Annotated in this window: 40 protein-coding genes and 2 pseudogenes (1 of these 42 cut by a window edge); 22 read left to right on the top strand and 20 right to left on the bottom strand. The window is 44.0% G+C overall.

Features of this window, described 5'->3' with window-relative positions; all coding sequences use genetic code 11:
* From GZ78_RS25485 to GZ78_RS25440, 10 genes are all read right to left on the bottom strand, one after another.
* The coding region (locus GZ78_RS25485; RefSeq protein ID WP_034842903.1) for a DUF4277 domain-containing protein at positions 1–255 on the bottom strand (255 nt) is incomplete at its 3' end.
* 123 nt (positions 256–378) lie between these two features.
* The gene (locus GZ78_RS25480; RefSeq protein WP_034842723.1) at positions 379–1,692 is read right to left on the bottom strand and encodes a hypothetical protein; all 1,314 of its coding nucleotides are present in this window, start codon (positions 1,690–1,692) and stop codon (positions 379–381) included.
* Positions 1,693–1,718: 26 nt separating this feature from the next.
* Entirely contained in the window at positions 1,719–3,056 is a 1,338-nt protein-coding gene (locus GZ78_RS25475) for a phosphatidylinositol-specific phospholipase C domain-containing protein (RefSeq protein ID WP_034842721.1), read from the bottom strand.
* 173 nt (positions 3,057–3,229) lie between these two features.
* Positions 3,230–4,432, bottom strand: a complete 1,203-nt coding sequence (gene prpF, locus GZ78_RS25470) for a 2-methylaconitate cis-trans isomerase PrpF (RefSeq protein ID WP_236631694.1) — start codon at positions 4,430–4,432, stop codon at positions 3,230–3,232.
* A 74-nt stretch (positions 4,433–4,506) separates the two neighbouring features.
* Positions 4,507–5,025, bottom strand: a complete 519-nt coding sequence (locus tag GZ78_RS25465) for an ankyrin repeat domain-containing protein (protein WP_034842719.1) — start codon at positions 5,023–5,025, stop codon at positions 4,507–4,509.
* 1 nt (position 5,026) lies between these two features.
* Positions 5,027–5,500, bottom strand: a complete 474-nt coding sequence (locus GZ78_RS25460) for a hypothetical protein (RefSeq protein WP_051786550.1) — start codon at positions 5,498–5,500, stop codon at positions 5,027–5,029.
* Between the two features lie 109 nt (positions 5,501–5,609).
* Positions 5,610–8,213 carry a Fe/S-dependent 2-methylisocitrate dehydratase AcnD gene (acnD, locus tag GZ78_RS25455; RefSeq protein ID WP_034842716.1) on the bottom strand — a complete coding sequence of 868 codons (2,604 nt, stop codon included), beginning with the start codon at positions 8,211–8,213 and terminating at the stop codon, positions 5,610–5,612.
* Between the two features lie 111 nt (positions 8,214–8,324).
* A complete protein-coding gene (gene prpC, locus GZ78_RS25450; RefSeq protein ID WP_034842714.1) occupies positions 8,325–9,452 on the bottom strand; it encodes a bifunctional 2-methylcitrate synthase/citrate synthase in 1,128 nt (375 codons plus the stop codon).
* 126 nt (positions 9,453–9,578) lie between these two features.
* Positions 9,579–10,418, bottom strand: coding sequence for an isocitrate lyase/PEP mutase family protein (locus GZ78_RS25445; RefSeq protein WP_051786549.1), 840 nt, complete (start codon positions 10,416–10,418; stop codon positions 9,579–9,581).
* Between the two features lie 110 nt (positions 10,419–10,528).
* The gene (locus tag GZ78_RS25440; protein ID WP_034842711.1) at positions 10,529–11,224 is read right to left on the bottom strand and encodes a GntR family transcriptional regulator; all 696 of its coding nucleotides are present in this window, start codon (positions 11,222–11,224) and stop codon (positions 10,529–10,531) included.
* Between the two features lie 257 nt (positions 11,225–11,481).
* On the opposite strand from GZ78_RS25440, the gene pabB reads away from it, so the two are divergent.
* From pabB to GZ78_RS25410, 6 genes are all read left to right on the top strand, one after another.
* Complete coding sequence (gene pabB, locus GZ78_RS25435; RefSeq protein WP_236631693.1) at positions 11,482–12,879, top strand: aminodeoxychorismate synthase component I; 1,398 nt, start codon at positions 11,482–11,484, stop codon at positions 12,877–12,879.
* Between the two features lie 116 nt (positions 12,880–12,995).
* Positions 12,996–13,142 (top strand): hypothetical protein, encoded by a 147-nt coding sequence (locus GZ78_RS30100; protein WP_201772804.1) that lies wholly within the window; start codon positions 12,996–12,998, stop codon positions 13,140–13,142.
* Between the two features lie 19 nt (positions 13,143–13,161).
* Positions 13,162–14,199: an ISAzo13 family transposase gene (locus GZ78_RS25425; protein ID WP_201772803.1), complete on the top strand. Its 1,038-nt coding sequence runs from the start codon at positions 13,162–13,164 to the stop codon at positions 14,197–14,199.
* A 236-nt stretch (positions 14,200–14,435) separates the two neighbouring features.
* The gene (locus GZ78_RS30530) at positions 14,436–14,603 is read left to right on the top strand and encodes a hypothetical protein (RefSeq protein ID WP_236631692.1); all 168 of its coding nucleotides are present in this window, start codon (positions 14,436–14,438) and stop codon (positions 14,601–14,603) included.
* Positions 14,604–15,311: 708 nt separating this feature from the next.
* Entirely contained in the window at positions 15,312–17,309 is a 1,998-nt protein-coding gene (locus GZ78_RS25415; RefSeq protein WP_236631699.1) for a MutS-related protein, read from the top strand.
* On the top strand, positions 17,302–19,392 hold the full coding sequence (locus GZ78_RS25410) for a MutS-related protein (protein ID WP_034842702.1): 2,091 nt from the start codon (positions 17,302–17,304) through the stop codon (positions 19,390–19,392). The genes GZ78_RS25415 and GZ78_RS25410 overlap by 8 nt, the downstream gene beginning before the upstream one ends.
* Before the next feature lie 53 nt (positions 19,393–19,445).
* Here GZ78_RS25410 and GZ78_RS25405 read toward each other — a convergent pair whose 3' ends face one another.
* Positions 19,446–20,498 (bottom strand): IS3 family transposase, encoded by a 1,053-nt coding sequence (locus GZ78_RS25405; RefSeq protein ID WP_034842700.1) that lies wholly within the window; start codon positions 20,496–20,498, stop codon positions 19,446–19,448.
* A 33-nt stretch (positions 20,499–20,531) separates the two neighbouring features.
* Complete coding sequence (locus tag GZ78_RS25400) at positions 20,532–20,840, bottom strand: hypothetical protein (protein ID WP_201772806.1); 309 nt, start codon at positions 20,838–20,840, stop codon at positions 20,532–20,534.
* Here GZ78_RS25400 and GZ78_RS27915 point away from each other — a divergent pair.
* The 3 genes and pseudogenes from GZ78_RS27915 to GZ78_RS25380 all read left to right on the top strand — a co-directional run.
* Positions 20,807–21,103, top strand: a pseudogene (locus tag GZ78_RS27915) (transposase); the annotation flags it as partial. The gene GZ78_RS25400 and the pseudogene GZ78_RS27915 sit on opposite strands and share 34 nt — an antisense overlap.
* 18 nt (positions 21,104–21,121) lie before the next feature.
* Positions 21,122–21,781 (top strand): transposase, encoded by a 660-nt coding sequence (locus tag GZ78_RS25390; RefSeq protein ID WP_081870046.1) that lies wholly within the window; start codon positions 21,122–21,124, stop codon positions 21,779–21,781.
* A gap of 453 nt (positions 21,782–22,234) precedes the next feature.
* A protein-coding gene (locus tag GZ78_RS25380) for an ISNCY-like element ISEnu1 family transposase (RefSeq protein ID WP_407919821.1) occupies positions 22,235–23,703 on the top strand; the annotation gives its coding sequence in 2 pieces (ribosomal slippage) (positions 22,235–22,679 and positions 22,679–23,703; 1,470 coding nt in all).
* Positions 23,704–23,839: 136 nt separating this feature from the next.
* On the opposite strand, the gene GZ78_RS25375 is transcribed toward GZ78_RS25380, so the two are convergent.
* From GZ78_RS25375 to GZ78_RS30840, 8 genes and pseudogenes are all read right to left on the bottom strand, one after another.
* Entirely contained in the window at positions 23,840–24,160 is a 321-nt protein-coding gene (locus GZ78_RS25375) for a hypothetical protein (protein WP_201772802.1), read from the bottom strand.
* 28 nt (positions 24,161–24,188) lie between these two features.
* Positions 24,189–25,159 (bottom strand): annotated as a pseudogene (locus tag GZ78_RS29190) (IS1595-like element ISEnu2 family transposase).
* Between the two features lie 84 nt (positions 25,160–25,243).
* Complete coding sequence (locus tag GZ78_RS25365) at positions 25,244–25,486, bottom strand: hypothetical protein (RefSeq protein ID WP_034842697.1); 243 nt, start codon at positions 25,484–25,486, stop codon at positions 25,244–25,246.
* On the bottom strand, positions 25,486–25,860 hold the full coding sequence (locus GZ78_RS25360) for a Tse2 family ADP-ribosyltransferase toxin (RefSeq protein ID WP_034842695.1): 375 nt from the start codon (positions 25,858–25,860) through the stop codon (positions 25,486–25,488). Before GZ78_RS25360 ends, GZ78_RS25365 begins: the two co-directional genes overlap by 1 nt.
* Positions 25,861–26,298: 438 nt before the next feature.
* Positions 26,299–27,471 (bottom strand): iron-containing alcohol dehydrogenase, encoded by a 1,173-nt coding sequence (locus tag GZ78_RS25355; protein WP_034842692.1) that lies wholly within the window; start codon positions 27,469–27,471, stop codon positions 26,299–26,301.
* Between the two features lie 47 nt (positions 27,472–27,518).
* A complete protein-coding gene (locus tag GZ78_RS25350) occupies positions 27,519–28,907 on the bottom strand; it encodes an aldehyde dehydrogenase family protein (protein ID WP_034842691.1) in 1,389 nt (462 codons plus the stop codon).
* A gap of 12 nt (positions 28,908–28,919) precedes the next feature.
* Positions 28,920–30,053: a glutamine synthetase family protein gene (locus GZ78_RS25345; protein WP_330217636.1), complete on the bottom strand. Its 1,134-nt coding sequence runs from the start codon at positions 30,051–30,053 to the stop codon at positions 28,920–28,922.
* Positions 30,004–30,285 carry a hypothetical protein gene (locus GZ78_RS30840; protein WP_330217635.1) on the bottom strand — a complete coding sequence of 94 codons (282 nt, stop codon included), beginning with the start codon at positions 30,283–30,285 and terminating at the stop codon, positions 30,004–30,006. Before GZ78_RS30840 ends, GZ78_RS25345 begins: the two co-directional genes overlap by 50 nt.
* Positions 30,286–31,117: 832 nt before the next feature.
* Between GZ78_RS30840 and GZ78_RS25340 the strand changes: the two genes are divergently transcribed.
* The 13 genes from GZ78_RS25340 to GZ78_RS27895 all read left to right on the top strand — a co-directional run.
* The gene (locus GZ78_RS25340) at positions 31,118–31,897 is read left to right on the top strand and encodes an ABC transporter permease (protein ID WP_034842688.1); all 780 of its coding nucleotides are present in this window, start codon (positions 31,118–31,120) and stop codon (positions 31,895–31,897) included.
* Entirely contained in the window at positions 31,825–32,547 is a 723-nt protein-coding gene (locus GZ78_RS25335) for an ABC transporter ATP-binding protein (protein WP_236631690.1), read from the top strand. Before GZ78_RS25340 ends, GZ78_RS25335 begins: the two co-directional genes overlap by 73 nt.
* A 23-nt stretch (positions 32,548–32,570) precedes the next feature.
* Complete coding sequence (locus GZ78_RS25330) at positions 32,571–33,812, top strand: hypothetical protein (protein WP_051786544.1); 1,242 nt, start codon at positions 32,571–32,573, stop codon at positions 33,810–33,812.
* Positions 33,813–33,871: 59 nt separating this feature from the next.
* Entirely contained in the window at positions 33,872–35,521 is a 1,650-nt protein-coding gene (locus tag GZ78_RS25325; RefSeq protein WP_081870044.1) for a polysaccharide biosynthesis/export family protein, read from the top strand.
* A 176-nt stretch (positions 35,522–35,697) separates the two neighbouring features.
* On the top strand, positions 35,698–36,276 hold the full coding sequence (gene rfbC, locus GZ78_RS25320; protein ID WP_051786542.1) for a dTDP-4-dehydrorhamnose 3,5-epimerase: 579 nt from the start codon (positions 35,698–35,700) through the stop codon (positions 36,274–36,276).
* A gap of 2 nt (positions 36,277–36,278) precedes the next feature.
* A complete protein-coding gene (gene rfbD / locus GZ78_RS25315) occupies positions 36,279–37,160 on the top strand; it encodes a dTDP-4-dehydrorhamnose reductase (RefSeq protein ID WP_034842683.1) in 882 nt (293 codons plus the stop codon).
* A 915-nt stretch (positions 37,161–38,075) separates the two neighbouring features.
* The gene (locus GZ78_RS25310) at positions 38,076–39,488 is read left to right on the top strand and encodes a coiled-coil domain-containing protein (protein ID WP_152558953.1); all 1,413 of its coding nucleotides are present in this window, start codon (positions 38,076–38,078) and stop codon (positions 39,486–39,488) included.
* Positions 39,489–39,534: 46 nt separating this feature from the next.
* On the top strand, positions 39,535–39,795 hold the full coding sequence (locus GZ78_RS25305; protein ID WP_034842678.1) for a hypothetical protein: 261 nt from the start codon (positions 39,535–39,537) through the stop codon (positions 39,793–39,795).
* A gap of 80 nt (positions 39,796–39,875) precedes the next feature.
* Positions 39,876–42,467: a glycosyltransferase family 2 protein gene (locus tag GZ78_RS27900; RefSeq protein WP_051786541.1), complete on the top strand. Its 2,592-nt coding sequence runs from the start codon at positions 39,876–39,878 to the stop codon at positions 42,465–42,467.
* A 257-nt stretch (positions 42,468–42,724) separates the two neighbouring features.
* Positions 42,725–44,386, top strand: a complete 1,662-nt coding sequence (locus GZ78_RS25295) for a hypothetical protein (protein WP_034842675.1) — start codon at positions 42,725–42,727, stop codon at positions 44,384–44,386.
* Positions 44,387–44,631: 245 nt separating this feature from the next.
* Positions 44,632–45,471, top strand: a complete 840-nt coding sequence (locus GZ78_RS25290; protein WP_034842673.1) for a transposase — start codon at positions 44,632–44,634, stop codon at positions 45,469–45,471.
* A 51-nt stretch (positions 45,472–45,522) separates the two neighbouring features.
* The gene (locus tag GZ78_RS25285; protein WP_161787490.1) at positions 45,523–46,086 is read left to right on the top strand and encodes a Uma2 family endonuclease; all 564 of its coding nucleotides are present in this window, start codon (positions 45,523–45,525) and stop codon (positions 46,084–46,086) included.
* A 188-nt stretch (positions 46,087–46,274) separates the two neighbouring features.
* Positions 46,275–48,357: the 5' portion of a glycosyltransferase gene (locus GZ78_RS27895; RefSeq protein ID WP_051786540.1), read on the top strand. Its footprint extends 692 nt past the window's final position; only the first 2,083 of its 2,775 coding nucleotides appear in the window; it begins with the start codon at positions 46,275–46,277; its stop codon lies beyond the right edge, outside the window.

The following is a 48,357-nucleotide window of genomic DNA, read 5'->3' as shown; positions in this document are numbered from 1 at the left end:
TTTAATCTCTTCCCTGATCAGTTTGTCGAGGGGCTTATTGTCGAAGAACTGGGGAAACATATGGAGGGATTGCCCTGTAAACCCAAGGCCGTTGATGATCATGGCGACAACAGCCTCGCCATGAGACACGTTCCATTCGTCGGACACCTTTGGGGCGCGCCTGTCTATATGCTCGGCGATCCCCAGCTCTTTACACATACCCGCCACCAAACCGAGGTGATCCATGACCTGAGTGCTGTACTGAATAGGAGGCATAATACGGCTTCCTGAAGTTGGCTTATCTGATAAATAGCAGATATCGGGAAAATATCAGGTTAGGTGGTGAATGTCGGTGGTTACAGAGGCATGACATATTATTATCAGGTCAGTAGTGTACTCTCAATAGCACCAATATTTTTCATTACGCTTAATATTGGCTTTCTTGAATTCCGCTGTCTGCTCAGAAGTCAGTCGTTGATAACGGGCACTCTTAATAAACTCCCAACCCTGCCTCATGGATCGGTAAGGCATGGTATGACCCCGTGCCTGTTCACAAACCATGACTTCATGGAATCCACGCCAATCCAGATATCCCACCAGACTCTCACTGGTATCAGCGAACTCCACCAGCGGGACTTTATCTTCTCCCCGGGTACCATAAGTGATGTAGGCACGGTAATAGTTATCAGGAGCCTGACTGAACAGAAGGGAAAACCAGGGTAACTGCCCTCCTGAATAACTGGCTATTGCTGCAATATAGTTAGATCGCAGCCTGCCCATTGCTGCACTCTGAATACCTCCGGCACTGAACCCCATGCTGTAGATCCGCTTTTCATCGATGTCGTACAGCTGCTCTGCACAGGCAGCAATTTGATCCGCCAGAAAATAATCATTTTCCAGACCCGTCGTTGCAGGATTCATGATGTACCAGGGTAACGCAGCTGGTGCACCGGCATGTGGCGCGACGACAATCCCGCCTTCACGAACAATTTCATCAATGACAGAATGACCTAAAACACGATAAATCTGTGACCAGTCTTCATTGGAGCCATGCCAGTAATACACCAGCGGACCCTGCTTTTCTTTCGCCTTCACAGGGTTCAGAAATATCCTGACATCACGCCAGTAAAGCCAGCCGTAGCGAATCGTATTATCCTCGTCATTCACAAAGTCGTAACAGCTCCAGGAGGGCTCTGGCAATATAGGCCCGGTATCGGCACTTTGCGCAGCGGCAGACTGCAACGGTTGACTGGCCGGATTCCATTGATGCATATAGTCGGCCAATAACTCTTCTGATAACCGACCGGAAGAACACTCCAGCGAACGGGTTAAACACCATCGGTTAAAATTTTCCAGGAAGATTTCCCGGTGGTTCAGAATTTTGCGGCCCCATTCAGTGTCTCTGAATTTATTCAACACACGATCAAACAGAATTTTGAGTCGGATATCTGAATCATTTTTATTCATTAATGTGGCAAATGCAGAAAGATCATTAACACTTAGAAGCTCTGGCTTACATTCTGCCTGCTCCATGCACCAACCCTCGATACCGGTAATCATCTGCTGACGGTATTGCCCGATCTGCTCAGCCAACTGTCGATCTTCCAGACCACCCAGTATCTGATCAATTCGATATTGAATTTTTTCCTGAGCAAACGCGGAGGTAACCAGACAAACACCTGCTAATAAGCCAACTCCTATAAACCTGACCATTTTCTCCCTCCCTGGAGATAGGTAAATCAGAAACTCAGCCGCCTGATGTTTTCCTTCATGCAGGCATTGTACAAATCACCGTCCTCCGGAAAATCCTGAAGGATGATATTGGCTCTTCGGCCTGATAACTGTGCTGAATTATTGATGTATTGAAACTGTCCTGACGGGTATCGGATGGTAGCGACCAACTGCCTCAGGTTTTGTGGCCATCCGGGTAATAGCATGGTTTTAAAGTCACTCTCTGCAGCCGTCAGAATCAGCTGGGCAACATGAAACTGACTGTTACTTCTTCGCTTTATCTCCCCAGCTACTTCATCCAGCAGAGGATAAGGCTTGTTTTGATCGTGCCAGGGATTGCTGATAGCGCTCCATTTCGACCAGTTGGGAAACCCTCGACTCCAGAAGCCGGAGACAAAAACCACCTGATAACCATTATTCTGGAACTCACTGATCGCAGTTGACGGAGAAAGGGATTCTGGCGCCAGACGCCCAGAAAAGTTAGCTTCCATAAGTGCGAACAACTCTTCTTCATCGGCTCGGGTCATGCCATGGGAGTCGTGAACATGAAAGATCACAATTTCACCAGGCCTTTCATCGAGAAAGCGTTTCAAATCAGCCACTACTGAAGCCATTGATGCACCTTCAAGACCGTGAGCTGTCACCAGCTTGCCATTAATCTTTCTGGCTCGAATATCAAGATAGCGCGCCCCTGAAAGCAGCTGGTTATAGACAGTCATGGACTGAGTGATTCCCCACCATTTCATTACCTCCTTGATAGGCAAAGCTAACAATACGCCCACCTTGTCGAAGATCTCCTTAATCGGTTTATCCATATCGGGATCCCGGGCTGACAACAATGAAATGGCATAGCTGCCCGCATTATGTGTACCCAACATACAAATCTGATTTAAAGGCGTGGATTGGTTGGTGTAGAGATCTGTCATCCAGCGAGACGAGTCTGGAATACCCTGAGTATCGGCAGGCCTCGACACCAGGTTAATGCCATAATTTTCATCGTAACGACCCGCTTGCTCCAGCCTTATATCAATGGCATTCAACAGCGACGTTGAGAATGTTTTTTTGCTGCTCCAGCTCCCCCAATAAGAAGCTTCATGAATGACCAGTTCTTCTCCCTGATTCACAGGACGACACCAGGTACTACCCCAGCCTAACTCATGAGGCTCACCGGACTCTGGAAAGACAGTGCGCCCATTCTTCTCAACGGTTAATCCAATGCTGATATAGTTGACGACTGCGTAGAAAACGCCATAAAGGTTGTTTTCAACACAGAACTCCCCTCTCTGCGCCCCATGACTATTTACAATAAAAATGCACAGAAAAACCCCTGTAAGAACACGTCTCATGCCCCGACCTATTAGCAATCCAGCTATCAGGGTTATCGGCCGCTGACAAAACAGCCATAAGCCTTTTCATAAACTAAGGAGAATTCTTCAGAGTAAGACGCTGTTGATTAAAGCAAGACCGCAGGAGAACCCTGCAGCCTTTGGGATGAGAAAAATATTAATACGGGCAGGTGTTAGAAAGAATCCCCGGGCACTCTTACCCAGCCTTCCATAAGAACCCTCGCACTGCGGCTCATAATGGCTTTTGTTACAGACCACTCGCCATCAGCCTGCCTCGCTTCAGCACCCACTTTCAATGTACCTGAGGGATGGCCAAAGCGAACAGCGTTACGCTCACCCCCACCCGCAGCCAGATTGACCAGTGTTCCGGGAATAGCTGCTGCAGTACCAATGGCTACTGCAGCGGTTCCCATCATGGCATGGTGAAGCTTGCCCATGGAAAGAGCACGAACCAGAAGATCGATATCTTTGGTTGTCACTTGCTTGCCACTTGAAGAAAGGTAATCTTTTGGCTTGGCAACAAATGCGACCTTGGGAGTATGCTGTCGCTTGGCTGCTTCATCAATATGCTCAATCAGCCCCATTCGAACCGCCCCGTGAGCACGAATCGTTTCGAACTTCGCCAGCGCTTCCGGATCACCGTTAATAGCTTCCTGAAGCTCGGTACCGTTATAACCAATTTCTTCAGCATTCAAGAAAATAGTGGGAATGCCTGCATTAATCATGGTGGCGTTGAACGTACCTACACCGGGGACTTCAAGATCATCTACCAGATTTCCGGTAGGGAACATAGCTCCATCACCATCGGCAGGATCCAGAAACTCAACCTGAACCTCTGCTGCCGGGAAGGTCACACCGTCCAGCTCAAAGTCACCGGTTTCCTGAACTTCGCCGTTAGTCACAGGTACATGGGCAACAATGGTCTTTTTGATATTGGCCTGCCAGATGCGTACGACAGAAATACCATTTTCGGGCACACGACTGGCATCCACCAGACCTTTGCTGATGGCAAAAGCACCCACTGCTGCGGTCAGATTGCCACAGTTCCCGCTCCAGTCCACAAATGGCTTATCAATGGAGACCTGACCAAACAGGTAATCCACATCATGATCTGGCTGACTGCTTTTCGACAAAATAACGGTTTTACTGGTGCTTGAAGTCGCACCACCCATACCATCGGTCTGTTTGCCATAGGGGTCAGGGCTACCAATCACACGCAGCAACAGGTTGTCCCGGGCCTGGCCCGGAACCTGTGCGCGCTCAGGGAGATCTTCCAGACTGAAGAAGACCCCTTTACTGGTACCACCACGAATATAGGTAGCAGGCACCTTGATCTGGGGGACAAATGTCGCTTTCATATTTTTTTCAACATCCATTATAACCAACCACTCCTGAATTCAATTAATCAACCCTGAACCTATCCAACTTATGACTCTCAAGATGCAATATGTTATGATTCTTTTAAACGATACTCGCTAATCAATTTCATAATTTCCTCTCTGTCTCGACCTGAATCTTTTTCCATAAGAAAAATCACATATTCAAAAGCATTCATATTATTTTGAATATCTTTTATATTCAGGTTTGCTCCACTAGCAATTAAATAACCAACCAACTTGTAATCGGAGAATAATATAGCGGCATTGATTGGGGTTAATCCATCAACATTTGAGGGTTTATCTATATCAGCTCCACTTCTTATAAAGATATCTAATATTTCATACCTTTCAAACTCGTCTTCAGTTCCAAACAAATATGAAAGACCATATGTTTCGTCAAGCTCTTTAGCATCATTTTTACTTGTAAAATTATAAAGATATAGTTTGCATAAAGGCTTCGGAATTATAAATGCATTGTTATCAACTGAGCAAATGATCCTTTCATTAATGCTTAACGAAGATATGTAAGTAAAAATAAATCCAAATATAAGTATTGGGGTTAATGTCACCAATAAGATAGCCTTTTTCATACTAACCCCAAATAATAGAATTTTCTTTATTAGTGTCGTATGTTATGAACCCTGAGAAAATACCCCTATTTCTCGCTGTGCCATTAAGATGCATAATTAGAATACTAGAAAACGCTCTTTCTAAATCTCTTCTAACGATTTCATAGATTTTAACTTTTAATAGATCACTTGCAACTGCATGACCGAACCAATGCTTAAAAGACTCTTTGGCAAACTTATCCATAGCCTTTTTCATTGTTAGACTTGGCTGCGTCACAGATTTAAAGAGAACATCAACAAAACCTAATGCATAGGAAGCATCTATGGCTTCAAGTAAAAGCCCTTGAGCAAAGCTTCTCATCCGATTATTTATTGCTAGTTGATCGACAATATGCTGCTTTGATTTAAAAATAAACTTGAGTACTGCAATTTTTTCTTCGTTATTTAGTATGAGCTCACTGTCATTGAATGTTTTTAGTGTGATACATTTTCTCATACCTACCCCTTTTCACTCTTTTTTGTGCAACACATAAGGTTGACTTTAGGGACGCCAAAAGGCGTCCTCTTGAAAGCTTTTTTTGTGGAGTATATGGAAAAGTGGTTATCTAAACCACACCTTCAGCCAAAAAATCCTTGGCAAACCGCTGCAGTACACCACCGGCCGCGTAAACAGAAACTTCTTCTGCAGTATCCAGACGACAGGTCACAGGCACTTCCAGCGTTTCACCATTGGCACGATGAATCAGCAGCGCCAGAGTAGCTCGCGGTGTACGCTCACCAATTACGTCATAGGTTTCAGTACCATCCAGACCCAGAGTCTTACGGGTGGTGCCTTCCTTGAATTCAAGAGGCAGAACCCCCATACCGACCAGGTTAGTACGGTGAATACGCTCAAAGCCTTCGGCTACAATCGCTTCAACACCGGCCAGACGAACACCTTTTGCCGCCCAGTCACGAGAAGATCCCTGACCATAATCCGCACCGGCGACAATGATCAGAGGCTGCTTACGGTTCATGTAGGTTTCAATGGCTTCCCACATACGAGTCACTTTGCCTTCGGGTTCCACACGAGCCAGAGAACCCTGAACAATCTCCCCATTCTCCTGAACCATTTCATTCAACAGTTTAGGGTTGGCAAAGGTAGCACGCTGAGCAGTCAGGTGATCCCCACGGTGTGTTGCGTAAGAGTTAAAGTCTTCTTCCGGAAGACCCATCTTATGCAGATAGGCACCTGCTGCACTGTCCAGCATAATCGCATTAGATGGCGAGAGATGGTCAGTGGTGATGTTGTCACCGAGCACTGCCAGAGGACGCATACCTTTCAACGTGCGCTCACCGGCCAGAGCACCTTCCCAATAAGGAGGACGACGTATGTAAGTACTTTGTGGACGCCAGTAGTACAGAGGACTCTCTGCTTCCGTGGACTTACCCAGATCAAACATTGGGATGTACACTTCGTTGAACTGCTCAGGCTTCACACTCTCAGCAACGATAGCGTCAATCTCTTCATCGCTTGGCCAGATATCTTTAAGGGTGATCGCATTCCCTTCCTTGTCAGTACCCAGCACGTCTTTTTCAATATCAAAGCGCATGGTACCCGCAATGGCATAAGCTACGACCAGAGGCGGCGAAGCCAGGAAAGCCTGCTTGGCATAAGGATGGATACGACCATCAAAGTTACGGTTGCCGGACAACACAGCTGTTGAATAGAGATCGCGCTCAATCAGCTCTTTCTGGATTTCAGGATCCAGAGCACCACTCATACCATTACAAGTAGTACAGGCGTAGCCGACGATACCGAAACCAAGCTTCTCCAGCTCAGGCAGCAGCCCAGAATCTTCAAGATAGAGTCGGGCAACTTTAGAACCCGGAGCAAAAGAGGACTTAACCCAAGGCTTACGAACCAACCCCAGCTCGTTGGCTTTACGGGCTACAAGACCTGCAGCCACAACATTTCGTGGGTTACTGGTGTTGGTACAACTGGTGATGGCGGCAATAATAACAGCACCGTCAGGCATCAGGCCTTCTTTCTCTTCTGCCTGTGCTTTGTCCAGATCCACAGCAATGCCGCGCTCTGCCAGATCAGAAGTAGGCAGACGACGATGGGGATTGGATGGCCCCGCCATGTTACGAACCACCGTAGACAGATCGAACTTGAGGACACGCTCGTATTCAGCAGCCTTCAGATCTTCAGCCCAGAGGCCTGTTGTCTTGGCATAGTTTTCAACCAGAGCAACCTGCTCTGGCTCACGCCCGGTCAGCTTCAGGTAATCGATGGTTTGTTCATCGATGTAGAACATACCCGCAGAAGCACCAAACTCGGGCGTCATATTAGAGATAGTGGCACGGTCACCAATAGTCAGGTCCGCAGCACCGTCTCCGAAGAATTCAAGATAAGAGGAAACAACCCGCTCTTTACGCAGGAACTCAGTAATGGCCAACACAATATCAGTGGCCGTAATACCAGGCTGACGCTTGCCTACCAGCTCAACACCAATGATATCCGGCAGACGCATCATGGATGGGCGACCCAGCATAACGGTTTCTGCTTCCAGACCACCTACACCAATGGCGATAACACCCAGTGCATCTACATGAGGTGTATGGCTGTCTGTACCGACGCAGGTATCCGGGTACGCAATACCTTCACGAGCCTGAATCACCGGAGACATTTTCTCCAGGTTGATCTGGTGCATGATGCCGTTACCGGCCGGAATCACGTCAACATTTTTAAACGCAGTTTTGGTCCACTCGATAAAGTGGAATCGGTCTTCATTACGACGATCTTCAATCGCACGGTTCTTTTCAAAAGCTTCTGAATCAGAGCCACCGTGTTCAACAGCCAGGGAATGATCAACAATAAGCTGGGTGGGAACAACTGGGTTAACTTCAGAAGGGTCACCGCCCTGCTCTGCAATAGCATCACGCAGGCCAGCCAAATCTACCAGAGCGGTTTGACCGAGTATGTCATGACACACTACACGGGCAGGATACCAGGGAAAATCCAGATCACGCTTGCGCTCAATGATCTGTTTCAGGGAGTCTGTCAGGGTTTCAGGATTACAGCGACGGACGAGCTGTTCAGCCAGTACTCGTGAAGTGTACGGCAGTGTTGCGTATGCACCAGGCTGGATAGCTTCGACGGCTGCACGAGTGTCGAAATAATCCAGCTGGGTGCCCGGTAATGGTTTGCGATGTGCAGTGTTCATAACTTCAGGAACTCATCGAAAAGTAATAGCAAGATAGTCAACCATTGCTGACTATCTCTTTTTTATTGTATTTTTTGCTTACAGCCCGACCTCACAATCAGGCTTCCATCCTTATGGACGATCTTCGATCGCTACCCACTCAGACGTTTCAGGGCCAGTGTAATCAGCAGAAGGACGAATAATACGATTATTAGCGCGCTGCTCCATGACGTGAGCAGTCCAGCCAGATACACGTGAACATACAAAGATCGGCGTGAACAGTTTGGTTGGAATATCCATGAAGTTATAGGCTGAAGCGTGGAAGAAGTCAGCGTTACAGAACAGCTTCTTTTCGCGCCACATGACAGCTTCAACACGCTCGGAAACAGCGTACAGATACTCATCACCTACCTGATCAGACAGTTTCTTGGACCACTCTTTAATAATAGCGTTACGTGGATCAGACTCACGATAGATCGCGTGACCAAAGCCCATAATCTTGTCCTTACGAGCCAGCATGCCCATGATCTTTTCTTCGGCTTCATCAGTAGAACGCCAGTTCTCGATCATCTCCATAGCTGCTTCGTTCGCTCCACCGTGCAGAGGTCCACGCAGGGAGCCAATAGCACCAGTGACACAGCTGTGAATGTCAGACAGAGTGGAAGCACAAACACGACCGGTGAAGGTAGAAGCATTGAATTCATGCTCAGCGTACAACACCAGAGATGCGTGCATTACTTGTACGTGCAGAGGCTCAGGCTTTTTGTCATGCAGAGTCCACAGGAACTGTTCAGCAATGGAATCCGCTTCGGTTTCTACATTGACACGCAAACCTTTGTGACTGAAGTTGTACCAGTAGTTGATCATGCCCGGGAAAATGGCCAGCAGGCGATCAATGTGGTCCAACTGCTCAGAGAAGTCAGCTTCAGTTTCCAGGTTACCCAACATGGAGCAACCGGTACGCATAACGTCCATTGGGTGCGCATCGGCAGGAATCTGTTCCAGTACCACTTTCAGGGCATCTGGCAGCGCACGCATACCTTTGAGGCGAGTCTTGTACGCATCCAGTTCAGCCTGATTTGGCAGCTTGCCGTACAACAACAGATACGCCACTTCTTCAAACTGAGCTTTGTCTGCCAGTTCCTTGATATCAAAGCCACGATAGGTCAGGCCTGAACCGGTTTTACCAACGGTACACAGTGCAGTTTCGCCAGCTGACTGACCACGCAGGCCAGCACCACTTAATTTCTTCTCTGCCATGATAGTTCTCCGTTCTTTTTATTGAATGAGTTTGTCAGGTAGATGATAAAACTCATTGTGGTGATCAATGGTTTAAACAGTTTGGAGGTTGCCGGGCTCAAGCCTTTACGACAACCTCCTCTGCATTTATGGATTTAAAAACTCTTTGGTTTTAACCAGCAGCTCACGCTCCTGGAAGGTCATCATGCCGTCAGCAATAGCGCCACTGTTACCGTCACGCTTTATGACATCAAGCACTTCTCGCATGGCTGTCACCGCTGCACGCTGCAAATCTGAAGGTATAATGATTAACTGATAGCCCATCGCTTTCAGATCATCAGTCGGCACCAGTGGTGTCTTGCCACTGTAGAACATATTGATCAGTTTCGGGCCTGGGGCCTGCTTGGCAATCTCTTCAATTTGTTCAATCGATTGTGGCGCTTCAACGAACAGCATGTCTGCTCCCGCTTCAACATACGCCTTGGCTCGTTCGATAGCATCGTCAAAACCGGTTACAGCGATAGCATCTGTTCGAGCAATAACGGTTACATTACCTGCATACTTGGCAGCGACGGATACTTTCTTGCACATTTCTTCAGTCGACACCAGGGACTTCCCATCCAGGTGACCACAGCGCTTTGGAAACTCCTGATCTTCCAGATGGAAGCCACAAACACCTGCGCTTTTGAATAATTCAACCGTGCGCTTAACATTAACCTCATTACCGAAGCCAGTATCAGCATCAGCAATAACGGGAAGTGAAGTCGCCTCACAGATTTGACGTACACGATCGACTACTTCTGTCAGAGTCAGCAGTCCAATATCAGGTACACCTGTGCTTCGAGCTATTGCACCACCGCTGCCGTACAAAGCAGAAAAACCGGCCTCTTCACCCAGACGAGCAGAGATTCCGTCGTATACACCCGGGGCGGTCACAATGCCTTCTTTGGCAATCAGTCGATTTAGGGCGTTATCTTTATCGCTCATTTCACTTCCTCTTTTTATCTTGAAAATTTTTTTATCCCTGTGGGGGCAAAAAATTATTTCATTCGCTCACAGCTGTTTATTATCTCGAGCGTACTGCACGGACAGTATGTCTAGCTCATGGGCTGGTTATTGGAATCGATAAACTGTTCAATCTCTCTTCTGGCTCTCGAAATATGCCTGCGCATCAGCATTTCAGCTAATTCACCATCCCGGTCCTTGAGAGCCTTGAAAATCATTTGATGCTCAGCCAGTGCTTCTTCAGGCCGAGCACGACGTCCTGATGTTTTTCGATACATTTGAATCAGGTGATAGAGCTCATCACAGAGTGATCGGATCAACCTTTGATTGCAGGAACCATTAATCACACGGTAATGGAAATCCAGATCACCTTCCTGATCTATGTAGGACTGACCACTGTGCTCATGAATATGGCTGGCGTGTGTTTTCAGCAAAGACTCCAGATCCAGTAATTGCTGATCAGACATGCGAGTAGCCGCCAGACGAGCGGCCATTCCCTCAAGTGCTTCTCGAACTGCGAAGATTTCTGACAACTCGGTTTGAGTAAGAGTGACAACCCGGGCGCCAACATGGGGGGCTCGAACCACCAGGCCCGCTCCCTCAAGCTTTAAAATGGCCTCACGAAGAGGGCCACGCCCGACTCCGTATTTTCTCGAGAGCTCAGGCTCGGAGATTCGGCTGCCCTGACTTAAACGACCTGAGATAATATCCCCGATCAGCAGGCCTGCCACCTCCTGTGCTTGTGTGCCGACACGTACAGCATCGTTTGTCGAGTTCGTTTCAGCCATAGAAATTGTTTACAATATTTTTGTTTGGAGCCATTTATACATTAATTCAGCCCCTTTTTACAAATTATTGTTAACAATCTGACAAATGCAAACATTCATTGATCTGAATACAGGACTCAACTGAATAAAAGCGCACCTTTTATAGTCTGTCTGACAGTTGACAACGGCCTGCCAACAGCAATAAAACTCCAGAAAAGCCCGTAGCGCCGGTGGAACTCTGAAGGTAGAATGCGCGTCTGATCTGACCCAGGATTTTTATGCCTTTTATGAAAGAGCTATTCATCGTTGAACTGGACTACCTGAGTGATTCCAGCCCCTATTTTGAACCTTTTAGCGAGCAACCCTGGGCGTGTTATCTGGACAGCTGCTCTTCCTCTTTCAAAAAAGAACCCCACAATCGTTATGACATTATTACTGCCAACCCATGGGCCGTGGTCACTGTAGACGACAAAAATTCAATAAAAGTCATAAACCATGTAACCGGTGAAACCCACCTGAAGAATAATCAGTCCCCGTTCACGGTTCTGGATGACCTATTAGGCACCATGACAAAAGTAGACGATACCGAACTGCCTTTCACTGGAGGGGCGCTGGGATTCTGGGGATATGAACTGTGCAGCCTGATCGAGCCTGAAAAGATTCAACCCAGACAGCTGGAGACACCGCTCATGAGTGTAGGGCTCTATCACTGGGCCATCATTTGTGACCACCACCAAAAGAAAACGATCTTTTTCAGCCATCCCGATATGCCTGAAATTGATCGAGACAATACGCTTGCCAGGATTAAAAAATCCACTAGAGCAAGAACCACCACATTCCAGCTTCAGGAAAAGTTCTCGACCACCATCAGTGAGACAGAATATGAAGAAGCATTTAACAAGGTGCAAGAGTACATATTGGCAGGTGATACCTACGAGGTGAATCTGACCCAGGAATTCACCAGTCGTTACAGTGGCGATTGCTGGCAAGCCTACAAGCATCTCAGAAAAGTAAGCCCTGCCCCCTATTCAGCCTATCTTGCTCACCCTGGCATTACGGTATTAAGCCACTCTCCTGAGCGATTTATCAGAGTAACCAATCGCAACGTAGAAACTCATCCCATTAAAGGTACCAGACCTCGCGGACAGTCACCGGAAGAAGATCTGGCGCATGCAGAAGAATTGCTGGCCAGTGAGAAAGACCGCTCTGAAAACCTGATGATCGTAGACTTACTGAGAAATGATCTGGGTAAAGTCTGCAAACCTGGTAGTATCAGAGTCCCAAGGCTGTTTGAGCTAGAAAGCTATACCAATGTGCATCATCTGGTCAGCACGGTAACCGGCGAACTCAGCGAGAAACACAGCATTCTGGAATTAATGGAAGGATCTTTTCCAGGAGGGTCAGTGACGGGAGCACCAAAAATCAGATCTATGGAAATTATCCGGGAACTGGAAGCTACCTCTCGTAATGTCTATTGCGGCGCTATCGGATACATCAGCTGTAATGACAAGATGGATAGCAGCATTACTATTCGAACACTTGTCGCACAGAATCACAAACTGCATTGTTGGGGGGGAGGCGCCATTGTCGCTGACTCAGACTGTCATCAGGAATATCTCGAATCGGTTACCAAGGTAAAAAACCTGATGACAGCGCTTGAAAGCTTCTGCGAATAATCGGCCCGCAGGAGCCTGTCGGACTTAAGGAATAGTCCTGAAATAACTTCCTGATTTCCCCTGAAGCTACAGATTAGGGATAATAGCCACAGCAATACGAAGTACAGGAAATTACCTTGAGCCATTATTCTCCAGCTGTCGCTATTCAGATGATTCGTTTCTACAACACCCTCAACGAGCGTGATCGCAGACGTTACGCCGCTGTTGAAGCTGTTAAACTTGGACATGGTGGTATCGCATTCATATCTCAGTTATTGAACTGAGATCCCAAGACCATCAATCGTGGTGTTTCTGAACTGGAGTCAGAAGAACAGATGGAGTCTGCCCGTCAGAGAAAAAAGGGGTGGACGGAAATCTCTGATTGAAAAAAATCCAAAGATCGTTGATAACTTTCATCAGGTTTCGCGCGACCACACGGCTGGAGACCCGATGCGGGAAGCCGTGAAATGGACGAACCTTTCCCGACGTAAAATCTCGAGTAAGCTTAGTGAACTGGGCACTCCAGCAGGTAAGAATATCGTTTCCCGCTTGCTTCACGAGAATGACTACCGTCGTCGTAAACCACAGAAAAAGCGTACCATGGGACAGAATGCTGATCGCAACGCTCAATTTGAAAATATTACCCATTTGAAAAAAGAGTATCTTAATGCTGGCAAGCCAGTGATCAGTATCAATACCAAAAAGAAAGAGTTGCTGGGTAATTTTTATCGTGAGGGAGTGGTTGATTCGGTAGACCCCATTATCGTTAATGACCATGATTTTCCCAGCGTTAGTGACGGCAAAGTCATTCCCCATGGTATTTACGACTTGGGCAAACATACAGCCTCCTTGCATCTTAACGCGAGTCATGACACGACTGAATTTGCCTGCGAAAGCATCGAACTATGGTGGAATGAACAGGGAAGAGTGGACTATCCCGATCAGGATGAATTGCTGATTCTGTGTGATGGTGGTGGCAGTAACAGTGCGACAACGTACATCTTCAAGGAAGACCTTCAGGCACTATCGAACCGTTTGGGGTTGAAAATCCGAATAGCACACTACCCACCGTACTGTTCCAAATATAACCCCATTGAGCATCGTTTATTTCCCCATGTGAAGCGTGCCTGCAAGGGGGTATCACTGGAAAGCATCGAAACAGCGGCGCACTACATGAGTAAAACAGAGACAAGCAAAGGCCTTGCCGTGACAGTCAGGATCATCGACAAAGTGTTCAAAACGGGCCGAAAATATGCAACTAACTTCAGGAAAAAGATGACCATTCAGTTCGACAGACTCTTGCCAAAATGGAATGACAGAGCTGTCCCCGTAACTGAGTGAAATACGGAAGTTATTTCAGGACTATTCCTAAGAGGCCGTTCGTTGCCATCTGCCTTTGGAATGAGCACTCCTCGGGCAGGGCGAGGGCGATAGCTTCCTTTATGCACTCGTTCATGCAAGGATTTCAACCGGATTTCCAAATCCTGCTGATAGAAGCACCATGTAACACCATCTGCTCCCGCCGCTGAATTCCGTTTCAGCTGAAAGAAACTCTCCTTTAGCAGGTTCGGGGTCAGATGATGAAACAAAGCCGTAAACTGCAAACGACTGTCCTTTGCCGCTGCCTGACGTATACCCAACAGATTGGACGAAGCGTTGCTCCGGCTCTGAGTCCGGACACCGACATGCTGTTGAATATTTCTCGTGGTCAAGCCACTTTCCTCCACGACCTCCGCCACAGATAAATCTGCTTTGTTCGGCTGCTTCTCAGGTACTATTAGCTTGTCCGACTTCCTACCAACGACAACAGGCGTATGGTTATTAGCCTTCCCCATTGTGTCTCCTCTGGCTAATACAGGAGAAACCGGCAGGATCTCCCGAGTTCCGCACAAAATGCTTATCTGCATGCACAAGGTCTACGACTGCGCGAGGTCTACCGGTCACTTGCGGATTTATGCGACCTGCAGTTTTGCTTTCTGCTTCAGTTAACAACATCAGCACCTCGAATTGATTGATTTCGCAGCTCAATACTTAGCCTACAGACACTCCTGTCAACGCTTCACCAGATACCTTACGATAACAGGCGCATGACTCGGAGCTGGGGCGACCCGGCAGTCTTACTCCACAGGGACTTTCACCCTTAACATCTAGCCGATTTATCTCGGCACTCTAAGTGCTCATTTTTTATAGGAAAAAGCGTTGACTTCGAGAATAGCCCCTTGACTTTACTGGGTTGTAGCTATTCGGCTCCAAAATTCGCCTACAAAAATGAGCAGTTACGAATTTTGAGCAGTTACGAAAAAAAGATACTCGTCGCTTATTAAAGTAAAACCCCAGTACAGCTTCCCAGCAATATCATTGTAATAACTGATTCACATTCTATACTGCCCTCACTGCAAATTTTTAACAGAACGAATAATCACAAAATTTGGAAGTTAATACTTGTGAGTCGAATGTTTTGTCGCCTTGTTTGCGCCTTATATTTACTGCCTGTTTTAGCTCGGGCAGAAATCATTCCAGCGGTTAAAGAGGTGGGTGATATCTATCTGAAGTCCTTTAACAAGGATATGGAAGAAGATGCACCGGATCTGGTTGATCCTGCCAATGAACGCTTTGTATCCTTGATAAATGATCCATCAGGACTCGCTGAACAAAAAGCTATAAACAAAACGGAATATCAAAAAAGAGAGGTTCTAGTAAGGCTGCTCGCGGCACAGATCAGCAAAATACCCAAGCCCGTAAAACTCAGCCCGAGGATCTGGGAAGACAACCGTGTTGTAGGAGATGAAAGGTCTGAACGTCCTTCTCTGTTAGATAACCTGTTTCCCAGTAAAACATTAGCCGGGGAGATTTACAGAGCGCTGATACTGGCGCAACCAACCAGTGACCACAAGGTTCTTCAACATCAGCAAACATTGGTAAAAGAGGCCAGTCAGGCTGCGCCCACACGAAAAAAAGCACTGGCAACCCTTGAAGAACTACGTCCTCACGAGCCTGAAATTACCAGCTTTTTTGACCCATCAGACATTATTTACAGCACAGCCATGCAAGAATCTTTGGCGTCATATGGTTATCGTTCTGTTCTGCAAAAAATATACGACGGCTCTGCTTACGCACTGTCCTGGACCCTGTATATTGCCCTGAAAACCTGGTTTGGTATCTCCACAGCCAACGTGATTACAGCCCCGTTTCTACTACCGCGCTATTTATCATGCTCATTTGTTCTTTCCATAACTTACGTAGGCTTTTATATCAGTTCAGCTATTGCTCTGGAAACTTTCGAATACACCCTGCGACAGCTAAATCAGAAAAGGAATATGACGATTTATAAAGCACTCAGAGTTCGCCTTGATGCTTTATCTCAATACCTGCGCATTGCCATGAGGCTCAACGATGAAACTGAATTGCCTGAAGCGTTGAGATTGGATCTGACCTCCTATGAAAAAGAAGCCATTGACGCCTTTCTCTATGATTCCGAATGGCTCATCTACAAAGACCCAACGGCCAGCAGATACTACATAACCAAGGCCGCAGAGACGCTCAGACAATCCATTGAACTGAAAAAGACGATTGCCAAAGTCCTCTATCAGACAGCAAAGATGGATCTCTATCTTTCCATTTCTGAACGGATGGACTCTGATGCTGAAAACCAGCCTGGAATTACATTTACAGAATTTTCAGACCAGCCAGCCTTTATTCGTGCTCTTGACCTCTGGAACCCGGCTGTTGATCCAGACAATGCGGTCACAAACAATGTGTTGCTTGGTACAAAAGGCTCAGCCCCTTCACCAATCTGTTACTGGTCCCCAACTCCAACCACATGCAATGCTGAATCAGAAGTCGCACCAAACGGTCTTATCCTTTCCGGCTCAAATGCCTCGGGCAAGTCGACCTTAATGAGAGCCCTGACAATCAATGTGCTGTTTCTTTCCCAGGTGGTCGGCATAGCGACAGCAAAAAGTTTTGAGACCAGTTTCTTTCATGCAGCCCATAGCTATATGGATAAAAGCGACAAGACGGGAGACTACTCCTCCTACAAGGGAGAACTCCAGCAAGCTTTAGCGGTTTTAAAGCAAGCTGAATCCATGGGAAATAAAAAGAATATGCTCGCCTGCTTTGATGAGCTTTTAAGCAGTACCAACCCAAGGGATGGCCTGAAGGTTATCAAAAAAGTGCTGAGAGCCTTGTCTCGTCAGTTAACAACTCTCTCTATAATCTCTTCTCACTATGATCTGAAATCCCTGCTCACCCCGGAGGCCAGAGACTTTGCCCTAAAACATATGCATGTAAAAAAAACAAACGGCACTCTGATCAGAACTTTCCAGTTAAGGGATGGGCAGAATGAAGAGAACAGCGCCCTCTACCAACTGATGGAAGAATTTCAGTTCATCCCTGAAATCTACGAAGAAATAAGAAACATTGCTGTAGCTGAAGGTGAGATAGATGAATAAGCGGCTATGGAATCCCCTTTTTACTGCCTTATTCCATAACTTATTCGGTAACAAGGCTTCATCCTCAGTAGTGACGAAATATTTTCTGTCACTTCTGCCTGCTGTTCTTCTAGCCAGCATCCACTGCGCGTATGGCATGGAGATCGATCGACAAGAGATCCTGAAAAAATATTACCTTTCTAAATTTACAGACCTTGAGCACAATGCCGTTTCTACCCACGAAAAGCTCTCTCCTTTACGAACAAGAACCATGTTGGAACACTATTTACTGCCTGAATTCTGTCCTGAATGTGACACACACAACACCACCAACCGATCCGTTCAGTTTCATACTGATGTCTGGCAGGATACACAGGTCTTTCAGACCCCAGGAAAAGCTCACGTTTACGATATGGCCTTTCCAGGAACAAGCACTCTGGGCGAATTTTATGGAGCCTACCTGCTGGTTTATGGAGCCACCTGGAGTGACTCAAAAATCAGTCATCGGAAGAATTTGATTAAAGCCCTGAAAGACAACAACCTCCGCCGAAATCTTCAGTCCAATCTTAAAACGTTGAATCAACATTTAGACAAAGGCCTAGCCCTGTTTATCAGAGAACATCCATTCAACCATCTTCTGGATGCGTCAGCATTAATCGATGAAAGCATTCCTGTCAAGCTTTTGCAAGACGATAATTCTTCAAATATTCGGGAACCCTGCTCTGGTTTTAGCGAACTCAATGGCTACAAGAACATCACAAACCCAAATATCTGCAGTCTTTTGGATTACAACTTTAATGGTCATTACTCTTTACATTTTCAGTATATAGCCTATGCGGAAAGTCTCCTCGCCGTCAGCTCTATTTGTTTCAATTACAGGTTCAAAAAAAGATCAAGAGAACTCAATTATTATTCAGAGAACAACAAGCTTCACGGAATAGTGAATTGGCTGATATTTTCCGCCAAGGCAGATAGCTGGGCTGATCTGGCCACGATACCGCTGAGCCTTGCACTCTCCATACAGAGAACCTACGAGCATCATTGGGACAAAAAAAAACTTAATGAAGATATGGCCAGAAGGTTGCTGGAGTTCAAACCTTTCATTGAAGCTTTATTCAATTTCTATAGTTTTCAAGACCTTCCTGACATCAACTTTTTCCTGAACAAAAGTGAGATAAAGTTAGTTTCTGAACTACGCATATACATGAATCAAATTTCAACTGGTGGTCATTTATATCAGCACAACCTTGCGCGCATTGTGGCCTCTGTTCGAAGAATCCTGGCTCTTCGAGAAACCATAATCCGACTACTGGCCAATGCTGCCAAGCTGGATTTTTATCTTTCTGTTGCGGAAGGCATAGGCAACCACCGTCGTTGGAGTTTTGTCAAATTTGATAAGAATGATTATGGACGTATTCAGGAAGGTCCTGGAATTACTGCGAGAAGTTTATGGAATCCGTTATTACCGGCTCATCAGGCAGTAGCCAGTAACCTGACATTAGGCGATACTGCCCCGCGCAACATCATTCTCAGTGGTGCCAATGCATCAGGCAAATCGACCTTCCTCAGAAGCGTTGGTATCAACACGATCTTTTTTGCCCAGACTCTGGGCATAGCGGCGGCCAAGACGTTCCATTTTCGTCCCTTTACTCATTTTGACAGCCTGATTGATAAGAGAGATCAGAAGGGTCGCTCATCCTACGAAGGAGAAAAAGAAACGGTAGGAACTGTCTGGAAATACAACTACCAGCTGAAAGAACAGTCGGCTGAAGGTAAAAGAGTTCTGGTTATCGCTGATGAGCTCTTCAGAACAACCAACCCGCATACTGGTGCAGCAGTATCCAAGAGACTGGTTGCAAAGCTAGGAGCCATGCCTCACACGACCGCTCTCATATCAACTCACTTCGATAAACTGCACGAGTTGGGAGAGGAGCACCCTGAACTCTTTGCCAATAAACACATGAAAGCCGATTATGATGAGCAGGCTGGTGGGATTACCTCTATGAGATTTCAACTGACCGATGGCGTCTGTCCGCACACCAATGCGATTCAGATGTTTGAAGAAGAGCTGGAACAGAACTATCCAGAGCTATTTGAATATTAAACTCCCTCTCTGCCTGAACAGCGGTGTTTGTCAACAAAGTTGTCGCCTCCACCTTACGCCGCTTCTTTAACAAGTGGCTTAATACAAGCTTCTGATCGTTCAGGGTTTAACCAGACCTCATCCTGAAGTGACCAGTCCCGTGTTGATCGGCTACCCCATCTTTCAGGGTTTCTGGCTTTAGCCTGCTCCATCAGCTTCTCTCGCTGGGTCAGACACTTTTTAGCCTCACCATAGTGCCTTTGTGAAGGTGTGACGAACTTCAGGCTGCTATGCTTGTGCTCCTCGTTGTACCAGGTCACAAAACCTGACGACCACTCTCGTGCTTCCGTCAGACAGCCAAAGGGTTTTGTTGGGTAATCAGGACGGTATTTCATGGTTCGGAACGTAGACTCTGAGAACGGGTTGTCATTGCTGACTCTTGGCCGGCTGACTCTTGGCCTGCTGAATGACGGCACAATGCCCAATCGTTGCAGGGTGGACAGCATGGTTGCACCCTTCATCGGACTGCCATTGTCTGAGTGCAGGACAAGCAGGTTATCCAGTTGGCCAATGTCATGTTTCAGGCAGGCTTTGCTTATCATCTCTGCAGCATGATCTGCAGACTCTGTTTCATGGATTTCCCATGCAACGATCATTCTGCTGAAAATATCTTCGACCATGTACAGGTAATAGAACTGCCCTTTGATATTTGAGCGAACGTAAGTGATATCCCAGGACCATACTTGATTCGGCCCTTTAGCTACATACGAGGTAGGTTTGCGCCCTCCAGAGGCATTAACCCGACCACGGCGGTGTTGCTGGCCTTTCGCCTTGAGAACTCGGTAATACGAAGATACAGAGGCAATGTAGCGGCCCTCATCCAACAAGGTTGGCACGATCTGGCTGGGTGGCAGACTTTGAAAACGAGGCTCGTTACACGCCGCCAGAATGGCCTGACATTCAGACTCGGTAAGTTTGTTAGCCGGAGCAGGTCGGTTCGCTGTTTTTCTGCCATCCACTTTCACATTATCCTCCTGTTTCCATCGCTGAAAGGTGCGTACAGACAGTCCCAGAACCTGACAGGCAGCAAGTTGTCTGGCTCCTTGTTCCATTGTTTGTTCAATCATGGTTTACAGCATTTTTGTGATCTTGGAGGCTGATCAATCGTCCTCGCGCTCCCCCCAGATCGCGCGGGCCTTTTTTGCCAGTACCAGCAAGGCAGCGGTTTCAGCCAGAGCCTTGTCCTTGCGATTGAGTTCACGTTCAAGGTTCTTGATGATTTTCTTGTCTTGTTTGCGTTCTTCAGCAAGCAGTTTACGCTGTTCGGCAGCTTCAGCATTGGCTGTCAAACAGGCGGTTTCCCATTGTGCTATTTGCTCAGGAAACAAGCCCTTTTTCCGACAATATTCGGACAGTTCTGTTTCTTTCACCACATTGGGCGGAAAAATATCTGGATCGTTGGTGTACAAGAGTCATGCGATCAAAGATAGAGCCGATGAAAAAAGTTGCTAAAACTGTTCGACGACACAAGCCTCTCATCCTGAACTGGTTCCGGGCAAAAAAGGCGTATTCCAGCGGTATTGTTGAGGGTCTGAATACCAAGATAAAACTCACTACGAGAAAATCATACGGATTCAGAACCTATATCAGAACCTATAAATGCGCAGAAATCGCTTTATATCATGCACTCGGCAAGCTGCCTGAACCGGAAATGACCCACAGATTTTACTGACGAGGCAAAAAAGAAAGCCTGAACGAATATTTTGAGACCCTGACACCCGAGCAAAAGGAAGGCATTGAGTGTGTGGCTAAGGACATGTGGAAGCCTTACATTAATGCGGTTATGCATCATGTGCCTGAAGCTCATACCAAGATCGCTTTCGACAAATTTCATGTCGCCCAGCACTTGGGGAATGCCGTCAACAAGGTACGGCTGGAAGAGCATAAAAGCCTGATGACAATAGGCTCTGGTGTGCTAAAGGGTACCAAGTACGACTGGTTAACGAACCCTGACAACATGACTGACGAGAAGTGGGACGCATTCGAGTCATTACGGTATTCCAACCTGAAAACAGCGCGAGCCTGGTCGATCAAGGAAACAGCGATGTCACAGTGGGATTACAAGTCACGAGCCTGGACTAAAAAGGCTTGGGCTCGTTGGTTAAGCTGGGCGCAGAGATGCCGTCTTGAGCCAATGAAGAAAGCAGCAAAGACAGTCAAAGAGCACCTGTGGGGCATCATTAACGCTATCGTTTTAAAAGCCGACAACGGTCGTTCAGAAGGGTTGAATGGCAAAATTCAGAGGCTTAAGGGAAGAGCGTACGGCTATAGAAACAGAGAGCGATTCAAAACAGCAATTTACTTTCACTGCGGTGGTCTTGAGCTTTACCCGGTGACAGCAAAGCGCTGAAAATTACCCACATGATCTAATGATGATCCCATCTGGGTAGCTCATTTTCATGTTCTGTATGAGCTGTGTTTGCAGATTGATACCCAGATCCTGACAATCGCTTTTAAACTCAAGCGTACCTCCTCCTTGTCGCTATCAGAGTTTTGACGGTGAACTCGTTTGAGGAGAAGTTGAGAAATGAGATAAAGGTACAAGTCGTTGATCAGACAAAAGCTAGGAGGCTGACCGAGAATAGCGGCCGAGCATAAAATTCAGTAGAACGAGTCAGCTTTTTCACTGAATTTGTGCGAATAGTTGACCTATTTAGTGCCTGAACGAAAATCCTCGAATAGCTTATAGATCAAGACGTCTACGTCATATTTACCGTATGAAGTTTTTCCTAAAGCTTGGCTTTTAACGCTAGAATAGCCCTAATCATGTCTATTTCCTTCATTCTTCGGCTCAAAAATAATCATGCGACAGGTACAATCCAGACAACTTCAGATCGGTGAAGTGGATATTGGTAGCATTGAACTCGATCATCGGTCCCGTGATGATATTCCCCAGATCCTGCTTGGCTTACAACACCTCTATTTGAATGCCGAAGCCCGGGATTTAGTCTTTTCTCTTCTGGAGCAGGCTGTCCCTGAAAATATCAGCCCTGACAGGGGGCGACCAGGAATGCAGCTGTGGAAGATCCTTGTTCTGGGTGTACTCCGGTTAAATCTTGATTGGAACTATGACCGGCTTCGGGAAATGGCCAACCAACACGCCACCATCCGGGCAATGCTCGGTCACGGGATGTATGACCTGTATGAATATAAGCTCCAGACGATTAAGGATAACGTCTCACTTTTAACCCCCGAACTGCTCAATCAGATTAATGAAGTCGTTGTGGCTGAAGGCCATAAAATAGTTGGAAAAAAAAAGAAGATCCGCTGAGAGGTCGCTGTGACTCTTATGTTTTAGAAACCGATGTTCATTTCCCGACAGATCTCAACCTTTTGTTTGATGCAGTCAGAACTGTCGTTGTTCTTACTGCACGCTTTGCAGCCAGGGCTGAGGTAAGTGGTTGGCGACAGTGGCAATACAACCTGAATCAGTTGAAAAAAATGTATCGTCGTGTACAGATATTACGACACTCTACTTCGAAAGATCCTGCCAAAAAACTTCAAAGGGACAAGGAAATCCGACAAGCCTGTCAGAACTACCTGAATGGCAGTCAGGCATTGATTAACAGAGCTGAAGAAACACTTCAGGACAAGGCGTTCATTACGATATGTCCAGCGAATAAATACAGTTCTATCCAGAAGTTTATCGATCATGGTAAGCGGCAGGTGGATCATGTTAAACGTCGATTGATCGACCATGAAAAAATCCCTCATGATGAAAAAGTATTCTCGCTCTTTCAGCCGCATACTGAGTGGATCAATAAAGGTAAAGCAGGTGTTCCGGTTGAGCTTGGCGTCCGTTTGGCGATTGTTGAAGACCAGTATGGTTTTATTCTGAACCATCGGGTCATGGAGAAAGAAACCGATGAAAAGGCTGCCGTTCCGATCATCCGGGCAACCAAAGCCGCCTTTCCATCTTTGAGCGTTTGCAGTTTTGATAAAGGGTTTCACTCACCATTCAACCAAAAAGATTTGCTTAAATACCTTACTATGGTCGTATTACCAAAAAAGGGATTACGAACCCGGGCCGAGCAGGAGCGGGAAAACGACCCGGAATTCAAAGCGGCTAAAAGAAAGCACTCGGCGGTAGAATCAGCGATCAATGCACTTGAGTCTCACGGGTTGGATAAATGCGCGGATCACGGAATAGATGGACTGAAACGCTATGTTGCTCTCGGAGTTCTTGCCAGGAATTTTCAGAAGATGGGGGCAGAGCTTCAGAAAATAGAACGAAAGAGCGCAAAAAAACGACAACTTCGACTCTGTGGCTGAAAGCACTGACGGTTAATTCGAAAAAAGAATAAAATCAGTAAAGACTGAGGTCGTCGCTTGTCTTGAAATTGCAGAAATGACGAGTTTGGTAAGAAAATTACGATGAAACTGGCAAATCAGAAAGTCTATTGATCGATTATTCAAATATCTGGCTTATGAAGGCTGAACTTCGAACAGAAAAGAGCATTTTCCGTTCGGGCACTAAATATAAAAAAGTCCCATTACTGAATTGCTGTGTAGATGAAGATACCTTAATACCAATGATGGCGTTTGCATCTGAAGGGGCTAACTTAGCAAGTGCATCCAATGCCTCCTTGTACTCATTCTTATTTCTCTCAAGAATTTTTCTTAAAAGGTCTTTATTGGAAATCTCGACGGTGCGCGTGAGTTGAACCATATGGTACATCTCTTTGATAGCGCAGCCTTCTGGCAGGGTCTCTGTACTTGATAGCAGCATTATTTTTATTCTCCACTAGCACCCAAGGCTATGTTGCGCTTAAAGGTTGAAAGCGGAGAAACTCCATAATTTTATTACCCAATCGATCAGGTGTTAGAGTTTGAATCCCGGTTAAAGCTCTACGCCAGCCCAGGTAATGTGGTAAGTATTTTGTCGCAACCCCATGAAAAATCCCTTCTATCCAGCCCTTAAGATGGCCATGATATGCATTGACATGTTGTAAGTGAAAGATTCCATCTAAAACCCTTTTGCCAGATGATGTCACCAGCTCCTTGAAGGTGAATCCCAGCTTCCTCGCAAGCTTCTCGTGAGCGAGGCTTGCATCAGCACAAACAACAGTTTCAATATTGATTCGACCATTCAAATGACGACAAAGTTCGTCTGCACTCTCGTTATCAAGAATACCATCTACAGTGTGACAGTTGCGATCTCTGGCTACCATGACTGGGACTTTCCTGCATTCAGATTTCTTATCGGAGCCTCTTTTGCGAGCAGGTCTAGGCAGACCTTTCCTCTGCCCCTTAAACGACTCACGAAAGAATGTTTCGTCGATTTCCGCTATACCACCAAGCTCTGGTGCCTGATCATGCTCAATGGCTTGCAAAAAGCGATGACGCCAGCGGAATGAAGTTCCAAGCGATATTTGGCACTGCTTGGCAGCCGGACGAAGCGTGTGAGAGAATGAGTCATTCCTTTAAGATAACTGGACCATTTTTCGGGGTGCCTGAGTCGAGCCAATGGTGTTTTGGAAAAAGAGTTCAAAGTTTTATGGCAATCCTTGCAACGAAAACGCTGGCGCTGGTTGCGAATACCCCACCGCTGTAGATCTTCAGAACCGCAGTGTGGGCATATTGGTGCCTTTATAAAGCCCTCTTCGATGGAGACAGCAATATCGGAAGGGGAATGTCGATCCGATAGTGCATTAAGCAGAATATTTTTCTGTTGATTTGTCAGTAACGAAATTGCATTAAGAACTTCTTGAAACTGCTGAGACTGCATAACCTAGCCTCCGGTTGAAGAACCTCGTGACAGTTTAGTCCTGTCAACCCTTTAGCGAAACATAGCCAGCACCCAATAAGTCACTTACAAAGTAGTATTTTCAAAGCAAGAAATCTGACTACCGAAAATAGAAATAGCCTCTTTTTCCAACCTCTCTTTCAAGCCTTTTGCTTCCAAATAGTCGTTGCCAGCATCTGCAGCTTCGTCTTCATCCTCAGACGTATCACAAATAGCCTTCAGCCTGGCCAGCTCTTTATCTAAAGATTCCAGGAGTAAACGAGTTTCCCAGTCCAGGAGGGCCACATTCATTTCACGGATAACAGCCATTATACAACCTGCTTTTTAAAAACTTTCTGGCACTTCATCGCCATTTTTGACAGTAAACCCTTGAATTCATCAAGAGGCATATTAGAGACTGGACAAAGGCTGTAATGGCCAGGTCGATCATTAAGCAACCTCAGGCCAGAGGGTACTTGAACCCCTTTTGGTATTTTCCAAACCCAGCCTGACATTGGAGCCGAATCAAGCCGCTGCTTTGTCGAAAGCGAGATACCTTTTCCATTGGCAACTACCACCGCAATACCATTGACGTCTATAGTGTCTACATCTTTTGGCCGCCTGATGTTTGTCAGCCTAGGACTTGTAGAATTTCCAAGCCTATACAGATCCTCAGGAGCTAGGAATAAATCTTCTACCTGCATTCCATGTCACCTTCTCTTTTTATTAATTTCCTTGTTATAGAAGTAATATCAGCCTGTGACAGAGCTAGATATACAGGATACAAGAATCAATGTATAGCTATAAGTTATGACATTTCTTGAGTGTGAGTACACAAATCATACAACAACTCAATAGCGGATATTATCTCACCAAAATATGGACAAATAATGTACAGCAATAGGACCATAACGAGACAAGACAATCCAAAAAAATATAAAAACCCTGCACTGTAGAAACACCTACCCCCCCGTGAACTCTAAGCCGCAAGGATCATAAGACAGCAACCCCCACAATGGGGTTGTGGGGGTCGGAGGTTCGAATCCTCTCACTCCGACCAGACATAAAAAAACCCGATCAATCGATCGGTTTTTTTTATGTCTGTATTAAAGGTTGTTCTTCAATCGTGATGGCCTTTCACATCATAAATCACCACGAACGGCAGAACAAAAAAGGGATTGATACTGCTCCACCGAGAGTGGCAGCGGATTACCCGCAGCAGATGGATCTTCAAAAGCCATCAGACCCACTTTGGCAGCATCATTCTCGCCAATGCCCAGTTCTGATAACGTATGCGGAATACCCAGATCTGAGCGAAGCTGTATCACCCAGTCAAAAAAGGCCCCAAACCCCTGCCCGGGCAACTCAAGATACAAGGATAAACGACTGATTCTCTGCTCAATAACGGATTGGTTCATCTTGAGCACATAAGGCATCAGCACCGCATTCAATAAACCATGGTGTACGTCATAAAGCGCCCCAAGAGGATGAGCAAGCGCATGCATTGCCCCCAAACCCTTTTGAAAAGCAGTGGCTCCCATGGTCGAAGCGACCAGCATATGAGTTCTAGCCACTAGATTAGATCCCTCGACATATGCCAGAGGCAGATTTTCTTTAACTAACCTGATGCCTTCTACTGCAATACCTTCAGCCATAGGGTGAAAGAACGGCGAACAATATGCCTCGAGATTATGAGAGAGAGCATCCAGCCCTGTTGCGGCAGTAATATTGCCTGGCAACCCTGTGGTGAGCTCGGGATCAAGAATAATAACCTGGGGCATCATATCCGGGTGAAATATGATTTTTTTAACATGCTTTTGAGCATGAGTAATAACAGAGGCTCTCCCCACTTCTGACCCTGTACCTGCAGTGGTAGGTACCGCAATGACTGGAAATACGCCTTCTCTTTTAACTCTTTTCCAGTTGTCACCCACATCTTCAAAATCCCAGATGGGACGATCCTGACCCACCATCAATGCAATCGCCTTAGCCGCATCAAGTGCGGAACCTCCACCTATAGCAATGACTCCGTCATGGTTACCCTGCTTAAAAGCAGCTACTCCAGCCTCGACATTTTCCCCGGTAGGATTGCCCTTAATATCTGAAAAAAGATGACACTCAAGTCCTGACTCATGGCAGCTGATCAATGCATTCTGCAACATAGGTAAAGCTTTAAGGCCCGGGTCCGTCACCAAGAGAGGCGCTTTAATACCCAACTCTAAACACACATCGGGCAGTTCCTTGATACGCCCCACTCCAACTCTTATAGAAGCAGGATAATTCCATTGCATCGTGAATGACTCAAGCTCAGACATAAAACGCTCCCGCTATAGATATCCCGACAAAGCCACTTCACACACACTCAAACCTGCTTAACATGATAAGACTTGGGACGAGTAACAGCCTCAAAACCCAATTCTGATAATGTACATCCCCTCCCGGACTGCTTCACGCCAGTCCAGGCTAAAGAAGGGTCGAGATAGTCACACCGATTGATAAAAAATGTGCCTGTTTCAATCTGATCACCCAGCTCCACCCCCTTCTCCAGGTCCTGAGTATAAATTGCTGCAGTCAGACCAAAATCACTGTCATTCATTAACTTCATTGCTTCTTCATCAGAAGAGACCTTCATAATACCCGCAACCGGCCCGAAGCTTTCCTCATGCATAATACGCATGGAATGGTTCACATTAACCAACAGCTGGGGAGCAAGATAAGGCGTTCCCGAATTTGACTGAGGGAATTTTTTCTCATTAATCAGCTTTTGAGCGCCCTGTTCTACAGCCTCTGCAACCTGCTGCCTGACAAACTCCGCAGCACTGGTTCTGACCATGGGGCCCAATGTGGTTTCAGGATTGTGAGCAGGCCCCAGCTTGTATTGATTCACAAACGTTTCAGCTCTCTTGAGAAAATCGTCGTATATGGACTGATGAACATAAATCCGCTCAATGCCACAACACGACTGCCCGGAATTGAAAAATACACCATCAAGGACAGATTCAACCGCAACATCCAGATCAGCATCTTCACGAATATAGGCAGGGTCTTTCCCCCCCAGTTCGAGGCCTACACTAATAAACTGGCCAGCAGCAGCCTTTTCTATCTCTTTTCCTGCCGGTACTGAACCAGTAAAAGCGACATGTCGTACACCACCCGACTGAATAAGGTGTCGTGTTTCTTCATGAGACATATGAAGGAACTGAAACACACCTTCAGGCACACCTGCTTTAAGAAACGCCTCAACCATTCGTTCAGCACAAAGAGGTGTTTGAGCTGAATGCTTTATGATGACAGCATTACCGGCGACTAACGCCGGTACGATTGAATTCACAGCGGTGAGATAAGGATAATTCCAGGGAGCTATGACCAGAACCACTCCCAAAGGCTCCCTTTTAATATAACGATCAAACCCCCTTCGCTTGGGCAAGACAATGGGCTTTAAAGCAGAACTTGCTGCATCCAGCATAAAGCGTGCACGCTCTTCAAAACCTGAAACCTCACCGCCACTAAATTGAATAGGTCGACCCATCTGCCAGGTAATTTCATCCGCTATTTGATCTTTATTATCAACAAAGCAGTCTACAGCCCGACTACATAGAGCAACCCTTTCTTCCAGCGGTAAGCTTCGCCATTGCTCTTGAGCACTCAGAGCACGCAGAAGGGTTTTATCGACCTGGTCGCCGCTGGCCAACTCACGCTCTACATAAATTGAGCCATCTACCGGAGAAACAGTTTTCTGGATTGATTCCATATTCAGCCCGAGTCATATGATTTCGAAGTAACGATCCAATTCCCAATCAGTAATATGTTTTCTGAATTCCCTTTCTTCCCACTCTCGGGAAGCCGCAAAATGATCAACAAAGGCATCACCCAGCCACTCACGGGCAAAAGACGATTGCTTGAACTTTTGTGACGCCTCCCAGAGTGTCGAGGGTAAGGCTAGCTCAGATGAATGATTTTGCTCGTAGGCATTGCCTTTAACCTGAGGCTCTGGCTCCCACTCATTGGCGATACCTCCCAAACCCGATGCCAGGGCTGCAGCAAGAGCGAGATAAGGATTAGCATCGACTGGGGCAACACGATATTCAATGTGTTGAGAATGCTCAGAACCAGAAATTACTCTGAGTGCCGTTATCCGATTCTTGACTCCCCAGGTAGCATGGGTTGGAGCCCAGAAGCCAGGAACCATTCGGGTATAACTGTTAACGGTAGGAGCAACCATACAGAGGTAATCAGGCATGAGCCTCTGCTGACCAGCAATAAAGTGTCGCTGGAGTTTGCTGATCTGATGGGGATTGGAAGGATCATGAAAAACAGACTCGCCGGACTGAGTGTCTTTCAAAGAGATATGGATATGACCACTCTGCCCTGGGTAATCTGCCGACCACTTCGCCATATTCGCCATAAAGGTAGCCATCATTCCATTGCGCTGGGCGAGTACTTTCAGAAAGGTTTTAAAAAGAGCGGCTTTATCGGCAGCATTACGAGCAGAATCGACGGTAATCGCAGCTTCAATCACCCCTGGTCCCGTCTCGGTGTAAATCCCCTCAATGGGAAAGTCCATCACCTCCGCCATATCAAGAATCTGATGATAGAGCTCCGAATGAACGGAGTTTCTCAACACTGAATAACCAAACCAGTCCGGAGTAATAGGCTTTAGATTTTGAAAACCTTTCTCACGAACCGAATCAGGGGTCTCTTTAAATAGAAAAAATTCGTACTCAAAAGCAGAGCTGACTTCAAAGCCCAGATCTTCCGCCTTTTCAATGACCCTGCGAAGGGTGCCTCTTGGGCAGAGTGATTCAGCGTCACCCGAAAATTCGGCAAGAAAGAAAAGCATGCCGTTCTCAAAGCGGTAGTTCGCGACAGCTTTCAGGCAAAATACGAACAGGAGCATCTGGATAACCCGTATGCCAACCCGTATAGTAGACATTGTCGTACAATTGATCCTTGGTATCCCATCCAAGAATCACATCACAAAAAGAAAAACCTTTCTCCAAAGAAGCAAAGAACTTGCCTTTGCTCATGTACTTACCCAAAAGCACACCATAGTTATCGAAAAGGCCCACTTTGACATGAGTCAGCCTCCTAGCATCCTCTACCGTCCTGACATCCCTGGGGCTTGGCATGGGGCGCTCCGATTTAGTATTTTTATTCCTTTCTTTTTATCAGAATTTAAATATCAGTGGTAGATAAAAACAAATATATCAACAACTCATTTTTATAAGATTCCACCTCTTTAAAAAATATCTAAGTATACTTTTTAAATGCCAATAAAAATGCTTGAAAAATACAGATTGACTTACTCTTTGTACAAAATGAATAGCCTTTATTTGAGGAAAAATATGAATTCCCCCCTAAAACAACATCAGAGCGACCTTTAAACTGATTAGAGCAACAGACAGCTTACCTTTGAACGTCTAAAAACTCACTTACATTACACGACGATTTGTTGTTATATTCACAAATTCACAGTAGTATCGTAAATCATAGATCTATAAAGACGACAGCACTTGCATTAGGTGTACATGTCGTATATATTCCGCGACAAATACTACTGCATTCTATGGAAGAGAATATGATTCAGCGGATAAAGGGAACAAAAGATACACCACCTATTCGTAACCTCCTTTTTATTTCAGGCTCAATTTACCCTGAAAACCATCTTTTATCACAAGTAATACGACAGACGCACATATTCACATATTAAACAACTGCGAAAAGACACTATTTCCTAATTAGGTCAAATAACTTAAATTTGCGCCAAATTTATTGCTGCGCTGTTTCTGCATATGCGCGTCCTTTTCGAACACTTTAGCGACCAGGACAAAGACTGATGGGCGGTAGCGTGCCCAAATATGATTGCCGTGCTGCCGCACAGGCCAACCTTTACTTAAAACATTCCCGCTCCTCATTATTAAACAATGGCCTGAGCGAAACCCCCTCAGATCTAAATTCAATATGCAAGCCAGATCACCATTAAAAATTCAAATCGCAGTACTTCATGCACTACTGATCAGGGAGCTCAAAACCCGCTTTGGTGCATACCGGCTTGGCATTGCCTGGGCCTTTATTGAGCCGCTGCTTCAAATAGCCGTTTTCATGGGGCTCTTTTACTTTGGTGGAAGAAGCTCTGTCGGAGGCCTGGAAATCCCACTTTTCCTGGCAACAGGTATTGCACCTTTTTTGTATTTTAAGAAAGTAATAATGCAGTCAATGAGTGCAGTCAACGCCAATAAAAATCTTCTTATCTATCGGCAAGTCAGGGTATTTGATACATTCTTAACTCGTTTCGCTCTAGAATTTGTTACATCATTTATTGTACTGGTTGTAATCATACTGATTACCTGGTGGGTAGGATACAAAGTCAGTCTTGTGAACAGCCTGATTTTTATTTACGCCTACATTCTGCTCAGCATCATTGCATTCGGTTTAGGTTTAATATTCGGTGTAATCAATACGCTTTACCCCGAACCGGGTAAATTCATACCGGCCTTACTCAGGCCGCTGATGTTTATTTCCGGTACCTTTTTCTCCATCAATGAACTTCCTGCGAATGCACAAGAGCTTTTGCTATGGAACCCATTGATCCATGTTTTTGAGTTCATGCGCTCCAGTTTTTCATACGATTACGATACCAGCTTACTTAGCCTTGAATATCTGGAACTATGGGCATTGGCATCCTTGACTTTGGGCTTATTAATGCTCAGAGCGAATTGGCGCAAGATGTTAACTCAATGATCACTTTCAACAACGTTACTAAATACTACCCTACCCCTCAGGGTCGGCATTACATACTTAAAGATATTAATCTGACCCTGCCTGGCGATAAAAACATTGGCGTGTTTGGCGCCAACGGCAGCGGCAAGTCTACTTTAATGAGACTCCTTGCGGGTGTTGACTTTCCAAATAGGGGTTCCATCAAAATCGAAGGCAATGTGTCATGGCCACTTGGGCTCTCTGGTTATCAGGGAAGCATGACAGGCCGCGAAAACGCTGAGTTTATTTGCCGGATCTACGGAAAAGACAAGTCAGAAATCAGAGAAAAACTTGACTACATTAAAAGCTTTTCTGAACTAGGTGACTTTTTTGAGATGCCCCTTAAGAGTTACTCATCAGGGATGCGTTCAAAATTTTCTTTCGCAGTCAGCATGGCTTTTGACTTTGATTACTACCTAATCGATGAATTGACAGCAGTCGGTGACAAACGATTCAAGGAAAAATGCAAAAAAACCTTCGACGCCAAAAAAGGTATTGCTAACTTTCTTTTTGTCTCACACAACATTAATGAGCTAAAGCGGCAGTGCGATATTGGCATTTTTATAAAAGATGGATCGATCCATGTTCATGACACAATAGATGATGCCATTGACGCTTATAACTCCATGTAACTCCTTATCCTGACCACTATAAAATGCCAGACACTATTCAAGCTCCGCCAATACAAGAAAACACTTCCACGCAAGGCAAAGGCCCCGCACCTGAAACCAAGAATAGAGACTCTTCTAAACCTCTTTATCGTATTGAGAAAAGGTTAAAGAAGCTAAAGCCTGTTCAAAAACTAAGGGCTGCCTTGCTACAACATCAAACAGGCCGGTGGTTTACCGCTATTGTTGTTATCCCCTGGTTACTCTGTGCCTTTTATTTCACAATTATTGCATCTGATCGCTATGTGTCGGAAACCAGCTTTCTGATCGAGAAAAGTGACTCAGGCGGCGGCTCCATTGAAGGCCTGAGTTTGTTTGGTGTTACCCCGCAGGCCAGTAATGACCAACGGATTCTGGAGACCTTTATACAGTCACCGGATATGCTGGATTACCTTGATGAAAACATCGCCTTGAAGCAACACTACATTGAATCTGCTGACTGGATTTCAAGACTTTCGCCGTCTGCCAGTCAGGAAGACTTTCTTGACTTTTATCGCACCCATATCAATGTTCGATACAATGATACCAATGGCATGCTGGATATGGAGGTTCAAGGCTTTGAACCAGAATTCACCAAAGAAGTCACCGACCTGATTCTCTTGAAGAGTGAAAGCTTTGTAAATGAAATAAGCCATAACATGGCCAATGAACAACTGAAATTTGTCCGTTCAGAAGTTGAGCTGGCAGGACAAAGGCTCAAAGATTTCACTCGCAGGCTGCTGAACTTCCAGAACGAAACCGGATTATTAAGCGTTGAAGAACAAGGTGCTGCCCTTAGCGGCATTATGAATGAGCTTCAAAGTGAACTGATCAGAAACCAAACCGAGCTGCAGACACTGACTTCTTACCTGAATGAAAATTCAGTACAAGTCATCACATTGCGACAGCGGATTCGGGCCCTTCAGTCACAGATTACGACTGAAAAAGACAAACTGGTTGACGGTGATGCCACATCAATCAACGACCTTGCAGCCAGACAACAAGAATTACAGTTGGACCTTGACCTGGCGACTCAAGCCTATACCTCTGCACTGGTTGCTCTGGAAAGCACCCGTACTGAAGCCAGCCGTAAGCTCAAGCAACTGGTTGTAGTCAGTAGCCCCTACCAGGCTCAAGATGCCAAATACCCCAGAGTGGCCTACTCCCTCACTAACCTATTACTGATTCTGCTTATGATTTTTGCCCTGGCTCGTATGATTCGTGCCACGGTCTACGAACACCGAGACTAACGATATTTTAATAATAAACATTTCGTTAAAGCACTTTCGCCTTTCCAGATTATAAAATTATGAAACTTACACTCGTTACATCAACAGCCGCTCTTATGCTGAGCATGGCTGCTTCTGCCACTTCTCTTGCCACTACAGCAATCCCCAAATCTTCTGACACGGAAACAGCGGGTCCAGAACTGGTTGAAAACGTTACACAGCGTCCAGTGTTCGGACAAAATTTATTTGCAGGGTTCAAACAAGCAGAATTTAAAGGATTCAACCCGGAATACACTCTGGCAATTGGCGATCGTGTGACTCTGCAAATGTGGGGGGCCTATGAAGTCTCAGTAGAGCTCACGGTTGATGCTCAGGGTAATGTTTTTATTCCCCAGGTCGGCCCAGTCCAACTGCAAGGTGTTGCCAACAAAGACCTCAATAAAGTTATTGAGAAAAAAGTGCGTAGCGTTTACCAGAAAAACGTGAATCTATACGCCAGCTTGAATGCAGCAGAACCGGTAAAACTATTTGTAACCGGGTTTGTTAAGTCACCTGGGCTGTACGGCGGATTTTCATCCGATTCGATATTAGCCTTTCTGGCAAAAGCCGGAGGCATTCGTCCAGAGTCTGGCAGTTATTTGAATGTCGAATTAAAACGAAACGGCGAGACAAGAGCTACCTTTAATCTCTATGAATTTCTGCTGTCTGGCAGTATTGAACAAGTTCAATTGGGTGATGGCGATACGCTTGTAGTCAAAACACGACAAGGTGTAGCTGCCTTTGATGGACTCGTGGAAAACCCGGTTCAGATTGAGTTTGCCGATGGTCAAACCTCCCTCAGAAGTGCCCTGGACATGGTGGGTGTACTCCCTGAAGCCACCCACGTTCGTATTGCCAGAAATCAAATGGCCAAACGCAACGTTGAATACCTGCCCATTACAGCCACCGCAGAAGTTCAGCTTCAGAGCGGTGATGAAGTCACCGTTGTTTCTGACAAAATGCCTGGCACCATCAGCGTTTCTGTTGAAGGAGAGCACAATGGTCAGGCGATCTATATCCTGCCTTATGGCAGCACCATTAAAGACTTAATGTCACGCCTTACACCTAACGACCGCTCCAATATGGAAGCCATGCAATTGTTCCGGGAGTCCGTAGCCAAACGTCAGAAGGGCATGTTAGAAGTTCAGTTACAGCAATTAGAACAAGCTGCGCTGTCTGCAAGAAGCAAGAGTATTGGTGAAGCCAACTTGAGGAAAGCTGACGCAGAATCCATTTTGCAATTTGTAGAAAGAGCCCGTAAGGCTGAACCTCGTGGTCAAGTGCTCTTGGGGCAGAACGAAACTCGCCTGGATGTGCTGCTAAAAGATCAAGACAAAATCGTTATTCCCAATAAAACGGTTTTGATCCAGATTTATGGCGAAGTCATGTTCCCTAACGCCATGGTCTTTGACAATGGCAAAACGATTAACGATTACGTGTCTGCAGCGGGTGGTTATTCTCAAAAAGCTGATCAATCCCGTGTATTGATTCTGCACCGTGACGGTACCATTTCACGTATAGAGTACAAAGACGGCTGGTTCAGCAGCGGTTTAGCACAATATGATGTTAAACCCGGCGACGAGATTCTTGTCATGCCACAAGCTGATGAGAAAACCATGCAGTACACCAGTGATATCATGCAGGTTATCTACCAAGTGGCCATGAGTACTGCAGTGGTACTGAGCCTTTAACATAAACTTCTGCAAATACCTGATTTCAGCTGAGATGGACAAAAGTCTACCTCAGCTTTCTCCAAACGGCTGTGTTTATAATAGTGACAGATAGCTCAGTGGGCTCTATTGCCCAATAGACGTTATAATCCCACTCGAAATTGCAAACGTCCCCTCGTTAGATAAGGCAAAATAGAATGAAAGTCAGCGAAACAGGCATTAAAGGTCTGAAAATTATTGAACCTCAGGTGTTTGGTGATGAACGCGGCTTTTTCATGGAAACCTGGCAGGCCAAAAAGTTTGAAGCACTTGGACTTCCCAGCCATTTTGTGCAAGATAACCATAGTCGATCCAAACAAGGCATATTAAGAGGCCTGCACATTCAGACTCAAAACACTCAGGGAAAGCTCGTGAGAGTGATTCACGGAGAAGTCTTTGATGTAGCCGTTGACTTGAGAAAAAACTCTGAAACATACGGACAATGGCACGGCGTTTATCTTTCTACAGAAAACAAACGCATGCTCTGGGTACCAGAAGGTTTTGCTCATGGCTTTTATGTCACCAGCGAAAGCGCTGACTTTGTTTACAAGTGTACCGATTATTACGCACCAGAACATGACATGAGTATTGCCTGGAACGACCCCGACCTTGCGATAAAGTGGCCATTGGCCAATGGTGAAGCACCTCTTTTGTCTGGTAAAGACGAAAATGCCATAGCGCTTTCAAAAGCTGGAAGCTGGAAGTTGAAAGCCGGAAGCTGGGCAAGGGAAGTGTAAAGATGAGAGTTTTAATTACGGGTGCTAATGGGCAATTAGGCTATGAACTGCAAAGAACAGTGCCTGATAACATAGAGCTGTTGTGCGCTGATCGAGATCAACTGAATATTACCTCTCAGTCTTCTATCAATGCCTACTTTGATGAGCATAAACCAGAAGCTGTGATCAATGCAGCGGCTTATACTGCAGTTGATAAAGCAGAAACAGAGGTAGAAGCGGCCTTTGCGGTGAATGCTCATGGCCCAGCATTTCTGGCTAATGCTTGTTCAAAGCATGATATCCCGATGATTCAGGTATCTACTGATTTTGTCTTTGATGGCACTCAGTCAACGCCGTATAAAGTTACGGATAAAACCAGCCCGGTCAGTGTCTATGGAAAGAGCAAGCTGCAAGGCGAACAACAGGTTATTGAAATACTGAGGAACAAGGCTGTAGTCATTCGAACAGCCTGGGTCTATTCTTCTCATGGCAACAACTTTGTAAAAACCATGCTGCGCCTGATGCAGGAAAAGGAAGAGCTGGGAGTTGTTGCCGACCAGACAGGTACTCCGACTTCAGCAAGAACGCTTGCATCCTGTTGCTGGCAAACTTTATCCAGACTCCAATCGACTCACTTCCAGCTACCACCTATCCTTCATTGGACTGATGCAGGAGTAGCAAGTTGGTACGACTTCGCTGTAGCCATACAAGATGAGGCTATACAATTGGGGCTTTTGGAAAAAGGCATACCCGTAAAACCGATTCCATCATCAGCCTACCCTACACCTGCCAAGCGGCCATCCTACAGTGTACTGGACAAAACTGAAGCTCAAATTCAAGTAGCACTCTCTCCTATACATTGGCGTAGTGCACTTAAATCAATGCTACTAGAGCTTGTGGATTGAAGTCGTAATTTGTTAGTTGAGCTGTATATAACTCATGCTCTCGTGATAAGTAATAGTTCGGCAATAATCACCTGATTTTACCAGACCCCGTTGAGGCTGAGCCTGTCGAAAAGCTATCACCCTTCTACAAGCTCAGGCTGAACAAGGTACGTATATTGATCAGGCATTTATTTCAAGACAGATACTAAGTGCATGAGCTGCCTCTGTCAGAGCTCAAGTCCTTATGATCGGCATAAAATGTCACTAAACACTTAAATCAAACACATATAGCCATCACAAGCAATTAACCATTTGCCCATAAGGAGTTGGGGATGAACCAAAAGAACTATTTGAAAAAAATCATAATATTGCTGAACAGCACTTAAATAGTGAATACAGACAAAGGCCTTTCAATAGTAATAAATTGCAATGGTCTAAGAAAAAGACGAGCTTTTTAGCGAACACTACTTTTCCAAATAATTTTTACAGTTCTGAAGTTACCCAGTTATGACCGAGTTAAAAAATATAATTGATACCAGCAATAGCATTTTGCCTACATTATCTTCCAGGGCCATGTTTTGGCGACCCAGATACCTGGAAGAGTCCGAGTGGCTGGAACACATCCCATTTTATTTTTGGCTGACAGAAGCCCTTGAGCCGGCAAACATACTTGAAACAGAGATGTCTTCTGCAAGCTCTTACTTCGCTTTTTGCCAGGCAGTAGACAAGCTGAATCTTGATACACTCTGTCATGCAACCCTGAGCAACACTTGTAATCATCAGCAGAAAATCAATGACTATAATCATGAGCATTATCAGGAGTTCTCACTGATCTCTGAAGAGAACAGTAAACAACTGATTAATGACTATGAAGACCGCTCCATTGATCTTTTGCTGTTAAAATACAATGACTCTATTTTGTTCGATAAGGCATTAATGGATAAGTGGCAAAAAAAGCTGTCACAAAAATCCGTTGTCCTGGTTCACGGCAGCCAGAAAAAAGAACTCAAGCCGATTTGTAGAAAACTGAAAGACACCTACCCTACTTTTGAATTCACTCATGGTAATGGGCTACTGCTCGTTTGTTTTGGTCAGGAGCAAACAGCTCGAGTACAGTCACTCTGTAACCGAGGATCGAACGATTCCAGTAACCGTGTCCTACATGATGTTTACAGAAGGCTGGGCAGTGCTTGTTATGAAGGTTGGCTTAGTCAGACCAGTAAGGCGAGACAAAAGCAATTGAATGATAAAATCATTCAACAACAGGAAAAACTACTATCTGTTGATAGTGAAAAAACTGCACTGCTCGCACAACTAAAAGAAGCTGAAAAACAAAGAATTCATATTGAAGAGAACCTGAGTAGCCTAGCTGACGAGAAGACATCTTTTGAGCAGCAACTCTCATCCGTAAAAAATGAAGCTCACAGAAGTCAGCAAAAAATTGAGACATTAAGCAGTAATATCGAACAGTTAAAGCAACAAGACTCAAAAAACAGAGCAGAAAAGAAAGCTCTTGAAGATTCGGTTAGCACACGATTTGACGAACTGGCAGAACTGACAAAGCTACTTCACCAGTCAGATCAAGATAAAATTGCGCTTGAAAAAGACCAGCAAAAATTAAAAGCCGACCTGTCACAAACACTTCAAAGTGCAAAGCAGGATAAAGCTTCTCTTGAGAGTACATATCAAGAAACAAAAGCTGAATTAAGCCAGGCTCACAAAGCCATTGAACAACTGAAGACAAACAAAAATAAAAAGCCTGAAGATTCTACAAAGATTGACGGCGAAAAAGATCTGGTTATTACCAAGCTTCAAGAAAACAATAAACTTCTTGAAGAAGATCAGGCTGCCGCAGCCAGGATCATTGAAGACCTGAAGAAAGAAAACCAAAAGCTCGAAAGATCATTAAATGAGCGATTTGATGAGCTGGCAACACTCACCAAAATACTGGAAGAAAAGAGCCAAATTTCTACCCCCCTAAAATCAGAAGATGCATCGATTAAGCTTAATAATAAACAATCAGTGTCATTCAGTTTCAATAGACTAAAGCCCATTTCGCGACTTTCCAAGAAACAAAAAAAAGATTATGAGTTCTTAAAGGAGTCAGAGTATTTTAGTGCTAAATGGTATCTAAGTGAGTATCCTGAAGTAGGAAGGTCAGAGAAAGAAGCTCTTATGCATTTTATACTTGTAGGTGCAGGCAAAGGATACAGTCCATCTTTCAGATTTAACACAAAAAATTATATTGAAGACTACCCTGATGTTAAAGAGTCAGGCATAAACCCACTCATTCACTATATAAAGTTTGGAAAATCAGAAGGACGATCAATTTCAAATGCAAAAAATTAAAAAATTTCTACCCACAAAATGAGCAACATTATTATTTGGATTTTTTATGCAAAATGATATTGATTTCCTAAAAAAGAAACTCAAACATACTTTAGAAGAATTAGAGTATTGTCAAAACATAATAAAAAGATATGATTTAGAAAAAAACGAAAAGAAAATTAAGTTTCTGGAAAATAACATAAATACATTTGATGAAGAATTTTATTTAGAAAAATATCCAGACGTTAAAAAATCCAGTTTATCACCCTATGAGCATTATGAAAAATACGGAAAGATCCTTGGTAGAATAGCTCACAGAAAAAACTAAAAAAGTACCAAATTAAAATCTCACATAAACTTTTATAATATTATTCCTCAATGAAAACGATAGCATTTTGCGCACCATTTATGAATAGAGATGACGATCTAAAAATGACGTTGTCACACAATCTAAATGTATTATCTAAATATGACAGTCGTGCGACTCTATATGCAAATATATTTGATAGTTCAAGCTTCTTGTCTGACTGGGTTATTGATAACTATAAATCTGAAATCAAACTAGGCATACTAAAAGTTAGAAAAATATCACCATTACTTTATTGGCATTTTTCGTGGGCAAAAAACTCGTTTAAAGATTGCATTGATGAAGATTATTACTCCAGTTTAGATGGAGATAACTTTCTATCAGATGAATATGTCCAGCTACTTATTAGTTTAATTGACAACAATGAAAAAGTTCTTTTCCATGGCTTTTCAGGAACTTGGGGGGATGGGACAAGCGGCCAAGTTACTTTACCAGTAGAACTATATAAAAAATATGGCTATTTAGATCAAATTTATCCAAGACAATATGATGAGAATGGACTTATTGCACGTGCTCTTTATGGAGAAAATGATTTAGTTTATGCTAGCTATGATGGTGTAGATATTAGAAAAAAAAGCTCAGCATTCAAAAAAGCCTGTGAATTTAGAGAAAATAAAAACACACACATTCAACTTGAGAAGATTTCTAGTGAAAACCCTCTAAATCCAAGAGGATCAGGTTATGTTCAGAAAGATAATTTATTAACTTACTATCAAAACTTTAATGAATCTTATACTTTCTTAAAATGTATTGACGAAAGTGAGTCACAAGAATTTCATCGTAAGAAAATGTTTAATTCATTGACAATGCTAAATGAGTCTAATATTACTAGCGTTATAAAAAATACTTTTTATACCTCTAAAAACATTAATATATCATCCAAATTAACTGTATTTTCTGTAATTAAAAATGATAAGGTATTTTTAAATGAGTGGTTAACACACTATAGATCTTTGGGTGTTGAAAGATTCATCATAGTGGATGATCACTCTAAAGATGGTCTAGAAAATAACATAACTGATGAAGATGTTTTTATTCTTAAACCAACTGTAGGTGACTTTAAAAACTGTAAAGTATACTGGTTAAAACTTCTTATGATAGCATTCCAAACTGTAGAAAGTTGGGTGCTAACCATCGATTCAGATGAGTTTTTAGATCTCGGAAACAAATACTCTAACTTAAATAATTATATAGAGGTATTACATAAAAAAAACATAAAATATTCACCAAGCATTCTTCTGGACATGCTGCCAAATGAAAAATTCGATTCAATAACATTTGACGGTACCAATTTCAGAGATTTATTTTGTAACATTTACATTAGGCCATTCGGAAAAGATGACTCTTACTTTGATCACCACTCAATAAAATGGGGTTTTGGTCAGTATAGTGAATACTCCTATAGACTTGATAGTAGGTGGCGTTTTTTTTCGACATTCGATTCTTTAAGAAAAATACCTATATTTAAATATAATAAGTCAATTTCTATGAATCAGGGATTTCATACACTAGCTTACGGAGATAACTTCATAAATGCTGACAAAATATTTTCTTATCCAGATTTAATCCTACCTTTAAAACACTACAAATTTGTATCATTCTTCATAAACAAAGAAAATAAAGTTAAAGGTTACCATCAACGAACACAGAAAAATCTAAAGAGAATCAATAGTACAAAGAGAGATGAATTTCTTAAAGAAATAAGGCTAAGCCCATTTATAAAGCCATATAGCGAGAGTACATTCAGGAGTGTTTTATTTAAACCCATTGGTTTATATAGAATTATCGGAAATGACATCGGTGGTTTACATAGTGATGAACAAACATTCGAAAATTTAAAATTCATTCTTCAGAATGAACCCGATTTCAACGATGTCGAGAAGATATTCATCTTAAATAGAATTTCAGACGAGAAAAAACTAGCTAAATACAGAGAGTTACTAGAAATTTATCAGGCTAAATATATCGTCATCGATTTTGAATTAAATGTATACTCCAGCATTACTTTTGATGAGTCATCTGCACCTTCTTGGTTTGAATTAAATACTGACTGGAAAAAACTTTGCTACGAGATATCACGAAGAGAATCTAAAAACAAATACTCCATTCATAATAATGGAGCAAGAAACTTTGCACTAAACCATGGAAAGAAAAGGTACCAATGGATTTTACCTTGGGATGGGAACTGCTTTGTAAATAAACAAATAATGGATGAAATAAAAAGTACGATTTCTAGGGATGATTGCAAATACATTATTACTCCTATGCAAAGGCTTCTTGATAATAATTCTTCAAAAATCATTGATAGTTATCCTGATAATGCAGATGAAGAACCACAAATTGCATTTCGCTATGACTCAAAAGAAAGTTTCGATGAAAACAGGATATACGGTTTTCAACCAAAAGTTGAACTTTTGAAGAGGCTTGAAGTCCCAGGAGTTTGGGATAATTGGGATAAAATATATCCATGGTTAAAAAGTGAGTTATGCAAGCGTGAAGATGCTGGTTCTTTTAGCTTTTCTAGTTCAGTTTACAGGTTGGCATCAGGAAATAAGAACACATCAGAATGCAGCACCAATCGTTCTCATTTAAGAGCTAAAGGAATAATTGATTATTTAGACTCATTAGCTTGAGTCTTCAGAATTTTTAAAATATTTTTTATAACCAAAAACCTGTAAAAAAATAAAACCAACTCTACTAAGACAAGATTCATAAAATTTCTAATTGGATACATATCTACTTTTTGATTAATTCACAAATAAAAATAAACTTTAATCATATTCTTATCTTATTTAAATTGATAATATTCGGCTTTAGAGCATACTTTTATGATGGTTTTTTTTGTTGCAACAAAACTAGTGTAGTTTTTATATGTCTACGTGAGTAAGCTATGTCTTTAAGTAACACTTTTATATTATCAAAGTCAGATATCAATAATCTTCAAAATTCAAAGTTATACGGCTATGCTATTTTTGAAGATTCAGTCGTATTTGGGACAGATGGATTACATAAATTTTATGCAGATAATAACAAGGCTCTAAAACCTGAGAATGGGCGATTTGCTGGATTTTTTATTGAAAATGAAAAGCATCTTACGATAAAAACAGATATTACTGGTCAAGAACTTATATACGTTTATGACAATGGTCATGACTGGCTTATTTCAAATTCATTTTTCCAGTTAGCGGATAAAGTAGCCGAACTTTATACAATAGAATTATATGAGCCGGCTATTGTCAGCTTCCATATAAAAAATGGCCGTCAACTTGGAGAGCAGTTAATATCTCATAAAACACCAATTCACAACATTAGACTACTTCCTTTAACTTGGGAGATTCGAGTGGATAGGTACACAGGTGAAATAGAGTATGTAAAGGAAGATTTTTTCTCAAAGTATTGTATTCCAGAGGACTTCTCATATGAAGACGAAATTCTGAACTTCATACAGCAAGGAGCAGGCCTTATCTCTGCAATTTCAAACTTTTCAGTTCCTCTCGTACTTGATTTATCTGGCGGTTACGATAGTCGCATTGTTTTAGGAATGATGGAATCATCTAATATACCTTCTAGTCTCAAGTTCATAAAAAGCATTGAACACCAGAAAGGTGATTTCCGCTCAGCTACAGCATTGTGTGAAATATTCAAACTACCAATCAATACCTATATATATCCACAAAAAGAACAATATTTATCAAGCTCTGACTACCTGAGAACTTACTTCTCAGGTAGCGGTGGATCTTACTTGCCAATAAACCACTATAGCGGCTCAGAACTATTTAAAAACTTTCACTTTAGGTTGACAGGTTATCAACCAACAGGTTGGGATGCTGCAATAATGGGTACACCCGAAAAATTAGCAAAAAGCATTCTTTTTAATATGGAAGATAGACCACATAAAGAGGCTGTAAAGGAGGACTTTTTAGAAACATTGAGAATATTAGGGGTTGACTCAGGAGGAGAGGCGGCTATGGCCGCTTACTATTGCGCCTTGCGTTCTAGATTTCACTATGGAAGGTCAAGCTTTAAAACAATTGGTCACTCTTATTTAGTTACACCTTTAATGTCCAAAAGCTTTTTTCTCCTTGATATTCATAACAGACGAAATGGCTTTCCACCACAAAAGATTTTTGTTGATATTTATTCTGCGCTAGGTAAATGGGCATCAGAAACTCCTTTCGAGCATGAAGGAAAACAGTTTACTCCTGACTTGATTCATAAAGCTATCTTTTCTTCAGCAAAAAAAATAAATCCAAATGTATTCAAAATTTATGGTCACCCACATGACAGAGTTACCGATACAAAAGAATCTCAATTTTCAACCATTTTAGACTTTGATTCTGCAACTGAAAATGTAAAAGCGGAAATGGCACATTTATATAAAAGCTCTTTCAGAGCTAGAAGTAGTGGGTTGTTCAACTCAAATGATTTCAAGCTGATCGAAGCTGAAATTAATGATACTAATAAATCTTTAACCCATAGCGTAAGGAAGCTAACTCATTTTGTAACGACTGATGCAATACTACGAATTATCGAAAAGTCTAAACATAGATAAGTTATCAATTACCATATGTTGTATTAATTACTTTCGAGTATAGTTGCTAACACTAGAGAACCTACGAATAAGCCTTAGTCATGAGATAATACTGTCAGAAGCATTATCAACGTCAGCCTCAGATTTACTTTTTTTAAATGTTCGCGCAGAACTTCGGGGTCAGCGCAGAACTTCGGGGTCAGTTCTTGCATCGTGCATAAAACCCACTACTTTTAGTAACTCATTCTACTAAAAGAGTCTCTATTATGAGTCGCCCTCTACGATTAGAGTACGCCGGTGCTTTATATCACGTCACTTCCAGAGGTAATGAGCGGAAACCCATTTTTCTGGAAAAAAAGGACTTTGAACTGTTTCTTGAAGTACTTGATGAGGTATGCTTTCGCTTTAATTGGGTGATTCATTCCTGGTGTTTGATGACCAATCATTATCACTTTCTGGTTGAGACACCTGATGCAAACCTGTCAGCTGGTATGCGACAACTAAATGGCGTTTATACCTTACGGTTTAACCGTCGCTACGGGCGGGTTGGTCACCTTTTTCAGGGGCGTTACAAGGGTATACTGGTGGATAAGTCTTCCTATCTGTTGGAATTGAACCGCTACATTGTTCTTAACCCGGTCAGGGCAGGCATGGTGGATAATCCTGAAGCCTGGCTATGGAGCAGCTACCTGTATACTCTTGGGCAGATGGAAGCACCTTCGTGGCTGGCGGTTGACCAGACTCTGTTACTGTTTTCTCCAAACCGGAAGCAAGCCTGTGAGCACTTTATTCGCTTTGTTGCAGCCGATTCTGGCATTGATGTTTGGCAAAATCTGATCCATCAAATATTCCTTGGTAATGAATCTTTCGTTGCGGAACAAAAACTGATAATTGAAGAATTACAGCTCGACCTGAATGAAATTCCACACAAACAAACACGCCCTGTGTGCAAAAGTCTCGATTTTTATGAATCTAGTTATTCAGACCGTAAGCATGCCATGACTGCTGCCTATCATTCAGGTGGCTACACTATGTCAGACATCGCAAATCATTTTGGTGTACATTATTCAACGGTTAGTCGGGCTTGCACGCAATGCAAGAACTGACCCTCCGCCCCCTCTAATAGCGCTATTTGACAGAATAAGATGAGGCATGCCATGTCCTATAAAATCAGTCATTCACTCATTACACCGGAAGCTTATTTTTCCCATGAAAAAGCTTCACTGAATACCCGCCATGAATATATTGACGGGTATGTTGTGGCTATGGCTGGCGGCACCATCCAACATGGAAAGATGATCACCAATATAGCCAGGCTGCTGGGTAATCACCTGGTGGGTAAGCCCTGCGACGTGTTTTCATCGGATGTTAAGCTCAGGGTCGAATCTGCGTTTGTTAAATCTTTCCGCTATCCAGACGTTATGGTGTCCTGTGAGCAGAACCGAACCTTTGAAGATATGTGTGAATCGGCAACGGTACTGGTTGAAGTACTTTCACAAAGCACTGAACTGACTGATCGTGTGTATAAATCTGCTGAGTATGGGCATGTCCTTAGCGCCACTCAGGGTGAGTATCTGGTGGTGGACCCGGATCACCCGGTTATTGAAAAACGTATGTGGAATGAAGGGCGCTTTGAGGTGGTTGCAACCTATGGCCCCGGAGAGGTTGTAAAGCTGGAGAGTCTGAAGCTTGATCTGTCAATGGATGAACTTTATCTGTAAGCTGTTAACGACTTTTCAGAAAGAGTCGAATGTTGGCAGAGTATTCCGCTGCCACTTCATTAATATTCAGCTCTCCCAGTTTTTTCTCCCGCTGGGCTTCTGGTGGGCATCAAAGACCAAACAAAATTGACTCTCTTTTGTATATACCAGGTTAAAAAGTCAGGCCGTGTCAAAAAAACTCAGGATCTATGCAAGACATCCAACTCATTAAAACCTCAGACTATTTTGATCAAGAAAGCTATCAGAAGAAGCACCTAAAAGAGGCCAAAAAGGAGTTAGCGTCAGCTGAGCACTTCTGCACGGAAGGCTGGCTCAAGGGCTTTCCTCCCTCTCACCGTTTCTCCACTACGTGGTATTTGGAAAACTACCCTGATGTTAAAATATCAGGCATAAATCCATTGGTTCATTTTCTGCGACATGGCAAAAAGGAAGGCCGACTGCCAAGGTCATTGAAAGCCATAGAGTTTGAAAAGCAGTTGTGGGAAAGTACTGATCATGTTGATTCGACTATTAAAAAGCTTGTTCAGTTATCAGCCCATGATTGCAATGCAGAAACACTTTACTCGAAATGGGCTCTGACAAGATGGTATGCCAGTCAGGGGCAATGGCAAGTGGCTTTGCCTTTTGCAAAAACTTTTCAGAAAGCCATTCAAAGTGATGATTTCCAGGAAGCACGTGAAGATTTTCTGGCTCATGACGGTCCTTTTATACTGATATTCTGTGTATTGCTGCAATGTGGTGATACGGCTAATGCCAGAAAGTTGTTGGATAAACTTCAGACGACATTAAAACATCAGCCTGATCTTGCATTAATGCAATGCTCTCTTGAACAGAGTGACCCAAACAACAAACTTGATGGCCTGTCTGGATTAGTGCGTTTGTACCGATCAAATACGTTGCTGGTACCTGATTACAAGAATCTTAACTCAGACTTTAATCTTGATAATTTGACAACTAAATCTAGTCGTATTGATCAATGCTCTGAGCAGTCTTTGGTGACAGTGATCGTACCTGTATACAATGCTGAAGAGACACTGCCTACGGCTATTGAATCTCTGATCAATCAGACCTATCAGAACCTCGAGATTCTTATTATTGATGATTGCAGTACTGATGGTTCTTTAAAATTGGCTCAGCTTTTCTCTGAGCAGGAAACTAGAGTTAAAGTCATTCAGCATCATTGCAATCAGGGAGCCTATGCTGCGAGGAATACAGGCCTTAGAGTTGCTCGTGGTGATTACATAACCACTCATGATAGTGATGACTGGTCTCATTGCCAGAAAATAGAGCTTCAAGTAAAAGCCTTTAGAAACTCCCCCGAAATTAAAGCGACTACTTCACACTGGGCACGCTGTTCAACTGATCTTGTTTTTGGTACATGGCGACAGGAGTCCAGCTGGGTTCATCGCAATGTCTCGTCCTTGCTGTTTCACCGAACGGTTTTCGAAACACTGGGCTATTGGGACAGAGTTTCTATCAATGCAGATACTGAATACTACTATCGAATAGCCAGTGAGTATGGTGCTGACAGCTTGCATGAAGTGTTGTCTGGTATTCCATTATCATTCGGAAGATGGTCAGAGAACAGTTTAACGGGGTCGACCAAGACTCACTGGCGAACACAATTCGGTGGTATCCGTAAGGATTATATGGATACTGCTCATAACTGGCATGAAAAGGCAAAAAAAGACGGCTCATTGTATATGGCGTTTAATCCGGAGCACAGAGCTTTTACAGCCCCTGAATCCATTCAGCGCCCTGGCTTATATTTTGGCAAAGAGTCATACCCAGTTCATCAGGGCAGTCAGAGTGTATGTTCTGAGAGACCCACTGTTTTACTCTGTGCTCATGCCGCTGGTAAAACGCTTTTTGGTGCTGAACGCAGCTTTCTGGACCTGGCTAAAGCCATCAATCAGAATAACTATCGCTTGATCATCACGCTCCCTGAAGCAAGCAGTCCTGAGTATCTGGAAGCCTTAAAGGTCTTCGCCAGTTTCATTATTGTCATGCCCTATTTCTGGTGGCATGAAAAAAGACCGGTAAACACTGAGATTGTTGATCGATTCAAAACACTGATTCAAAAGTATAACGTCAACCTGTTGCATGCCAATACGCTAGTGCTCAGAGAGCCATTACTGGCAGCGAAAGAAGCTGGCATCCCCGGCCTGATGCATGTGAGAGAATTACCGGAACTGGATCATGATCTCTGCCGGGCACTTGGTACAAAGTCCGAAAGAATTAGAATCAATATCAGCGAGTGGGCAGACGGTT

Source organism: Endozoicomonas numazuensis, assembly GCF_000722635.1.
Taxonomy (GTDB): domain Bacteria; phylum Pseudomonadota; class Gammaproteobacteria; order Pseudomonadales; family Endozoicomonadaceae; genus Endozoicomonas_A; species Endozoicomonas_A numazuensis.
This window is presented reverse-complemented; position numbering and strand designations above follow the sequence as displayed.

Excerpts from the sequence above, each read along its gene's own strand:
- prpC (WP_034842714.1), bottom strand. The coding sequence starts at position 9,452 with ATGGCAGAGAAGAAATTAAGTGGTGCTGGCCTGCGTGGTCAGTCAGCT.
- GZ78_RS25350 (WP_034842691.1), bottom strand. The coding sequence starts at position 28,907 with ATGGAATCAATCCAGAAAACTGTTTCTCCGGTAGATGGCTCAATTTAT.
- GZ78_RS25475 (WP_034842721.1), bottom strand. The coding sequence starts at position 3,056 with ATGAGACGTGTTCTTACAGGGGTTTTTCTGTGCATTTTTATTGTAAAT.
- GZ78_RS27900 (WP_051786541.1), top strand. The coding sequence starts at position 39,876 with ATGAATAGAGATGACGATCTAAAAATGACGTTGTCACACAATCTAAAT.
- GZ78_RS25285 (WP_161787490.1), top strand. The coding sequence starts at position 45,523 with ATGTCCTATAAAATCAGTCATTCACTCATTACACCGGAAGCTTATTTT.
- pabB (WP_236631693.1), top strand. The coding sequence starts at position 11,482 with ATGCCTTTTATGAAAGAGCTATTCATCGTTGAACTGGACTACCTGAGT.
- rfbC (WP_051786542.1), top strand. The coding sequence starts at position 35,698 with ATGAAAGTCAGCGAAACAGGCATTAAAGGTCTGAAAATTATTGAACCT.
- GZ78_RS25295 (WP_034842675.1), top strand. The coding sequence starts at position 42,725 with ATGTCTTTAAGTAACACTTTTATATTATCAAAGTCAGATATCAATAAT.
- GZ78_RS25405 (WP_034842700.1), bottom strand. The coding sequence starts at position 20,498 with ATGATTGAACAAACAATGGAACAAGGAGCCAGACAACTTGCTGCCTGT.
- GZ78_RS25310 (WP_152558953.1), top strand. The coding sequence starts at position 38,076 with ATGGATAAGTGGCAAAAAAAGCTGTCACAAAAATCCGTTGTCCTGGTT.
- GZ78_RS25290 (WP_034842673.1), top strand. The coding sequence starts at position 44,632 with ATGAGTCGCCCTCTACGATTAGAGTACGCCGGTGCTTTATATCACGTC.
- GZ78_RS25330 (WP_051786544.1), top strand. The coding sequence starts at position 32,571 with ATGCCAGACACTATTCAAGCTCCGCCAATACAAGAAAACACTTCCACG.
- GZ78_RS25355 (WP_034842692.1), bottom strand. The coding sequence starts at position 27,471 with ATGTCTGAGCTTGAGTCATTCACGATGCAATGGAATTATCCTGCTTCT.
- GZ78_RS30840 (WP_330217635.1), bottom strand. The coding sequence starts at position 30,285 with ATGCCAAGCCCCAGGGATGTCAGGACGGTAGAGGATGCTAGGAGGCTG.
- GZ78_RS25415 (WP_236631699.1), top strand. The coding sequence starts at position 15,312 with ATGTTTTGTCGCCTTGTTTGCGCCTTATATTTACTGCCTGTTTTAGCT.
- rfbD (WP_034842683.1), top strand. The coding sequence starts at position 36,279 with ATGAGAGTTTTAATTACGGGTGCTAATGGGCAATTAGGCTATGAACTG.
- GZ78_RS25325 (WP_081870044.1), top strand. The coding sequence starts at position 33,872 with ATGAAACTTACACTCGTTACATCAACAGCCGCTCTTATGCTGAGCATG.
- GZ78_RS25375 (WP_201772802.1), bottom strand. The coding sequence starts at position 24,160 with ATGCTGCTATCAAGTACAGAGACCCTGCCAGAAGGCTGCGCTATCAAA.
- GZ78_RS30530 (WP_236631692.1), top strand. The coding sequence starts at position 14,436 with ATGATGAAACAAAGCCGTAAACTGCAAACGACTGTCCTTTGCCGCTGC.
- prpF (WP_236631694.1), bottom strand. The coding sequence starts at position 4,432 with ATGGATGTTGAAAAAAATATGAAAGCGACATTTGTCCCCCAGATCAAG.
- GZ78_RS25460 (WP_051786550.1), bottom strand. The coding sequence starts at position 5,500 with ATGAGAAAATGTATCACACTAAAAACATTCAATGACAGTGAGCTCATA.
- GZ78_RS25365 (WP_034842697.1), bottom strand. The coding sequence starts at position 25,486 with ATGGCTGTTATCCGTGAAATGAATGTGGCCCTCCTGGACTGGGAAACT.
- GZ78_RS25480 (WP_034842723.1), bottom strand. The coding sequence starts at position 1,692 with ATGGTCAGGTTTATAGGAGTTGGCTTATTAGCAGGTGTTTGTCTGGTT.
- acnD (WP_034842716.1), bottom strand. The coding sequence starts at position 8,213 with ATGAACACTGCACATCGCAAACCATTACCGGGCACCCAGCTGGATTAT.
- GZ78_RS25465 (WP_034842719.1), bottom strand. The coding sequence starts at position 5,025 with ATGAAAAAGGCTATCTTATTGGTGACATTAACCCCAATACTTATATTT.
- GZ78_RS25305 (WP_034842678.1), top strand. The coding sequence starts at position 39,535 with ATGCAAAATGATATTGATTTCCTAAAAAAGAAACTCAAACATACTTTA.
- GZ78_RS25410 (WP_034842702.1), top strand. The coding sequence starts at position 17,302 with ATGAATAAGCGGCTATGGAATCCCCTTTTTACTGCCTTATTCCATAAC.
- GZ78_RS25445 (WP_051786549.1), bottom strand. The coding sequence starts at position 10,418 with ATGAGCGATAAAGATAACGCCCTAAATCGACTGATTGCCAAAGAAGGC.
- GZ78_RS25340 (WP_034842688.1), top strand. The coding sequence starts at position 31,118 with ATGCAAGCCAGATCACCATTAAAAATTCAAATCGCAGTACTTCATGCA.
- GZ78_RS25335 (WP_236631690.1), top strand. The coding sequence starts at position 31,825 with ATGGGCATTGGCATCCTTGACTTTGGGCTTATTAATGCTCAGAGCGAA.
- GZ78_RS25345 (WP_330217636.1), bottom strand. The coding sequence starts at position 30,053 with ATGCTCCTGTTCGTATTTTGCCTGAAAGCTGTCGCGAACTACCGCTTT.
- GZ78_RS25440 (WP_034842711.1), bottom strand. The coding sequence starts at position 11,224 with ATGGCTGAAACGAACTCGACAAACGATGCTGTACGTGTCGGCACACAA.
- GZ78_RS25360 (WP_034842695.1), bottom strand. The coding sequence starts at position 25,860 with ATGCAGGTAGAAGATTTATTCCTAGCTCCTGAGGATCTGTATAGGCTT.